Below are 57,671 nucleotides of genomic sequence, written 5' to 3' on the forward strand. Positions count from 1 at the left end.
TCGAACAGGCCGAGCAGGGCGTGGACTACATGACGGTCCACGCGGGCGTACGCCTGCCGTACGTGCCGCTGACCGCCAACCGGAAGACCGGCATCGTCTCGCGCGGCGGCTCGATCATGGCGGCCTGGTGCCTGGCGCACCACAAGGAGTCGTTCCTGTACGAGCACTTCGAGGAGCTGTGCGAGATCCTCGCCGCCTACGACGTCACGTACTCGCTCGGCGACGGTCTTCGGCCGGGGTCGATCGCGGACGCCAACGACGAGGCGCAGTTCGCGGAGTTGCGCACGCTCGGGGAACTCAACACGATCGCCAAGCGTTTCAACGTACAGACCATGATCGAAGGCCCGGGACATGTCCCGATGCACAAGATCAAGGAGAACATCGACCTTCAGCAGGAGATCTGCGATGAAGCTCCGTTCTATACGCTCGGCCCGCTGACCACCGACGTCGCGCCGGCCTACGACCACATCACCTCCGGCATCGGTGCCGCGATGATCGCCTGGTGGGGCACGGCGATGCTCTGCTACGTCACGCCCAAGGAGCACCTGGGCCTGCCCAACCGGGACGACGTGAAGACCGGGGTCATCACCTACAAGATCGCCGCGCACGCCGCCGACCTCGCCAAGGGACACCCGGGCGCGCAGGAGTGGGACGACGCGCTGTCCGATGCCCGGTTCGAGTTCCGGTGGGAGGACCAGTTCAACCTCGCCCTCGACCCGGACACGGCACGGGAGTTCCACGACGAGACGCTGCCGGCCGAGCCTGCCAAGACGGCGCACTTCTGCTCGATGTGCGGGCCGAAGTTCTGCTCGATGAAGATCTCCCAGGACATCCGCCGCGAGCACGGTGGCGGCAAGGGGGAGATCGAGGCGGGCATGGCGCAGAAGTCGAAGGAGTTCGCGGAGGCGGGCAACCGCGTCTATCTGCCGATCGCGGACTGACCCGGCTGGCCCGGCTGACTCGACCGACCGGCTGACTCGGCCGACTCGACCGATCCGGCCGACCCGGGCTGACCCGGGGTGCCCCGGCTGACCCGGGGTGCCCCGGTCGACCCGCCGGCCAACCCGGCCGACCGGTCCGGTGAGTGGCGGGAGAGGGAAGTCCTCCGGTCCCGGTGCGCCACCGACGTGCGCTCCCCCTGGGCGGGACCCGCCCGCCGGGGAGCGCACACCGGTGGTCACTCGGGCCGGTGCTCCGGGCCGCCGAAGTCCGGGCTGGAGTAGTCCGGGCTCGAGTAGCTCGGGCGTGGACCGGCGGTGGATCCTTCGTCGGGGCTGGAGAAGCCGGGGCGGCCATAGCCGAGCTGCGGCATCCGGCCGGCCGGTGCGGACGGCCCCGTACCGCCCGGCGCCGACGCCGCCGCCGGATCGGCCAGGGCGTCCCGCAGGAACGGCACGATGCCCTGTTCCAGCAGGGCTTCGCGCCAGGCTTCCCTGGCCCGTGTCACCTCCCCGTCGCGTTCGCCGTACGCCGCGGCCTCGGCCGAGGGACGGTTGCGCAGCGCGGTGGTCAGCAGACCGACAGCGGCGACCAGGATCGTGATCGCGGTCAGGGCGCCGAACACCCACCCGGCGGTGAGCATGGTCCGGGCGAACGCCTGCTCCGGGTCGATCATCTTCAGGATGTACCCGACGAGCAGGAAGATCGCGGCGGCCGTACCGGTGAGGACGGGGGCCAGGACCGTGATGACGGCGCCCGCGCCCGCACCCGCGGTCTCGACGACCTCACCCATGGTGGCGGCGAGCCCCATCGAGTGCGTACCGGACTCGGTGGCACCCGGTTCGCGGGCGGACGACGGCGAGGCGGACGACGCCGGCTGGCGCAGTTCCTCGCGGACCTTCACATAGTGCTGGTACTCGGTCGCCGCCGCCGCGGTGATCAGGGCGGTGGCGCTGAGCGCCATGGTGCGCAGTTGTTCCGAGTTGAGCCGCTGTCCCACAGCGGCCAGTTCCGGGCGGTGTGGTGCGGAGCGCAGCGCCTCGTTGAGAACCCGCTCGTACTCTTGGCGGTCCTCGCTCAACAGGTGCTGCGGAACGCTGTTCATGTGCATCCCCCGATGCTCCGTAGGGCTTGGGGCTCGCATGCCAACGAGCCGTCGGGCAGAAACGGAGGGGAGCCTGCTACGGATAAGCCGATGGTAGAGCGGTGACGGCGCGGGGTGACAGGGGGTTTCCAGAAATTGGGTGCCGGCCCGGACATCCGCCAAGTGGGCCCGGACCGCCCGGGAAGCCCTCAGTCGGTCATCGGCAGTTGCTGGACCAGCAGTTTTCCGGCCATGGTCACGCCGCCGTCCATCGCGATGGCGAGTCCCTCGGCGTAGACATGCGGTCCTTCGACCGTCGGACCGGAGTTGTCCTCGCCGTCCTCGGAGCCGACCTCACCGAGCAGATACGGGATGGGGCTGTGCCCGTGCACGATGCGGGTGCCGCCGTATGTGCCGAGCAGCGAGCGCACGGCGTCGGCGCCGCCCTCGTCGCGGAAGGAGAAGCGCTTGGTGAACTTGCGGAACAGGTCCCACACCTCGTCCGCGTCATTGCGGGTGAGCGCCTCGTGGATGGTGTCGTTGACCTCTTCGATGGAACCGCCGTAGTCGAGGTAGGCGGTGGTGTCGGAGTGCACGAGGAGGTGGCCGTCGACCTCCTCCACGGCGTCCAGGCGGGCCATCCACTGAAGGTGGTGGTCCTGGAGGCGGTCCATGTCGGTCTTCTGGCCGCCGTTGAGCAGCCAGGCCGCCTGGAAGGTGGCGGTGCCCGCGCCCGAGTTGACGGGTGTGTCGCCGAACCGCTTTGCGCCGAGCAGCAGCAGCTCGTGGTTGCCCATCAGCGCCTTGCAGTAGCCGCCGGCCGCGGCGGCCTCGGCGGACAGCCGCATCACCAGGTCGATGACACCGATGCCGTCCGGGCCGCGGTCGGTGAAGTCGCCGAGGAACCACAGGCGGGCGGTGCCGGCGCACCACTGGCCGTCGGCGTCGATCAGGTCCTGCTCCTGGAGCGCGGCCACCAGCTCGTCGAGATAGCCGTGCACGTCGCCCACGACGTACAGCGGCCCGGGCCCCGTGGCGGGCTGTCCCACCGGGGCCGGTACGGGCTCGACGGCCACCTGCGCGGTCGGCGCGGTGTCCTGTCCGTCGACGACGGGCAGGTCGCGCTCGGTGGGGGGGTACCCCTGCGGCGGGGCCTGTTCGGGCGCCGGGGCGACGTCACCGGGGTGCGCGCCCTGGCCGTACGGACCGGTCTCGTGGACGTACGCGGGCACTCGGAAGTCGCGCAACGTCGCCGTCCGCTCCACCTCGGGTCCCTGACCGGCCCCCTGAGTCATCGACCCCTCCACCATCGCGCCGCTGCTGCACCGCTTCGGACTGCCTGGTCGCAGCGGCCCGCGGTGTCGTGGGCCCATCATAGGAATGCGGATCGCGCTGTGTGATGACCCAGGGGTGGTGAATCGGAACAGGTCCCCGTCAGGACGCGGTTTTCGCCCCGATTGGCCCGCTCTTCGCCCGCCCCTCAGTCACCTCACGGTCACCTCTTGACCGTCCTTCCCCGTCCGTTCCGCCGCCAAGCGGACGGGTCCTGCTGGGCCTGTCCCGCTGTCGAGGAGACGGTTCCTACTGGCCCTCGGGAGAGCGCGGCGGGCTGACCGTCGTGCGCGGCGGCCGGCGCTGGGAGGAGGTCCGCACAATCAGTTCGGTCGGTATCACCTGCTCGACCGGCTGGTTCGACTCGACGCTCTCGATGGCGTCGATGAGCAGCTGCACCACGGCCGTGCCGATGCGGCGCGGCTTGAGCGACAGGGTGGTGATGGGCGGCTCGGTGGCGGCGTACACAGTGGACTCGCTGCAGCAGACCAGCAGCAGGTCGTCGGGGACGCGCAGCCCGTAGCGGCGGGCCGCGGCGAGCAGGTCGGTGCCGTTGGGGTCGAAGAGGCCGTAGACGGCGTCCGGCCGGTCCGGACGGGCCAGCAGCCGGTCGGCGGCGACGGCGCCCGCGCACGGGTCGTGCGCCGGGTAGGCCTCGTAGACCGGGTCCTGGCCGACCCGCTCGCACCAGCGCAGGTACGCGGTGGTCGACAGGTGGGTGTAGGTGTCGGTGGTGGTGCCGGTGAGCAGGCCGATGCGGCGGGCGCCGGCGTCGGCGAGGTGGTCGAGGATGCCGAGGACGGCCGCCTCGTGGTCGTTGTCCACCCAGGCGGTGACCGGGAGCGCGCCGGCCGGGCGGCCGTCGGAGACGACCGGCAGGCCCTGGCGGACCAGTTCGCTGACGACCGGGTCCTGGTCGGAGGGGTCGATGACGACCGTGCCGTCCAGGGCGACGTTGGACCACACGTCGTGGCGGGAGGTCGCGGGGAGGATGACCAGCGCGTAGCCGCGCGCGAGCGCGGCCGACGTGGCGGCCCGCGCCATCTCGGCGAAGTAGGCGAACTCGGTGAAGGTGAAAGGTTCATTCCCGTACGTCGTCACCGTCAGGCCGATCAGTCCCGACTTGCCGGTACGGAGGGTGCGGGCGGCGGCCGACGGCCGGTAGCCCAGCCGGTCGGCGACCTCACGGACATGGCGTCGGGTGGCGTCCGGGAGCCTGCCCTTGCCGTTGAGGGCGTCGGAGACGGTTGTGATGGAGACTCCGGCGGCGGCGGCTACGTCTCTGATGCCCGCCCGGCCCGGCCGGCTGCCTCGACGTGAGGTTTCCGCGCGGCTCACCTGGTGCTTCCCTGCTGCTGTCATGGCGAGCCGATAGTAGGGCTCATGCAGTGGGGTAGGGCGGACGCATATGCGCGCGTTGACAGGCACGTTTCTGCATGGCGGGATGGGGTCAACTTCCTTGGAAAGCATGTCAGTTAGGTGATCTGACCCCCGGACGTGGTGTGTCGGCGCGTGCGGGCCTGCCAAGAGTGCGATGTTGCGAAGAGGTCTCAACTCACCACTACGGGGGACGCGCGCCACGGCGCAAGCCACCGGCGCGTAGATATATGTAGGGCGCGCCCCCGGAACGTACGCCTTCGGGTGCCGATGCCCCTGATGTCGGTGCGACTCGGTCCGCTTCCGGCTCGCCCTCGGTCCGGCCGCGGTTCTATCCATGTCCGGCCTCGGTCCGCTCTCGGTCCGCTCTCGGTCCGGCCTTGGTGTGACCGAGCAGCCCGTCCTCGACCGTACGCACCGGAGCCGAATCCTCATAAGGTGAGAAGTATTCGATGCCGGTGGTGGTCACGAGGAGGACTGCGGTGAGCGAGACGAGCCCGAAGCTGCGCGCCGAGCTGGAGGGGATCCCCACCTACAAGCCGGGCAAGCCCGCGGCGGCGGACGGGCCGGTGGCCTACAAGTTGTCCTCCAACGAGAACCCGTACCCGCCGCTGCCGGGCGTGATGGAGACCGTCATGGCGACGGCCGGTGCCTTCAACCGCTACCCCGACATGGCCTGTACGGGGCTGATGGCGGAGTTGTCCGAGCGGTTCGGTGTCCCGGTCTCCCACCTGGCCACCGGCACCGGTTCGGTGGGTGTGGCCCAGCAGCTGGTCCAGGCGACGGCGGGCCCCGGGGACGAGGTCATCTACGCCTGGCGGTCCTTCGAGGCGTACCCGATCATCACGCGGATCAGCGGCGCCACGGCGGTCCAGGTGCCGCTGACCGAGGGTGACGTGCACGACCTGGACGCGATGGCCGACGCGATCACCGACCGGACCCGGCTGATCTTCGTCTGCAACCCGAACAACCCGACCGGCACGGTGGTCGGGCGCGAGGAGCTGGAACGGTTCCTGGACCGGGTGCCCGGCGATGTGCTGGTGGTGCTGGACGAGGCGTACCGCGAGTTCATCCGTGACCCCCGGGTGCCGGACGGCGTCGAGCTGTACCGCGAGCGGCCCAATGTCTGTGTGCTGCGGACCTTCTCCAAGGCGTACGGGCTGGCCGGGCTCCGGGTCGGGTTCGCCGTGGCCCATGAGCCGGTGGCGGCGGCGCTGCGCAAGACTGCGGTGCCGTTCGGGGTGAGCCAGATCGCACAGGAGGCGGCGATCGCCTCGCTGCGTGCCGAGGACGAGCTGCTGGGCCGGGTCGGTTCGCTGGTGTGCGAGCGCACCCGGGTGGTCGAGGGGTTGCGGGCCCAGGGCTGGACGGTGCCGGAGACGCAGGCCAACTTCGTGTGGCTGCGGCTGGGGGAGCGCACGGTCGACTTCGCCGAGGCGTGCGAGCGGGCCGGCGTGGTGGTCCGGCCGTTCCCGGGTGACGGGGTGCGGGTGACGGTGGGGGAGAACGAGGCGAACGACATCTTCCTGAAGGTGGCGGAGGGGTACCGCAAGGGGCTGTGACCCGCACCTGCTCCAGCACCTGTTCCCTGCTCCCATACGCACCCACCGCCCTCCGCCCACCGCCCACTGCCCAGAGGCCCGTTTCACGTGAAACGGGCCTTTTGCGTTGGGGTTGACGTCACAGGGGACCCCCCTTCCAGCGTCGAAAAGCAGTAGGTCATAATTGCTTGTGAATGTGAACGCGTTCACAAGCGTGTCGGATCGCTCCCGGTATGGGTGTGTCATACACGCACAATCTGCCGCTGACCACGGCGATGTGAGGAGAGTGACGACGTGGACTTGGCCCTGGCGCCGGAGACCCTGGCGCGCTGGCAGTTCGGCATCACGACCGTCTACCACTTCCTGTTCGTACCCCTGACGATCTCGCTGGCCGCGCTCACGGCCGGCCTGGAGACCGCCTGGGTGCGCACCGGCAAGGAGAAGTACCTCCAGGCCACCAAGTTCTGGGGCAAGCTCTTCCTGATCAACATCGCGATGGGCGTGGTCACCGGCATCGTGCAGGAGTTCCAGTTCGGCATGAACTGGTCCGACTACTCCCGCTTCGTCGGCGACATCTTCGGCGCCCCGCTGGCCTTCGAGGCGCTGATCGCCTTCTTCTTCGAGTCGACCTTCATCGGCCTGTGGATCTTCGGCTGGGACAAGCTGCCCAAGAAGATCCACCTGGCCTGCATCTGGATGGTCTCGATCGGCACGCTGCTGTCGGCGTACTTCATCCTGGCGGCCAACTCCTGGATGCAGCACCCCGTCGGCTACAAGATCAACGAGGCCAAGGGCCGGGCGGAGCTGACCGACTTCTGGCAGGTGCTCACCCAGAACACCGCGCTCAACCAGGTCTTCCACAGCTTCTCCGCGGCCTTCCTGACCGGCGGCGCCTTCATGGTCGGCATCGCCGCCTTCCACCTGCGGCGCAAGAAGCACATCCCGGTGATGCGGACCTCGCTCCGCCTCGGCCTGGTCACCCTGGCCGTGGGCGGCCTGCTCACCGCGATCAGCGGCGACACCCTCGGCAAGGTCATGTACGAACAGCAGCCGATGAAGATGGCCGCCGCCGAGGCGCTCTGGGACGGCGAACAGCCGGCGCCGTTCTCCGTCTTCGCCTACGGGGACGTCGACGAGGGCCACAACAAGGTCGCCCTGGAGATCCCCGGCCTGCTGTCCTTCCTGGCGCACAGCGACTTCGACTCGTACGTGCCCGGCATCCACGACACCAACAAGGCCGAGCAGGAGAAGTTCGGCCCCGGTGACTACAAGCCCATCGTGCCGGTGGCCTACTGGGGCTTCCGGTGGATGATCGGCTTCGGAATGGCCTCGTTCTCGCTCGGCCTGGCCGGGCTGTGGCTGACCCGGAAGAAGTTCATGCTGCCGGCCGCCTGGCGCACCGGTGACGACGAGATACCGCATCTGGTCCTGCTGAGGAAGCCGCTCGGCAACCGCCTCTCCCGGCTGTACTGGCTGCTGGCCCTGTGGACGATGGGCTTCCCGCTGATCGCCAACTCCTGGGGCTGGATCTTCACCGAGATGGGCCGGCAGCCCTGGGTCGTCTACGGCCTCTTCCAGACCCGCGACGCGGTCTCCCCCGGCGTCTCGACGACCGAGGTCGTCATCTCGATGACCGCCTTCACCCTGCTGTACGCCGTGCTGGCCGTCATCGAGGTCAAGCTGATGGCCAAGTACGTCAAGGCCGGCCCGCCGGAACTCACCGAGGCCGACCTCAACCCGCCCACGAAGATCGGCGGCGACGTCCGCGACGCCGACAAGCCGATGGCCTTCTCGTACTAGGCGTAAGGGAGCTGCACCGTCATGGAACTGCACGACGTCTGGTTCGTCCTCATCGCCTTCCTGTGGACCGGCTACTTCTTCCTGGAGGGGTTCGACTTCGGGGTCGGTGTGCTGACCAAGCTGCTGGCCCGCGACCGGCCCGAGAAACGGGTGCTGATCAACACCATCGGCCCGGTCTGGGACGGCAACGAGGTCTGGCTGCTCACCGCCGGCGGCGCCACCTTCGCCGCCTTCCCCGAGTGGTACGCCACCCTCTTCTCCGGCTTCTACCTCCCCCTGCTGGTCATCCTGCTGTGCCTGATCATCCGGGGCGTGGCCTTCGAGTACCGGGTGAAGCGGCCCGAGGAGCGCTGGCAGCGCAACTGGGAACACGCGATCTTCTGGACCTCGCTGATCCCCGCGTTCCTGTGGGGCGTGGCCTTCGGCAACATCGTCGGCGGCGTGAAGATCGACCGGGACCTGGAGTACGTCGGCACCCTGGGGGACCTGTTCAACCCCTACGCGCTGCTCGGCGGGCTGGTGACGCTGACGCTGTTCACCTTCCACGGCACGGTGTTCACCGCACTCAAGACGGTCGGCGAGATCCGGGACCGGGCCCGGAAGCTGGCGCTGCGCGTCGGCCTGCTCACAGCCGTGCTGGCGCTGGTCTTCCTGGTGTGGACGCAGGCGGACAGCGGTGACGGCGCGAGCCTGGTCGCGCTGGTGGTGGCCGTCGCCGCACTGGTCGCCGCCCTGGCGGCCAACCAGGCCGGGCGCGAAGGATGGGCGTTCACGCTCTCCGGCGTCACCATCGTGGCCGCCATGGCCATGCTGTTCCTCACGCTCTTCCCGAACGTCATGCCGTCCACGCTGAACCCGGACTGGAGCCTGACCGTCACCAACGCCTCCTCCAGCCCGTACACCCTGAAGATCATGACCTGGCTGGCGGCGATCGGCACCCCCGTCGTCCTGCTCTACCAGGGATGGACGTACTGGATCTTCCGTAAGCGCATCGGCACTCAGCACCTCGCCGACGCCGCGCACTGAGTCCGCGCACTGAGTCCACGCACTGAGTCCGCGCATTGAGTCCGGGCATTGAGTCCGGGCATGAGTCCGGCCGGGGAGTGTTTCACGTGAAACCGATCGATCCACGTCTGCTGCGGTACGCCCGCACCACTCGGCTCTTCCTCGTGGCCGTCGTCGCCCTGGGCGCCGTCGGCGCTGGGCTGGTCATCGCGCAGGCGATGCTCATCGCCGAGATCGTGGTGGGCGCCTTCCAGCACGGTCTGGCGGCCACCGGACTCCGTACTCCGCTGCTGCTGTTGGTGGCCGTCGCCTGCGGCCGCGGTCTGGTGGGCTGGCTCACCGAGCTGGCCGCGCACCGCGCGAGCGCGGCCGTGAAGTCGGAGCTGCGCGGCAGGCTGCTGGCGCGGGCCACCGCGCTCGGTCCCGGCCGGCTCACCGGGCAGCGCACCGGTTCGCTGGTCGCCCTGGCCACCCGGGGAGTCGACGCGCTCGACGACTACTTCTCCCGCTACCTCCCGCAGTTGGGACTCGCGGTGGTCGTGCCGGTCGCCGTGCTGGTCCGGATCGTCACCGAGGACTGGCTGTCGGCGGTCATCATCGTCGTCACGCTGCCGCTCATCCCGGTCTTCATGGCGCTGATCGGCTGGGTCACCCAGTCCCGGATGGACCGGCAGTGGCGGCTGCTGTCCCGGCTGTCCGGGCACTTCCTGGACGTGGTCGCGGGCCTGCCGACACTGAAGGTCTTCGGCCGGGCCAAGGCACAGGCCGAGTCGATCAAGCGGATCACCGGCGACTACCGGCTGGCGACCATGCGGACGCTGCGGATCGCCTTCCTGTCCTCCTTCGCGCTGGAACTGCTCGCCACCCTCTCGGTGGCACTGGTCGCCGTGACCATCGGCATGCGCCTGGTCCACGGCGACATGGCCCTCTACGACGGCCTGGTCGTGCTGGTGCTTGCGCCCGAGGCGTATCTGCCGCTGCGGCAGGTCGGGGCGCAGTACCACGCGGCGGCCGAGGGGCTCGCCGCGGCCGAGGAGATCTTCGAGGTACTGGAGACCCCGGCGCCCGCGCCGGGCACCGGCCCGGTGCAGCGCCGGGGCGCCTTGTCCTTCGAGGGTGTGACGGTGCGGTACCCCGGCCGGGTGGCGGACGCCGTGGCGGACGTGAGCTTCACCGTCGAGCCCGGCGAGACGGTCGCCCTGGTCGGCCCGAGCGGGGCCGGCAAGTCCACCCTCCTCGACGTACTGCTGGGTTTCGTACGGCCGGTGGCGGGACGGGTGACGGTCGGCGGCGCCGATCTCGCCGGGCTGGACCCGGCCGCATGGCACGCCCAGGTGGCCTGGGTGCCGCAGCGCCCGCACCTGTACGCCACCACGATCGCCGAGAACGTACGGCTGGCCCGGTCCGGAGCGGACGACGCCGCCGTCCGCCGGGCGCTGCGGGACGCCGGGGCACTGGAGTTCGTGGACGCGCTGCCCGAGGGGGTCCGGACAGTGCTCGGCGAGGACGGGGCCGGGCTCTCCGCCGGGCAGCGGCAACGGCTGGCGCTGGCCCGGGCGTTCCTTGCCGACCGGCCTGTCCTGCTCCTTGACGAGCCGACGGCCGCGCTGGACGGGGCGACCGAGGCGGAGGTCGTGACGGCGGTACGGCGGCTCGCGGCGGGGCGGACGGTACTGCTCGTGGTGCACCGCCCCGCGCTGCTGGAGGTGGCGGACCGGGTGGTGCGGCTGGCGGCGCCCGAGCCCGAGTCCGGCACGCGGGCCGCGACGGTCAGGCCCACGGCACGGCCGGCAGGGACACCGGCCGGCCCGGCGGGCACCGCGACCGGCAACCCGGACGCCCCGGACCCCGCCCCCGGTGCCCGCCGCGGCGCCCTCGCCCGGGTGCGCGGGATGTCCGCCGGCCGGCGCGGTCGCCTCGGGCTCGCCCTGCTGCTCGGCAGTCTCGCGCTCGGCAGCGCCGTCGGCCTGATGGCGACCTCCGGATGGCTCATCTCGCGGGCCTCCCAGCAGCCGCCGGTGCTGTACCTGATGGTGGCCGTCACGGCGACCCGGACGTTCGGCATCGGACGGTCCGTCTTCCGCTACGCCGAGCGGCTGGTCTCGCACGACGCCGTGCTGCGCATGCTGGCCGACACCCGGGTCGCCGTGTACCGGCGGCTGGAGCGGATCGCGCCCGCCGGACTGCGCGGCAGCCGCCGCGGCGATCTGCTGTCCCGGCTCGTCGCGGACGTCGACGCGTTCCAGGACTACTGGCTGCGCTGGCTGCTGCCGGCCGGCGCCGCGCTGGTCGTCTCCGCCGCCGCCGTCGGCTTCACGGCCTGGCTGCTGCCCGTGGCCGGCGCGGTGCTCGCCGCCGGGCTGCTCGCCGCGGGCGTCGGCGTGCCGCTGGTCACCGGCGCGGTGGCCCGCCGGGCCGAGCGCAGGCTGGCCCCCGCCCGGGGCGCGCTCGCCACCGAGGTCACCGACCTGCTCACCGGCACCGCCGAACTGACCGTGGCCGGCGCCCTGCCCGCCCGCGCCGCCGTCGCCCGCCGGGCCGACGCCACGCTGACCCGGATCGCCTCCCGGGCGGCCACCGCCACCGCGCTGGGCGACGGACTCACCGCGCTGGTCTGCGGGCTGACCGTCGCCGCCGCCGCGCTCGTGGGCGTCCAGGCGGTCGCCGCCGACCGGCTCGGCGGCGTGCTCCTCGCCGTGGTCGTCCTCACCCCGCTGGCCGCCTTCGAGGCCGTCCTCGGCCTGCCGCTCGCCGCCCAGTACCGGGAGCGGGTACGTCGCAGCGCCGAGCGCGTCCACGAGGTGCTCGACGCCCCCGAACCCGTAGCGGAGCCGGAACGGCCCCGGCCGGCGCCCGCGACGCCGTTCCCGGTCGTCGTCAAGGGGCTCGCCGCCCGTCACCCCGGGCAGGACCGGGCGGCCGTGACCGGCCTGGACCTGACGCTGTCCCAGGGCCGCCGGGTCGCCGTGGTCGGGGCGTCCGGAGCGGGCAAGACGACGCTCGCGCAGGTGCTGCTGAGGTTCCTGGACCCGAGCGCGGGGTCGTACACGCTGGCCGGGGTGGACGCCCGCGCCCTGGACACCGACGACGTACGCCGGCTCGTCGGGCTGTGCGCGCAGGACGCGCACCTCTTCGACAGTTCGGTGCGGGAGAACCTGCTGCTGGCCAGGAAGGACGCCGACGAGGCCGCACTGCGCGACGCGCTGCGGCAGGCCCGGCTGCTGGAGTGGGCCGACGGCCTGCCCGACGGGCTCGACACGCTGGTCGGGGAGCACGGGGCGCGGCTGTCCGGCGGCCAGCGGCAGCGCCTCGCGCTGGCCCGCGCGCTGCTGGCCGACTTCCCGGTACTGGTGCTCGACGAGCCCGCCGAGCACCTCGACCTGCCGACCGCCGACGCGCTCACCGCCGATCTGCTGGCCGCCACCGAGGGCCGGACGACCCTGCTCATCACCCACCGGCTGGCCGGCCTGGAGAGCGTGGACGAGGTCGTCGTGCTCGACGCGGGACGGGTCGCGCAGCGCGGCACCTTCGCGGAGCTGGTGGCCGTGCCGGGGCCGCTGCGGTCGATGGCCGAGCGGGAGGCGGCCGCGGACCTGCTGGTGACGGCGGGGTAGCCGGCGGTGCCCTCGACGCCTGAAGTCCGACTTTCCGTAACAAATGGGTCTCATTAGGCTCAAGGCATGCCCGATCCCCCGTCTCCCGATCCCCCGTCTCCCGGCCCCCCGTCTCCCGGTCCCCGGCCGTCCGGGCCGGGAGCCGCCGCCGAGCTGCGCGTCCGGGTGCCGAAGCTGCTGGAGGCGATGCGCTCGGTCGGCAGCGGCCTGGAGCTGCGCTCCACCCTGGAGCGGATCTGCCGGACGGCGGCCGACCTGGCCGACGCGCGGTACGCGGCGCTGGGCGTCGTGGCCGAGGACGCCGAGAACGGTGACGGCCTCGCCTACTTCGTCCACCACGGCGCCGACGAGGCGACCGCCCGCCGGATCGGCCTGCCACCGGACCCGCGTACCGGACTGCTGGGCGCCCTGACCGACGGGCCGGGACCGGTCCGCCTCGCCGACCTGACCGCCGACCTGACCGCCGACCCGCGCGCCGGCGGACTCCCGGGCCGGCACCCGCCGACGCGGGACTTCCTCGGCGTACCCGTACGGGTGCAGGGCGAGATCTTCGGCACCCTGTATCTGGCCGGCAAACGCGGCGACGTGCCGTTCGACGACCACGACCTCGCCCTGGTCCGGGTGCTCGCCACCGAGGCGGGCATCGCCATCGGCAACGCCCGGCTGTACGAGGCCGCCCGGCAGCGGGAGCGCTGGATCGACGGATCGGTCGCCGTCACCACGGCCCTGCTGTCCGGCGCCGACGTGGACGACTCCCTCCAGGTGGTCGCCGAACAGGCGCGCCGGCTCTCCGAAGCCGTCGCCGGGATCGTGCTGCTGCCGGTCGCCGGGGGCGGGATGGAGATCGCGGCCGTCGCCGCGCGGCGGCCCGCGGAGTTCCTGGGCACGGTCGTCCCGCCGCACAGCGGTCTGGTCGCCGATCTGTTCGCCGGACGGTCCACGGTGGTGGACGACGCGGCCACCGACCCCCGGCTGGTCACCGGGATCGCCCGCAGTTACGGGCCCGCGCTGGTGCTGCCGCTGCGCAGCGACGAGCGAGTCCTCGGCGGTCTGGTGATGCCCAGGGCGCGCGGGGAGCGGCCGTTCACGCGCACCGAGCGGGCGCTCGCCGACCGGTTCGCCGCACAGGCCGCGCTGGCCCTGGTGATGGCGGAGGCGCAGCGCGACCGGGAACGGCTCGCCGTGTTCGAGGACCGCGACCGCATCGCCCGTGACCTGCACGAGCTCGTCATCCAGCGGCTGTTCGCGACCGGGATGACGCTGGAGCGCGCCGCGCGCGCCTCGGCCGTGCCCGAGGTACGGGACGGTGTCGGCAGGGCGGTGGCCGAACTCGACGTCACCATCCAGGAGATCCGCTCGGCCATCTTCGCGCTGCGGCAGCCCGCCGATGCTCCGCCGGGGCTGCGCACCCGTGTGCTGCGGGAGATCACCATGGCCGCCGTGCCGTTGGGCCACACCCCCGCGCACCGCTGTGTCGGGCCGGTCGACAGCGCGGTCGGCGAGGAGACCGGCCGCAATCTCGTGGCCGCCCTGCGCGAGGCGCTCTCCAACGCCTACCGGCACGCCCGGGCCTCGCGGACCGAGGTCGTCGTCGACGCGACGGTGACCCTGTCCGACGGCCGGCCGGGCGTCCGGCTGACCGTCGCCGACGACGGCGTGGGCCTCCCCGAGGGCGGCCGGCGCAGCGGCCTGCGCAACCTGGAGCGCCGCGCGCGGGCCCTCGGCGGTTCCAGCCGGACGGGTCCGGGCATCGGGGCCAAGGGTGCGGGCACCACCGTCGTGTGGGAAGCGCCGTACTGAACCCGGGAGGGGTTTTCGGGGGCGCGGTTGCCCCGTGTGCAGCAACCGCTCCCCCAGCCGTACGAGCTGAACATGACCCGGAGGGGCCGCAGGGTCCACGATCACTGGCATGCGCTCATCCCGCCGACATCCGCTGCTCGTTCCGGTGCTGCTGTGCGCACTCGCCGTACTGGCCGCCCGTCCCGGCTCGGACGGGGACGCCGGTCCCGGCTCCGAGGCCGGCGCGGAGGTGGTCCGGCTCTACCAGGACGCCGCCGCGGCGACCCGGCGCTACGAGGACGGGCGGCGCGCGGCGGAGGTCCGGCGGGCGGCGGCAGAGCGGGCCGAGGAGCTGCTGGAGCGTCAGCGCCGGGAGATCGCCGTCCTCAACGAGGACCTGGGCCGGATCGCCCGCGCCCAGTACCGCGGCGGGGGCGGGCTGCCGCTCACCGCGCGGATGCTCCTCGCGGACGACCCCGACCAGCTGATGCGCGGTCAGCGTGCCGTGGCGCGGGCGAACCGCACCGTCGGCAACGCCCTCGGCCGCAGCCGGCGGGCCGAGGCCCGGCTGGCCGCGGACCAGGCGAAGGCCGAGGCGGCCTGGCGGGAGCTGGACCGGCGCACCACCGAACTCGCCGTCCTCAAGCAGGACATCGAGCGCAAGCTGGCGGCGGCCCGGTCCAAGCTCCAGGGCCGGGCCGAGGCGTCGGCCGCCGCCGGGTCCTGCCCCGGCGCCGTCCGGCTCGACCAGTCGGCGGCCCGGCTCGGCCAGGACTGGGTGGCGCCGGTGGAGACGTACGACCTGTCCGCGTCCTTCGGCAGCGGCGGAACGCGGTGGGCGAACCGGCACACCGGGCAGGACTTCGCGGTGCCGGTCGGCACGCCGGTGCGGGCGGTCGGCGCCGGGCAGGTGGTGAAGGTGTCGTGCGGCGGCGCCTTCGGCATCCAGGTCGTCCTCCAGCACGCCGGCGGGTACTACACGCAGTACGCGCATCTGGCCGGCGTCGCCGTCGACCAGGGCGACCGCGTCGAGGCTGGCGAGTGGATCGGGCAGTCGGGCAGCACCGGCAACTCCACCGGACCGCATCTGCACTTCGAGGTGCGGGTCACCCCGGAAATGGGCTCGGCGCTGAACCCGGTGCCCTGGCTGGCGCAGCGGGGCGTGACGATCTGACCGCCACCTCGCACCCGATCGCCGCCTTGGCCGTGACTCGTGTCAGGCGGTCCGCGCGAGCAGCCGTTCGATGACGAGGGCGACCCCGTCGTCGTTGTTGGCGACCGTCCGCCCCGAGGCGGCGGCGACCGCGTCCGGGTGGGCGTTGCCCATCGCGTAGGACTGCCCCGCCCAGGTGAGCATCTCCACGTCGTTCGGCATGTCCCCGAAGGCGACGACCTCTTCGTGCGAGATGCCGCGCTCGGCGCAGCACAGGGCGAGCGTGCTGGCCTTGGAGACGTCCGGGCCGCTGATCTCCAGCAGGGCGCTGGGGCTGGACCGGGTGATGTTGGCGCGGTCGCCCACGGCGAGGCGGGCCAGGGTGAGGAAGGCGTCCGGCTCGATGGTGGGGTGGAAGGCGAGGATCTTGAGCACCGGCTCGTGGGGCGCCGGGCCGTCCGGCCCCAGCAGCTCCTCGGCCGGCCGGAGCACGTCGGGGACCTCCAGGTGCATCTTCGGATACTCCGGCTCCTGGTTGAAGCCGTACGTCTGCTCGACCGCGTACACCGTGCCGGGCGCCGCCTCGCGCAGCAGCCGTACGGTGTCCAGGGCGTTCTCCCGGGCCAGGCCCCGCACCTTCACGAACCGGTGGGCGCCGGGGCCGCCGTGCAGGTCGACCACGGCGGCGCCGTTGCCGCAGATGGCGAGGCCGTGGCCGTGCACATGGTCGCTGACCACGTCCATCCAGCGCGCGGGGCGGCCGGTGACGAAGAAGACCTCGATGCCCGCCTGCTCGGCCGCGGCCAGCGCGGCGACCGTGCGGGGGGAGACCGACTTGTCGTCGCGCAGCAGGGTTCCGTCGAGGTCGGTGGCGATGAGCCGGGGGCGAGCGGCGGCGGCCGGGGTCTGGGGCTGTCGAGTCGCTGAGGTCACCGGGCCATTGTCACGCAGCGGCCCGCACGGGCGTGCGGGAGTCCGCCCATCTGTGAGGTACGGCTCTCATCGGGCCGACCGCCCGTGTGAGCGGAAAACCTGTGTGAGCGACACCCGTGTGAGCGAGACCCGTGTGGGCGGAAAGCCGTGTGGGCGGAAAGCCGTGTGGGTGGAAAACCATGTGGGTGAGAACACGGTGGGAGCCGGTGCGGGCGGGACATCAGGCCAGCTGGGCCGGCGCCTCCATGGCGATCCGCTCGAAGACCTTCTCGTCCGTGGCGAAGCCCGAGTCCGGGATCGGCCAGTGCACGACGATCTCGGTGAAGCCCAGCTCCCGGTGGCGTCCGGCGAAGTCCACGAACGCGTCCAGGGAGCGGAGCGGCTCGTTGCGGTCCGGGGTGAAGCCGGTGAGCAGCACCTTGTCCAGCTCGTCCGCGTCACGGCCGAGCTCGGCACAGGCGTCGGCCAGCCGCTCCGCCTGCGTCCGCAGTGCCCGTACCGACTGCTCTGGGGTGCCCTCCTCGAACAGCTTCGGGTCGCCGGTGGTCACCCACGCCTGTCCGTACCGGGCGGCCAGCCGCAGCCCGCGCGGACCGGTCGCGGCCACCGCGAACGGCAGCCGGGGCCGCTGCGCACAGCCCGGGATGTTGCGCGCCTCGTGGGCCGCGTAGAAGTCGCCCTCGAAGGAGACCGCGTCCTCGGTCAGCAGCCGGTCGAGGAGCTGGAGGAACTCGGCGAACCGGTCGGCCCGTTCGCGCGGCGTCCAGGGCTCCTGGCCGAGCGCGGTGGCGTCGAAGCCGGTGCCGCCCGCTCCTATGCCCAGCGTGATCCGTCCGCCGGAGATGTCGTCGAGGGAGATCAGTTCCTTGGCGAGGGTCACGGGGTGCCGGAAGTTCGGTGAGGTGACCAGGGTGCCCAGCCGCATCCGCTCGGTGGCCGCCGCGGCGGCGGTCAGCGTCGGTACGGCACCGAACCAGGGGCCGTCGCGGAAGCTGCGCCAGGACAGATGGTCGTAGGTGTACGCGGCGTGGAAACCGAGCTGCTCGGCCCGGGTCCAAGTGGCACGGCCGCCCTCGTGCCAGCGGCGGTGGGGGAGGATCACGGTGCTCAGGCGCAGACTCATGGCACCGAGCCTAAGCGGCGCCGCCTGTTTCACGTGAAACACCCGCCACGCGAGGACCGGCGTCAGGAGAAGCGCAGATACTCCGGCGGTACCGCCGGCGTCAGCCACACCCCGTTGGCGCTGACCTGGAAGACATGGCCGTCGCGGTGCATCGCGGCGGCGTCCACCGGCAGCACCACCGGACGGCCGCGGCGGGCGCCGACCCGGGTGGCGGTCTCCCGGTCCGGTGAGAGATGGACGGCGTGCCGGTTCATCGGCCGGAGTCCTTCGGCCCGGATGGCGTCCAGGTGGCGGGCGACCGTGCCGTGGTAGAGGTACGGCGGCGGGGTCGCCGGGGGCAGGCCGAGGTCGACGTCGACGCTGTGGCCCTGGCTGGCGCGGATGCGGGTGCCTTCGACCGCGAAGCGCCGCTTGTCGTTGGTGGCGACCACGTGGTCCAGCTCCTGGCGGGAGAGGGGAAAGCCGTGGGCGGCGACCGCGGCGAGGAGCGCCTCGATCTCCACCCAGCCGCTCTCGTCGAGGGTGAGCCCGATCCGCTCTGGTTGGTGCCGCAGATGCTTGGACAGGTACTTCGACACCTTTACGGTGCGTCTGTCGTCGGTGCTTTCCTTGGTTCTCTTGTCTGGTTCGTTCATGCGACCAGCGTGCCGAATGAGATGCGCGTCACGCGAACGATTTCCGCGGTGAGGTTTGGTCCACAGCCAAGGGGCGTTATCCACAGGCCGGTTGGGGATTACTGTGGAGAACTGCGGCTTCACAGCGGCGGATTGCCCCGGGCGAGCGCACGCGTCGCCCCCGGCAGGAAGCGGGACAGCAGCCGTGCGCCACGGGCCTCCGGTGTGACCGGGACGACGGCCCGGTCGCGTACCACCGCCTCCAATATCGCGTCGGCGACCTTCCGCGCCGGGTAGTTCCGCAGCCCGTACAGCCGTGCCGTGCGCCGTCGCCGGCGCTGCTCCTCGTCGGCACCGGCGCCGGCGAACCGCGCGGTGGCGGTGATACCGGTGTCCACGAGACCGGGGCAGACGGCTGTGACGCCGATGCCCTTCCCGGCCAGTTCGGCGCGCAGGGACTCGCTCAGCATCAGCACCGCCGCCTTGGAGGCACCGTAGGCGGGCAGCAGACGCGAGGGCTGGTACGCCGCCGCCGAGGCGACGTTGACGATGTGCCCGCCCTGCCCGCGCTCGGCCATCGGCCGTCCGAAGAGCCGGCAGCCGTGGATCACACCCCACAGGTTGACCCCGAGAACGTCCCGCCAGTCCTCCGGCGTGGTGTCGAAGAAGGACCCCGACAGGCCGATGCCGGCGTTGTTCACCAGGACGTCCAGCACGCCGTACTCGGCGGCGACCTTCCCGGCGAGCTTCTCCATCGCCTGCTCGTCGGAGACATCGGTGGTCTCGGCCCAGGCGGCCGGCGCGCCCGCCGCCCGGGCCCGCTCGGCGGTGTCCTGGGCGGCCGCGCCGTTCCGGTCGACGGCGACCACGCGCGCGCCCGCCGTGGCGAACGCCAGCGCCGTGGCCCGCCCGATGCCGCCGCCCGCCCCGGTGACCAGCACGAGCTGCCCGCCGAACCGGTCGGCGTACTTCCCGCGCCCGGCGACCTCGACGCGCTTCCCACCCAGCCCCGCGCTCTCACTCAGCCCCGCGCTCCCACTCAGCCCCGCGCTCTCACTCAGCCCCGCTCTTCCGCCCAGCCTCGCGTTCCCACTCAACCCCGCCCTCGCGCCCAGCCCCGCCCTCGCGCCCAGCCCCGCCCTCGCACCCAGCCCCGTGCTCCCGTGCACCCCCGCGCTCCCGGCCCGCCCGTCCTCCACCCCCCTGTCTTCCCTGTCCTCGACAGCGGTCACGAACTCCCCGATCCACCCCGCCAGCAGATCCGGCCGGGTGCGCGGCACCCAGTGCCGGGCGGGCAGTGTGCGCCGGACCAGCCGCGGAGCCCACCGCTCCAGGTCGTCGTAGAGGTGCTCGGAGAGGAACGCGTCCCCCAGGGGCGTGACGAGCTGCACCGGCGCGTGGGCGTACGCGTCGGCGCGCGGGCGGCGCAGCCGGGGCCGTACGTTGTCCCGGTAGAGCCAGGCGCCGTGCGCCGCGTCGGCGGGCAGGGACGCGGTGGGGTAGCCGTCGGCGGGGGTCTTCTCCAGGCGGCGCAGGAGGCCGGGCCAGCTCGCGCCGAGCGGGCCGCGCCAGGCCAGTTCGGGCAGCACCGGCGTGTGCAGCAGGCAGACGTACCAGGACTTGGTGCCCTGGCCGAGGAGCTGGGCGGCCCGGCGCGGGGTGGGCCGGCGCAGCCGCTCGGCGATCCAGTGCCCGAAGTGGTCCAGGGACGGCCCCGACATCGAGGTGAGGGACGCGATCCGGCCCCGGGTGCGCTCCACCGTGACGAACTCCCAGGACTGCACCGAGCCCCAGTCGTGGCCGACCAGGTGCACCGGACGGTCCGGGCTGACCGCGTCCGCGACGGCCAGGAAGTCGTCCGTCAGCTTCGCCAGCGTGAACCCGCCGCGCAGCGGTTCCGGCGCCGTGGAGCGGCCGTGGCCGCGGACGTCGTAGGCGACCACGTGGAAGTGCTCGGCGAGCCGGGCCGCCACCAGCGACCACACCTCCTTGCTGTCCGGGTAACCGTGGACGAGGACGACCGTGGGGCGGTCGGGGCCCGGAGCGCCCAGTTCCGCCACGCACAGGTCGATCCCGCCGGTCCGCACCCGGCGCTCGCGCGCCCCCTCGAATCCCGTCACGTCTCCTCCGTCCCCGCACGCCGCTGTGCCGCCGCCGAATGTTCCAGTTGTTAGACGAACCGTCAACAGATCGGCCGGAACCGCCGTACCCGCCGTAGCCCCTAGGCAGGGTGCCCCCTAAGGACCCGTACGTCTGAGGTACGACACCAAGACGGCCCTCCGGTCTGACGACCCGGCCGGCCGCCGTCACTACCGTCGACGACGTGACTGTGATCGCGACCGAAAGCCTGAGCAAGCGGTTCCCCCGGGTGACCGCGCTCGACCGGCTGTCCGTGGACATCGGAGCCGGTGTGACCGGACTCGTCGGGGCCAACGGCGCCGGCAAGTCCACCCTGATCAAGATCCTGCTGGGTCTGTCCCCCGCCACCGAGGGCCGCGCCGAGGTGCTCGGCCTCGACGTGGCCAGCAAGGGAGCCGCCATCCGCGAACGGGTCGGCTACATGCCGGAGCACGACTGCCTGCCGCCCGACGTCTCGGCCACCGAGTTCGTCGTGCACATGGCCCGGATGTCCGGCCTGCCGCCCACCGCCGCGCGCGAGCGCACCGCGGACACCCTGCGCCACGTCGGCCTCTACGAGGAGCGCTACCGCCCGATCGGCGGCTACTCGACCGGCATGAAGCAGCGGGTGAAGCTGGCCCAGGCCCTGGTCCACGACCCGCAGCTGGTCTTCCTCGACGAGCCGACCAATGGCCTCGACCCGGTGGGCCGCGACGAGATGCTCGGCCTGATCCGCCGCATCCACACCGACTTCGGCATCTCCGTCCTGGTCACCTCCCACCTGCTGGGCGAGCTGGAACGCACCTGCGACCACGTCGTCGTCGTGGACGGCGGCAAGCTGCTGCGGGCCAGCTCCACCACCGACTTCACCCAGTCCACCACCACCCTCGCCGTCGAGGTCACCGACACCGACGAGCACCCGGACGGCACCCGCGCGGTGCGCGACGCGCTGCACGCGCGCGGGATCACCGTGGAGGACGGCAGCGGCCTGCCGGGCGCCGGGCACGTGCTGCTGCTCACCGCCACCGGCGACGAGACGTACGACCTGGTCCGGGACGTGATCGCCGACCTCGGTCTCGGCCTGGTCCGCATGGAGCAGCGCCGGCACCACATCTCGGAGGTCTTCAAGGACAGCGACGACGCACAGCGCAAGGAGGCGGTCCACCATGGCTGACCAGGCCGATCAGTCCCTGCTGGCCCCGCCGCCGGGCGACCAGACCCGCATCCACAACATCGGCTACCGCGCCTACGACGGCCCCCGCCTCGGCCGCGCCTACGCCCGCCGCTCGCTCTACTCGCAGTCCCTGCGCGGCTCCTACGGACTCGGCCGCTCGGTCAAGTCCAAGGTGCTGCCGATGCTGCTGTTCGTCGTCATGTGCCTGCCCGCCGGCATCATGGTCGCCGTCGCCGTCTTCACCAAGGCGAAGGACCTGCCGGTGGACTACACGCGGTACGCGATCATCCTCCAGGCGGTCATCAGCCTGTACATCGCCTCCCAGGCACCCCAGTCGGTCTCCCGCGACCTGCGCTTCAAGACCGTGCCCCTTTACTTCTCCCGGCCGATCGAAACCTCCGACTACGTCCGCGCCAAGTACGCGGCGCTGGCCTCGGCGCTGTTCGTCCTGACCGCCGCGCCGCTGATCGTGCTCTATGTGGGCGCCCTGCTCGCCAAACTCGACTTCGCCGACCAGACGAAGGGATTCGCTCAGGGACTGGTCTCCGTGGCGCTGCTCTCGCTGCTGTTCGCCGGTATCGGCCTGGTCATCGCCGCCGTCACGCCGCGCCGCGGCTTCGGCATCGCGGCCGTCATCGCCGTCCTGACCATCACCTACGGCGCGGTCTCCACCCTCCAGGCCATCGCCGACGTGCAGGACAGCACCGGCGCCATCGCCTGGATCGGCCTGTTCTCCCCGATCACCCTCATCGACGGCGTGCAGTCCGCCTTCCTGGGCGCCGCCTCCGCCTTCCCCGGCGGCCACGGCCCCGGCACCGCGGCGGGCCTGGTCTACGTCCTCGTCACCCTCGGCCTGATCGCCGGCTGCTACGGCCTCCTGACACGCCGCTACAAGAAGGTGGGACTGTGACCACCCTGAACATCGACCACGTCTCCCGCTGGTTCGGCAACGTGGTCGCCGTCAACGACATCACCATGACCATCGGCCCCGGCGTCACCGGTCTGCTCGGCCCCAACGGCGCCGGCAAGTCCACCCTCATCAACATGATGGGCGGCTTCCTGGCCCCCTCCACCGGCACCGTCACCCTCGACGGACAGCCGGTCTGGCGCAACGAGGCCATCTACCGGCACATCGGCATCGTCCCCGAGCGGGAGGCGATGTACGACTTCCTCACCGGCAAGGAGTTCGTCGTCGCCAACGCCGAACTGCACGGCCTCGGCGCCAAGGCGGCCCAGCGCGCCCTGGCCACCGTCGAGATGGAGTACGCGCAGGACCGCAAGATCGCCACGTACTCCAAGGGCATGCGGCAGCGCGTGAAGATGGCGAGCGCCCTGGTGCACGACCCCTCGCTCCTCCTCCTCGACGAACCGTTCAACGGCATGGACCCGCGCCAGCGCATGCAGCTGATGAACCTGCTGCGCCGCATGGGCGACGAGGGCCGCACCGTGCTGTTCTCCTCGCACATCCTCGAAGAGGTCGAACAGCTCGCCTGGCACATCGAGGTCATCGTCGCCGGACGGCACGCGGCCAGCGGCGACTTCCGCCGCATCCGCCGCCTGATGACCGACCGCCCGCACCGCTACCTGGTCCGCTCCAGCGACGACCGGGCGCTGGCCGCGGCCCTGATCGCCGACCCGTCCACCTCCGGCATCGAGGTCGACCACGCCGAGGGCGCGCTGCGCGTCCAGGCCGTCGACTTCGCCCGGTTCACCGCCCTGCTGCCCAAGGTCGCCCGCGACCACGGCATCCGGCTGCTCACGGTCTCGCCGTCCGACGAGTCCCTCGAGTCCGTCTTCTCGTACCTCGTAGCGGCGTAGGAGGCCGAAGAATGTACGACCCCACAGTCGCCCGGCTCACCTACCGGGCCCTGCTCGGCCGCCGCCGGGCCCTCATCCTGGGCGCCCTGCCGCTGCTGCTGATCGTCATCGCGGTCGCGGTGCGCGCCCTGACCGGCGCCGACGACCAGACCGCGTCCGACGTCCTCGGCGGCTTCGCGCTCGCCACCATGGTGCCGATCATCGGCGTCATCGCCGGCACCGGTGCGATCGGCCCGGAGATCGACGACGGCTCGGTGGTGTACCTGCTGTCCAAGCCGCTCAAACGGCCGACCATCATCTTCACCAAGCTGATCGTCGCCATCGCCGTGACGATGGTCTTCTCCGCGCTGCCCACGCTGCTGGCCGGCCTGATCCTCAACGGCAACGGCCAGCAGGTCGCCGTCGCCTACACGGTCGCCGCCCTGGTCGCCTCCATCGCCTACGCCGCGCTCTTCCTCCTGCTCGGCACGGTCTCCCGGCACGCGGTCGTGTTCGGCCTGGTCTACGCGCTGGTCTGGGAGGCCCTGTTCGGCTCCCTGGTGCCCGGCGCCCGCACCCTCAGCGTCCAGCAGTGGTCGCTGGCGGTCGCCCAGGACATCGCCGGCGGCGAACTGGTCACCTCCGACGTCGGCCTGACCACCGCCACCGTCCTGCTGATCGCCGTGACCGTACTCGCCACCTGGTACGCCGGGCAGAAACTGCGCGCGCTGACCCTGGCCGGGGAGGAGTGAGCGTCAGCCGCCGTCCGCCGCGCGTCGAACTCCAGGCCCTCGTCCCGCTGTTGTCGCGCCGCCGGAACGGGCGGCGCGGAGCCGTCCCGTCGGCCGATCACCCACGGTGTTAATCCAGTGGCGGCCCGCACTGTGCGTCCCGCACACTTGTGTAATGTCCGAGCCGCCGCGTCGCGGGGGCGCCGCAGACCGGGAGAGGAGCGGGGCGATGCCCGGGTACGGCAGTACGTCCAGCTCCCGACAGGGCGGCCCGCGACGGGCTCCGGAGTAGTCACCACCACACTCCGCGCAGCCCGTTTCGCACGGGAAGCCGCCCGGGGCGGCCGCTTCGAGCACGCGGTGCACGGCACTCGCGTGGGCCGCCCACCCGGAGGATTGGCCGAGTGGAAAGGCACCGGCCCGCGCCGCGGGTTTCCGCAGCGCGGGCCGCGGTCGGGCCGGCCGGGCCCGCGCACGTTCGATCCGTGCATCCTCCGCCGTCGACGGCAGGTCAGCCGAGGCCGTCGAGCAGCCGCTCCAGCACCACCGCGATACCGTCCGCGTCGTTCGACGACGTCACCTCGTCCGCCACCGCCCTCAGCTCCGGGTGCGCGTTGGCCATCGCCACGCCGCGCGCCGCCCAGCCGAACATCGGCACGTCGTTGGGCATGTCCCCGAAGGCGATGGTGTCCGCCGCCCGCAGCTTCAGCCGGCGGGCCGCCAGCGACAGGCCGGTCGCCTTGGACAGCCCCAGCGGCAGCAGCTCGACGACTCCGGCACCGGCCATCACGACCGTGACGAAACCGCCCGCGGTCCGCCGGGCCACCGCGGCCAGCTCGTCGTCGGACAGCGTCGGATGCTGGATGTAGATCTTGTTGAGCGGCGCCGACCACAGGTCGGAGGCGTCCGTGAACGGAGTCGCCGGGAGGGCGCCGCCGACCGCGTAGCCGGGTCCGACCAGCACCTCGCCGTCCAGCCCGTCCCGGCTCGCCGCCAGGTACAGCGGCCCGGTCTCGGCCTCGATCTTTGCCAGCGCCACCCCGGCCAGTTGCCGGTCCAGCGTGACCGAGGTCAGCAGCCGGTGCTCCCCGGCGTGGTACACCTGCGCGCCCTGCCCGCAGACGGCCAGCCCGTCGTACCCGAGGTCGTCCAGGATGTGCCGGGTCCACGGGACCGCGCGGCCGGTGACCACGATGTGCGCGGCGCCCGCCGCGGTGGCCGCGGCGAGCGCGTCCCGGGTGCGCGCGGAGACCGTGTCGTCGGTGCGCAGCAGCGTGCCGTCGAGATCGGTCGCGACCAGGCGGTACGGGAAGCCCGCGGCACCCGGGGCGGAGGCGGCGTCGCTCACTTGGCCACCGGCTCCAGGACCTCCCGGCCGCCCAGGTACGGCCGCAGCACCTCGGGCACCCGGACCGAACCGTCGGCCTGCTGGTGGTTCTCCAGGATCGCCACGATCGTGCGCGGTACGGCGCACAGCGTGCCGTTCAGCGTCGCCAGCGGGCGCACCTTCTTGTCCTCGCGCACCCGGATCGACAGGCGGCGGGACTGGAACTCGGTGCAGTCCGAGGTCGAGGTCAGCTCGCGGTACTTGCCCTGGGTCGGGATCCACGCCTCGCAGTCGAACTTGCGGGCCGCCGAGGCGCCCAGGTCCGCCGAGGCCACGTCGATCACCCGGAACGGCAGCTCGAGCGAGGTCAGCCACTGCTTCTCCCACTCCAGCAGCCGCTGGTGCTCGGCCTGCGCGTCCTCGGGCAGGACGTAGGAGAACATCTCGACCTTGTCGAACTGGTGCACGCGGAAGATGCCCCGGGTGTCCTTGCCGTGCGAGCCCGCCTCGCGGCGGAAGCAGGGCGAGAAGCCGGCGTAGCGCAGCGGCAGCCGGTCGGCGTCGAGGATCTCGTCCATGTGGTACGCGGCGAGCGGCACCTCGGAGGTGCCGACCAGGTAGAGGTCGTCCTTGTCGAGGTGGTAGACGTCCTGTGCGGCCTGGCCGAGGAAGCCGGTGCCGGCCATCGACTGCGGGCGGACCAGCGCCGGGGTCAGCATCGGCGTGAAGCCGGCCGCGGTGGCCTGCGCGATCGCCGCGTTGACCAGGGCCAGCTCCAGCAGGGCGCCGACGCCGGTCAGGAAGTAGAAGCGGGAGCCGGAGACCTTGGCGCCGCGCTCGACGTCGATGGCGCCGAGCAGCTGGCCGAGCTCCAGGTGGTCCTTGGGCTCGAAGCCCTCGGCGGCGAAGTCGCGGTGCGTGCCGTGCGTCTCCAGGGTGACGAAGTCCTCCTCGCCGCCCACCGGGACCTCGGGGTGGACCAGGTTGCCGAGCCTCTGGAGCAGTTCCTGGGTCTCCGCGTCGGCGGCGTCGCGCTCGGCGTCGGCGGCCTTGACGTCGGCGGCGAGCTGGCTCGCGCGCTTCAGCAACTCGGCCTTCTCGTCGCCGGTGGCCTTGCCGATGAGCTTGCCGAGGCCCTTTTGCTCATTGCGCAGCTCGTCGAAGCGGACGCCGGACGACCTGCGCCGCTCGTCGGCGGAGAGGAGGGAGTCGACGAGCGCGACGTCCTCTCCACGGGCGCGCTGGGAGGCGCGCACACGGTCGGGGTCCTCACGGAGCAGGCGAAGGTCAATCACACGGCCAAGGCTACCGGTGACCGGTGACGGCGATCGACCCACTATTGACCGGGGCCGGTCGCCGCGAGGCCAAGAAAAGGCGTGCCATGGGGACTTGGGGCGCGTCCGGGGTTCCGCTGTCCACAGGAATCCACCGCCCCGGAAAGTTATCCACAGGCTGTGCGGAAGTTCTGTGGACTACGGAAGTGATCATTCCTAATGGGACATCCGGGACGGAGAATTCCTCTTTCAAACCCGCCGCACGCGCACGTACGAGTGGAAAGGGGTCACTCTGGAGAATGACGGGCGAGAAACGGGTGGACGAAGGGTGACCTGCGGGTCTGTGGACGGAGATGGGGCCTGTAGGGGGATTTGTCGACTGAATCGCCTTTCGTTGTCGACTTGTCCCCAGGTCGAGACGTCGCCCTGTGGATAACCCCTGTGGATAACTAAGATCCGCAGATACGACCGTCGGAATCGTCGAGCCGAACCCTCAGAACCGGCCGTCCTGGCACCGGGCGACCCACTCCGCCGCCGCCACGAACTCCTTGTCCGAGGTACCCGGGAACCGGTCGCCCGTCTCGGCCGGGTCGACGCCCGCGCGCGGGTACGAGCCGAGATAGCGCACCTGGAGGCAGATCCGCTTCAGCCCCATCAGCGCCTCGGCCATCCGCCGGTCGGAGATGTGCCCCTCGGCGTCGATGCAGAAGCAGTAGTTGCCGATGCCGGCGCCGGTCGGCCGGGACTGGAGCAGCATCAGGTTGATGCCCCGGGTGGCGAACTCGCCCAGCAGGTCGCGCAGGGCGCCGGGGTGATCGTCGCGCTGCCACAGCACCACGGAGGTCTTGTCGGCGCCGGTCGGCGCGGCCGGCCGGGCAGGGCGGCCGACCAGCACGAACCGGGTCTGGGCGTTGTGCGGCGAGTCGTGGATGCCGGTCTCCAGCGGCTCGAGACCGTACCGGGCGGCGGCGAACTCGCCGGCGAAGGCGGCGTCGTAGCGGCCCTCCTGGACCAGCCGGGCGCCGTCCGCGTTGGAGGCGGCCGACTCCCAGACGGCCTCCGGGAGGTGGGCCTTGAGCCAGTTGCGCACCTGCGGCTGGGCGGCCGGGTGGGCGGTGACCGTCTTGATGTCCGACAGCTTGATACCGGGGCGGACCAGCAGCGCGAAGGTGATCGACAGCAGCACCTCGCGGTAGATCATCAGCGGCTGGCCGGAGACCAGCTCGTCCAGGGTGGTGGTGATGCCGCCCTCGACGGAGTTCTCGATCGGTACGAACGCGGCCTCGGCCTCGCCGACGCGCACGGCGTCGAGCGCGGACTGCACGGAGACGTACGGGACCAACTCGCGGGTCGCGGCCTCCGGGAGCGTACGCAGGGCGACTTCGGTGAAGGTGCCCTCGGGACCGAGATAGGCGTAACTGGCTGGCATGGCCTCACCCTAGTGCGCCCTGCCGCCGCCCCGTGCGCCGATCGCGCACGCCTCACCCGCTCACCCCCGCTCCTCCTCCCCGCTCGCCCCCGACCCTTCCTCGCCGTCCCTTCCTCGCCGCTCACCCCTCCAGCAGCCGCTGCCCGACGTACTCCCCCTGCGCCGCGCCGCCCGGCACCGCGAACAGACCACTCGCCTCGTGCCGGATGAACGTCGACAGGGCGTCCCCCCGGTCCAGCTTCCGCTGGACCGGCACGAAGCCGCGCAGCGGATCGGCCTGCCAGCAGATGAACAGCAGACCGGCGTCCGGGACCCCGTCCGTGTCGAAACCGTCGTGGTACGAGAAGGGGCGGCGGAGCATGGCCGCGCCGCCGTTCTGGTCGGGGCGGGTGATACGGGCGTGGGCGTTGATCGGGACCACCAGGTTCCCCGCCCGGTCGGTCTTCTCCAGGTCCATCTCGGTCGTCTCGCCGCCCCCGGACAGCGGCGCCCCGTCGGCCTTGCGGCGCCCGATGACGTCCTCCTGCTCCTTTGCCGACAACTCCTCCCAGTCGTCCAGGAGCATCCGGATGCGGCGTACGACGGCGTAGGAGCCGTTCGCCATCCAGGCGGGGTCGGTGGAGCCGGACTCCGGCACCCAGATCCGCTGGTCGAAGTCGGACTCGGCGGGCTTGGGATTGCGGGTGCCGTCGACCTGGCCCATCAGGTTGCGCACGGTCATGGGGTGGGCGGTGGCGCCCGGCGAGCGGTTGAAGCCGTTCATCTGCCAGCGGATACGGGCGGCCGAACCGGTGTCCTTCTGGAGGGCACGCAGGGCGTGGAAGGCGACCAGGGCGTCGTTGGCGCCGATCTGCACCCACAGGTCGCCGTTGCTGCGGTTCTTGTCGAGGTGGTCGGAGGAGAAGTCGGGGAGCGGGTCGAGGGAGACCGGGCGCTGTTTCTCCAGTCCGGTCCGGCCGAAGAAGCTGTGGCCGAACCCAAAGGTGACGGTGAGGGAGGACGGTCCGGCGTCCCGGGCCACACCGGTGTCGCCGGTGGCGGCCGTCTCGCCCGCCATCAGCCGCCGGGCGGTGTCGGACCAGCGGCGCAGCAGCGCGGCGGCCTCCTTGCGGCCGGCGCCCGCGGTCAGGTCGAAGGCGACGAGATGACCGCGGGCCTGGGCGGCTGTGGTGATGCCGGGCTGATGTTTCACGTGAAACGCCACCTGCTCCGCGCCGAGCGAGGTCAGCGGCGTGGCCTCGGCGGGCGCGGCGGCGTATCCGGCGGCACCGCCGGCGGCGCCGAGCACCAGCCCGGTGGCTCCGGCGGTGCTGAGCAGCCGGCGGCGGGAGACGCCCGCCGGGGCGGCGGCGGTCTCTTCGACGACCGGGGCTTCGGGGGTGCGAGCCTCCGGAATGGACTGGTCAGCCATGTGCGGTTCAGCCGATCTGCGCGTTCTTGGAGACGGTCACCTGGTCGATGTCGGAGGTCCGCACGGTCGCGGCGACCTTCCAGTCGCCGGCCATGGGGAGCTGCACGTCACTCGCCGACCAGTGTCCGGTGGTGATGTGGTCGGGGGCCACGGGCAGCGGCCCGATGTCCTTGGCCTCCAGGGTGAAGGCGAGCTTCACCTCGGGGATGTCGACGGCGCGGCCGTTGGGGTCCTCGACGTAGACGTGCACGTCGTTGGCGCCCACCCGGGCCGGGTCGACCTCGACGCGGACGACACCCTTGCCGTTCTCGCCGCCGGTGTCGAAGGGCATGTCGAGGGTGACGGCCCCGGACGCCGAGGCGTCGGCGGAGGCGGCGGACGAGGTGGCGGCCCTGGCGTCCTGTTCGGTACGTCCCGGCTCGGTCTGGGTCAGGACGGTGGTGACGGCGAGCAGCACCACCGCCACACCGGTCTCCGCGAGGACCGAGCGGCGCAGCCCGAAGCGGTGCGGGTCGGCGTCGCGCTCGCGCTTCTGCCGTGCCGCGTCCACGGCGGCCCGCTGCCGGGCGAGCTGGGCGGCCCGTTTGGCGTTGCCCACGGGCTTGACCCCGCCCGCGCTCTTCGCGCCGACGGCCGTGGTGCTGGAGATCCCGGCCCGCTCCTGCTCCCGGGGCCGGGGCACCGCGCCCGCCGTCTCCGCCAGCCGGGCCGTCCAGCGCCGGGACAGGTACGCGATGCCGACGAGCACCGCCACCAGCGCGATCTTGGCGAGCAGCAGCTGTCCGTACCGGGTGTCGGTGAACGCCGACCAGGACCCCAGCTGGCGCCAGGACTGATACGTACCGGTGATCACCAGCGCGACCACGCTGCCGAAGGCGACCGTGGAGAAGCGGCGGACGGCGGCGGTGTCGACCGGGGTGTCGGCGGGAGCCTTGTAGAGGGCGACGAGCAGGGTGGTGAGACCGCCGAGCCAGGCGGCGACGGCCAGCAGATGGACGACGTCGGCCGGCATGGCGATGCCGGGCTGGAGGCCGACCGAGGCGTGCTCGGCCATCGCCCAGGTGGCGGCGAGACCGGCCGCGACGACGGTTCCGCCGACCGCGAGCCCGAAGGTCAGATCCCGCTTCTCCGCGTCCTCACGTTTGTCGTAGGCGCCGAAGAGCACCGCGACGAACAGCGCCGCCGCGGCGAGCAGCAGCAGCCGGGAGACCAGGGCGGCACCCGTCTTGGTCTGGAGCACCTGGCCGAGCAGCTCCAGGTCGAAGATGTCGGCGGCCTTGCCGGAACCGGTGTAGGAGCCGCGCAGCAGGAGCATGGCGAGGGTGGCGGCGGTGAGCGCGAGCCAACCGGAGACGACCAGGCGCTGCACGGTCCGCACGCCCGAACCACGCGGCCAGCAGGCCAGCACGAAGGCGGCGCCGCCGACCAGGACGGCGAAGCCAGCGTAGGCGGTGTAGCGGCCCAGCCCGTAGAGCCAGCCGACGACCCCGCCGCCCGCCTCCTGGCCCGCGGCCGACACCGAGGTCTTGGAGGGGGCGCCGATGGAGAAGGTGAAGGCGCCGGAGACCGGGTGGCTGTCGGCGGAGACGACCTGGTAGGTCACCGTGTACGTGCCGTCCGGCAGCCCTGAGTGCAGGGCGACGCCGTAGGTGGTGCCGCTGACGTTGGCGGGCTTGCCGTCGTCGACGCGGGCGCCCTTGGGGTCGAGTACGCGCAGTGCGTCGTCGCCCAGGGAGACCGACTCGGAGAAGGTCAGGGACACCCGGGCCGGGGCCTGGTCGACCACCGCCCCCTGCCGGGGGTCGCTGCCGGTCAGCGCGGCGTGTGCGGCGGCCGGGGCGGCGCCGGCCAGCAGCGCGCCGGCCGTGGCCAGGAGCAGCAGCACCAGGTTCCGGACGCGTGGGGCGATGGTCGGTGTCAACGTGGTCCCTCCCTCAGTCCCCGGCGGTGGGCCGGTAGGTGGCCGGTTTCACCGGCATCTCGACCGTGACCGGGTCGGAGTCGGCGAAGTGCAGTTCGACGGCGATGGTCTGACCCTGCTTCGGCTGCCGCTTCAGCTTCTCGAACATCAGGTGGTCGCCGCCGCTCTGAAAGGCGAGCCGCCCGTGCGCCGGCACCGGGAGGCGGTCGACCTGCCGCATGGCCCCGTCGACGGTCTCGTGCACGGTGACCTCGCCGGCGTCGCTGGTGACGGAGGTCAGTTCGTCCTCCGTGTCCCCGTTGTTGGTGACGGTCAGGAAACCGGCCGCCATGCTGTCGGAGACCGGCTGCGGCATGTAGGCGGCGCTGACCGAGAGGTCGGCGGCGGAGTCACCGGCCCCGCACCCGGCGAGGGCGAGCGCGCCGGTCAGTACGGCCGCCGCGCACCGGGCGGGGCGCCGGCTCACGGCTTCTCCCCCTTGATCAGCTTGGGCAGGTCCTTGGTGTAGTCGTCCACCGTGGCGTCCTCGCCGTAGAGCACGTATCCGCCGTCGGTCTTCGGGGAGAAGGCGATGACCTGGGTGCCGTGGGTGGAGACGATCTTGCCGTTCTTGTCCTTGGTGGGCGCTTCGATGGAGATGCCGAGGGTGCGGGCGCCGGCCTGGATGGTGTCGAAGTCGCCGGTGAGGCCGATGACCTGCGGGTCGATGCCCTTGAGCCACTTGCCGAGGGCGGCCGGGGTGTCGCGTTCGGGGTCGGTGGTGACGAACACGACGCGCAGCTCGTCCTGTTCGGCCTTGGGCAGCTGCTTCTTGGCCACGGCGATGTTGTTCATCGTCAGCGGGCAGACGTCGGGGCAGTTGGTGTAGCCGAAGTAGATCAGGGTCGGCTTGCCGGCCGTCTCCTCGCGGAGGTCGTACTTCTCGCCCGCGGTGTCGGTGAGCACCAGGTCCGGCTTCTCGAAGGGCTGGTCGAGCACGGTGGCGGCCTGCTGCGCGGCGGGGTCCTCGGAGACCACGGTCACCGGCGAGTCGGCGGAGTCGTCACCGCTGCCGCAGGCGGTGAGGGTCAGGGATGCGGCGGCGAGCAGGGCGGCCGCGGCGAACGTCTTCTTGCGCATAGCGAAATGTCCCAGTTGTGAGTGCTCCGGTCGCGCACCGGGGCCCGGCTGAGCGGGTCCCGGCGCGCGACCGGACGTGCGGGCCGCCTCAGGCGGTGGTGGAGCGCCGGCGCCCGGCGAGCACGCCGTAGGCCACGCCCGCGGCGCCGACGACGATGCCGACGACGCCCAGGACGCGGGCGGTGGTGTCGGTGGAGCCGGAGTCGTCGGAGTCGGCGGAGGCGGCCTCGGTGGTCCCGGCCGCCGCCGTGCTGTCGTCGGACGCCGCCCCGGAGGAGCCGTCGGTGTCACCGTCGGCCGCGGTCAGTTCGAGTACCGGAGCCGGGTTGTCGGGCTCTTCCTGGCCCTCCTGCTGCACCTCGATCCAGCGCACGACCTCCTTGTTGGAGTACGTCTGGATCGCCTTGAAGACCAGTTCGTTCGCGTCCTCGGGCAGGGCGCCGACGGAGAGCGGGAACTTCTGGAAGAAGCCGGGCTCGATGCCGTCGCCGGTGGCCGTCCAGGTCACCTTGGTGACGGCCTCGGTGAGCTTCTCGCCGTGCGACTCGAGCGGCTCGTCCAGCTTGCTCGTGGTGACGACGGCCTTCCAGCCCTCGACCGGCTGCGGCATCACCGACGCCAGCGGGTGGTCGGTGGGCATGGTGACCTCCAGCTTGGTGGTGGAGGCGTTGTCCCGCTCGTTGGGGACCTTGAAGTCGACGGTGGCGTAACCGCCCTGGGCGGCCTCGCCCTCCGGCTGCACGGTGACGTGCGCGAAGGCGGGCGCGGACAGGACGAGGACGGTGGCGCCGGCTACGGCGCCGGCGGCGGCGACACGGGAAGCCTTCATGAAGGGCACTCCGCTTCTGGTGATGTCCGGGACCTCTGGTGAGGTCCGGGACGGATGGAAGAGGGGGGCGCGCACGCGCGCGTGCCGCACGACGGCGTCCCCCCTGTCCACCGGTGGCGGAGAGCGGCGGTCGCGTCGTGTCAGGCGGCGAGAACGAGCGCGGCGCTCGGCGGTCCGCGCCGGATCACCGTGTGCTGGAGTGCGGTGGTACGCGGCCGCGGTACGGGCAGCAGGGCCGTACCCGGCGGACGCGCGCTGTCGTCCGGCGCGCCCGGCAGCCCGGCGCGCAGGGCCCGTACCAGGGAGAAGGCGGCGCGCAGGGAACGGACCAGCGCGCCCTCGGTGACGAGGTGCGCCGAGTGCGCCGACAGGTCGGCCAGCCGGGCCAGGGCCAGGTCCCCGCGGCGCAGCAGCCAGCCGGCGGCTATCGCGGCCAGCGCGTGGCCCAGCAGCATCGGCAGGGACGGCAGCAGGGCGGCGGGCGAACCGGCGGCGGCCGACAGGGCGTCCGCCGGATGGTGTGCGGCGGCCGTGTGCACGGCGGAGTCCGGCTGGACCCGCGCGTCGCTGAGGATGCGCTGCGCCTGCGCCGGGCTGAGCGCCGCCGCGGTGGTCCCGCACACCAGCCGCGCGGCCTGCTGCGCCAGCGAGAGATCCGGCGTCGCGGCGGTGGCCGTCGTGGCGGTGGCCGTGACGCCGTGCTGGCCGAGTCCGAACAGCGCGTGCAGCGCGGTCTGGCCGGCCGCGAGCAGGGCCGCGATCCCGGGCAGCGACCGCTGCCGTCCGGCGAGCGGCGCGGCGACCACAACCGCCCCGAGGAACCCGGCGGCCAGCGACCACAGCGGGACGGTCGCGCAGGAGGCGAGGGCGTGCCCCGCCCCGGCCAGCACGACGCAGACCGCGGCGAACACCGCGGCCCGCAGGATCCGGAGGTCGTTCCCGGAGCGCGTCGGGGGCCGGTGGGGGGCAGTCATGGCGGGCTCATCATCGCACTGGACCCACCCGCACCGTGCGGCAGGTCCACAAGATGCCGTACGACCGGAAGGTCCCCGTCTGCCGGGGTGCGCCCGCTGCGCGAGCCCTCCGGTACCGGCCCCGGTGCGGGGGTCCGTGTACACCGGCGGACGCCGGGGCGCATCCGCCGTATGGGCGGTCTCACGTCAACCCCGCGCTTACGTCAGGGCGCGTCGGGCAATACGTAACGGTATGTCGAGCCGCGCCCAGGAGGCTGGTGGAGCATGAGCATCTGGTGGTCACTCCATCTGCGGCGCGAGGCCGCGAGCGTGCCGCTGGCCCGCCGCCTGCTGCTCGGCGCCATGGAGACGGCGGGCGTCGACCCGGACATCTCCTACGACCTCTCCGTCGCCCTCACCGAGGCGTGCGCCAACGCCGTCGAGCACGGCGGGGACGAAGCGTCCGGCGGCCCCGCCGCGGCCTATCGCGTCACGGCCTACCTGGACGGCGAGCGGTGCCGCATCGAGGTCGCCGACACCGGGCCCGGGTTCACCGGCGGCCGCCCGGCCCGCCCGGCGCCCGCGCCCGCCGACGCCGAGCACGGCCGGGGGCTGTGCCTCATCCGGGAGCTCGCCGACCACGTGCACATCGGCAGCGCGACGGCGCGCGGCGGCGCGGTGGTGAGCTTCGACAAGATCATCAAGTGGCGGAACGACATCCCGCTCGTGGCGGTGTGAGGGCCGGGCGCCCCGGCCCCCCAGAGTCGGACCGGGCGCCCCGGCCCCCACAGTCGGACCGGGCGCCCCGGCCCCCACAGTCGGACCGGGTGGCCCGAGCCCCACGGTCGCGTCAGCCCTTGAGCGCGGCCATCCACGCCTCGACCTCGTCGGACCGGCGCGGCAGCCCGTCCGACAGGTTCCGGTTGCCGTCCGCGGTGACCAGGATGTCGTCCTCGATCCGCACCCCGATGCCCCGGTACTCCTCGGGCACGGTCAGGTCGTCGGCCTGGAAGTACAGACCCGGCTCGACGGTGAGCACCATGCCGGGCTCCAGCGTGCCGTCGACGTACGTCTCCACCCGCGCGGCGGCGCAGTCGTGCACGTCGAGGCCGAGCATGTGCCCGGTGCCGTGCAGCGTCCACCGGCGCTGCAGGCCCAGCTCCAGCACCCGCTCGACGGGGCCCTCGACGAGCCCCCACTCGACCAGCCTCGCGGCCAGCACCCGCTGCGCGGCGTCGTGGAAGTCCCGGTACTTGCCGCCCGGCTTGACCGCCGCGATGCCGGCCTCCTGGGCCTCGTAGACGGCGTCGTAGACCTTCTTCTGCACCTCGCTGTAGGTGCCGTTGACCGGCAGCGTGCGGGTGACGTCGGCGGTGTAGTACGTGTGCGTCTCCACGCCCGCGTCGAGCAGCAGCAGGTCGCCGGAGCGGACCGGGCCGTCGTTGCGCACCCAGTGCAGGGTGCAGGCGTGCGGGCCGGCCGCGGCGATGGTGCCGTAGCCGACGTCGTTGCCCTCCACCCGGGCGCGCAGGAAGAAGGTGCCCTCGATGTAGCGCTCGCTGGTCGCCCGGGCCTGGTCGAGGACCTTCACCACGTCCTCGAAGCCGCGCACGGTCGAGTCGACCGCCTTCTGCAGCTCGCCGATCTCGAAGTCGTCCTTCACCAGGCGGGCCTCGGACAGGAAGACGCGCAGTTCCTCGTCGCGCTCGGCGGTGACCTTGTCGGTCAGTGCCGCCTCGATGCCGGCGTCGTGCCCGCGCACCACCCGCACCGGTCCGGTGGCCTCGCGCAGCTTCTCCGTCAGCTCGCGCACGTCGGAGGCGGGGATGCCGTACAGCTTCTCGGCCTCGGTGAGGGAGTGGCGGCGGCCGACCCACAGCTCACCCTGGCCGTTCAGCCAGAACTCGCCGTTCTCCCGGTCCGAGCGCGGCAGCAGGTAGATCGTGGCCCGGTGCCCGGCACCGACGGGCTCCAGGACCAGTACGCCGTCCTCGGTCTGGTTCCCGGTCAGATAGGCGTACTCGACCGAGGCGCGGAAGGCGTACTCGGTGTCGTTCGAGCGGGTCTTCAGGTTGCCCGCGGGGATCACCAGGCGCTCGCCGGGGAACCGGGCGGACAGCGCGGCCCGCCGGGCGGCGGTCTCGGCCGCCTGGGCGATCGGCGCCAGGTCGCGCAGCTCGGTGTCGGCCCAGCCGGACTTCATGTTCTCGGCGAGCTCGTCGGACACGCCCGGGTACAGCCCGTTCTTGCGCTGCTTGATCGGCTCTTCGGACTCTGTCTCCGGGGTCTCCGGGGTGAGCTCCTCCGCCACGGTCATCCTCCTAGATACGGCACTGGACCACCCCCCATCGTACGGTCGCGCGGAAGGGGGCCCAGGGGCGTATCGCCTGTTACACCGTGGTGGCGGCTGGTCGCGGTCCGCTAGTCGAACCGCACCGCCAGCAGCACGACGTCCTCCTCGGAGTCCGCCGCGTCCAGGCCGTCCGGCAGCACCGTGCGCAGCACGTGGTCGGCGACCGCGTCCGGATCGCGCCGGGCGGCCCGCGGCACCCCGGCGGCGGCCGCGTGCAGGCGGGCGAAGGCCCGGTCCACCGGGTCGCCGGTACGGCGCAGCAGTCCGTCGGTGTACAGCAGAACCGTCTCTCCGGGCCCGGCCAGCACCTCCGCGCTCGGCGCCTCCCAGCAGGCCAGCATGTTCAGCGGCGCGGAGACCGAGGTCTCCACGAACTCCGTGCGCCGCTCCCCGGTGAGCAGCGGCGGACTGTGCCCGGCGCCGGCCAGCGTGATCCGGCGCAGCGCGGGCTCGCAGTAGCCGAACAGGGCGGTGGCCGAACGGGCCGGCTCGGTCAGGCGCAGCAGCAGCTCCAGATCGGACAGGACGGCCACCGGGTCCTCGCCCTCCATCACCGCGTACGCCCGCAGCGAGGCGCGCAGCCGGCCCGCCGCGGCCGGCGCGCCGGCCCCGGCGCCGGTGACGGAGCCGACCGCGAGGCCGAGCGCGGCGTCCGGCAGCGGCAGCGCGTCGTACCAGTCGCCGCCGCCGCGCGGGCCGGTGCGGTGCCGGGCGGCGAGCCGGACACCGGGGGTCCGCGGCAGCCGCGCGGGCAGCAGCTCCCCGGCGATCGTGGCCATCCGCGCGCGTACGCGCTCCAGTTCGCGCAGCCGGTCCAGGTGCTCGGCGGCCTGGCGGACGTACAGCCCGGCCAGATGCCGCTGCCGCTCGCGCGGCTCGGCGGGTTCGTCGTACAGCCATACGGCGGCGCCCAGCCGGCCGGCGGTCCCGGTCCGCAGCGGCAGCGCGTAGCTGGCGGCGTAGCCGAGGCGGACGGCGACGTCGCGGTGCCGGGGGTCGAGTCCCTCCTCGGCGAGCAGATCGGGCTCGGCGAGGCCGCCGTCGCCGACCGGCGGCCCGTCCAGGATCCGTCCGTACGCCAGTGCGGCGCGCGGCACGGTCTCCAGGTGGCCGAGGTCGGCGCGGGTCAGGCCGAGGCCGGTCGAGCTGTCCGGGCCGAGTCCGTCCGCGGGTTCCAGGACGATCAGGCCGCGGCGCGCGCCCACCAGGGCGGCCCCGGCGCGCAGCAGTTCGTCGAGGGCGTCGGCGAGGGTGCCGGTGCGCAGCAGGCGTTCGGTCAGTTCGTGCAGCGTGGTGAGGTCGGACACCCAGCCGGCGAGGCGGTCCTGGAGGAGGGCGCCCGGGGCGCCGGGGGAGTGCGGACGGGCCGCGGGGGCGCCCGGTGCGACGGGCGCGACAGTGTGTGCGGGTGAGGGAACCGTTGAATCGATTCCGGCCACTTTCGAAGGGTGGGGCGCGTTCATGGCAGTCGGCTTCCCGACCGGCTCTTACTGCTCAAAAGCATCGCAAACCCCCATGTCATTCTGCGTCGCCGGCAGTGTCTCCACATGTACACGCACTCGTGAGGAGATGTCCAGCATTGTCCTGCTGGGATTCCTGGTGTCCATGAGGCGTAAGTGACTTTCTTCTTGGTGTTGTGCGAAAAAACAAAGTTGGCCGGAAACTGCCCCGGAGGACGTCTTGTTGCGGTCGACTGGTGGTGCTTCACGGAGCGTCACAGCGGTCGTGATGGGTACGTACTCGGTGAAAGCCAGGGGTGGTTGACGCCCATCCGGAACCTGGCGATGGACCCGGGCGTCCTATCCACCGACGACCGTGCCCCATCCTCCCGTGGCGGAGGCGGAGAGAAATACGCGGGACGGCAAAACGCCAGACTCCGCCACCCCCGCGCCACGCCCATGCTTTTGATAGACGCAGTATGGACGGACCGGCCGCGGACGCAGCCGATGCTCGACCCGTAGGGGTTCCCCTTGCCTCCGGCGAGGTGTGATGCGCCGACAGTTACGCGCAGCAGATACGAGCAGATGTGCGCAGCAGATACGCGTAGTGAAGAGATCGACACATGGTGTGATGTGGACCTCGGTGTTGCCAGGCGTGCAACGGAAAGGAACGAGCGCTCATGCGCGAGATCCTCGGAAGGCGACGCAGGCTCCTGTCCCGGCGCGGCGACGGGGGGCCTGACCTGATCAGCGCGGCCCTGACCTACGCCACCCAATGGCAGTGGCCCGTTCTCCCGGGCGTGGCGGCGGACCCACAGGGGCGTTCCGGCTGCTCCTGCCCCGACCCGGAGTGCACGGTGCCCGGTGCGCACCCCTTCGACCCCGGGCTGCTCGCGGCCACCGCCGACGGGCGCATGGTGCGCTGGTGGTGGGCCAACCGGCCGGCCGCCCCGATCATCCTGGCCACGGGCGGCAGCGCGCCGTGCGCCGTGTCCCTGCCCGCGCTGCCGGCCGCCCGGGCGCTGGTCGCGCTCGACCGGATGGGCATGCGGCTCGGCCCGGTCGTCGCCTCGTCGGCCCGCTGGTCGATCCTCGTCAAGCCATACTCCATGGAGCAGTTGGGCGAGCTGCTCTACGCCAAGGACTTCGTCCCCGGCTCGCTGCGGTTCCACGGCGAGGGCGGCTACCTCGCGCTGCCCCCGACCGAGTGCGGCGCGGGCCCCGTCCGCTGGGAGCGGGCTCCGCTGCCCGGCTCGTCCTCGCCCTGGGTGCCCGACGTGGAGGCCGTGGTCGACGCGGTGGTCGACGCCCTGACCCGTACGGGTGTCAGCGCGCCCGAGTTGTAGGGGCGGGGGTCCGGCCAACTCGCCCGGGTGCAAGGGGAGTTGTCGCCCAGGCGCACGGGGAGTGGGGTCGCGACCGCGTTCGGTGAACGAGAGCGGACGCACAAAGACCCGGTTGCTGGCGACGGGGGATGCACCAGCAACCGGGCTACTCGAACGGTAACAAGAGATCGGCGGTTAGCAAATTCCGTCTCGGTGTTTCCGGTCATCGACTTGCCTGTCCCGGCCGGGAGTTGTGACCGGAGTCACCCCTCCCGCACTCCTCGTCGGCGGGCGCCGTCAGCTGAGCGTGACCTGCCGGTTGGTCAGGCCGCCGCGGGCCCGGCGCTCCTCCGCGGTGAGCGGCGCGTCCGCCTCCAGCGCCTCGGCGAGACGCTCGGCGAACTCCGCCGCCGGCTTCTCGATGTCCGGCGCGGACACGGCGCTCGGCAGGTCCCAGACCGGCACGATCAGCCCGTGGGCGCGGAACGAGCCGACCAGCCGGGTGCCCTCGCCGAGGGACGACCGGCCCGCCGCGTGCAGCCGCGCCAGTGCGTCCAGGAGCCGCTCCTCCTCGTGCGGCATGACCCAGCGCAGGTGGTTCTTCTCCGGCGTCTCGCACCAGTAGGCGGCGTCCACGCCCTGGAGCCGGACGGTCGGGATGGCCGCGGCGTTGGCCCGCTCCAGGGAGGCGGCCACCTCGGGCGTGGCGTTCTCCGCGTCCGGCACCCAGAACTCGAAGCCCTCGTGCACCACTGGCGCGAAAACGCCGTCGGCGTCGAGCAGGTCCTGGAGCCGCGGCCCGTCGGCCGGAGCCCGGCCGGCCTGGACCGGCGTACCCGGCTCGGCGCTCAGGGCGCGCCGGAGGGTGTCGGCGAGGTCGCGGCTGATGTCACCGGAAGGCGTGTCGTTCTGGAGACCGAGCAGCACCGAGCCGTCGTCGCGGCGCAGCGCCGGCCAGGCCATCGGCAGCACCGTGGCCAGGGTGACGGACGGCACGCCCTCGGGCAGGCCGCCCTTGAGCGGCAGCTCGGCCGTGGCGGCCGGCACCAGCTCGCGCAGCGCCACCCAGTCGCACTCGCCGGGCAGCCCCTCGAACGGGCGCTGCACCAGCTCGGTCACGGCCTGCGCGGCGGCCCGGCCGTGACAGGCCTTGTAACGGCGACCGCTGCCGCAGGGGCAGGGCTCGCGGGCGCCGACGACCGGGACCTCCGCGTCGAGCTGCGGCCGCTTGGCCTTCGTCTGGGGTCGCTTCTTGGCCATCGTGGGTGTCTCCCGGTTACGGCTCTTCTGGTACGGGCGCGAGCCTAGCCGTTCCCGTCCTGGCCGACGGGACCCTGTGGACAACTCCCTGTGAGCGACTCCTCGTGGGCAACTCCCTGTGGGCAACTCCCCGTGGGCAACTCGTCGCTGCGGTCGGCGGTGGGGGACCGCGGTTGGCGACTCCTGGCGTCCGCCCGGATCGTCCTGGCGTCCGCATTGTTCGCCCTGGCGTCAGCCGGATCCCCCTGGAGCCCCGGATCGGGTCAGCCCAGATCGTCGAAGGCGTCCGCGAAGTCCAGTCCCGGGATGTCGGCCACCGCCGGGGCGCCCACCCGCGCGGCGAAGTCGTCACGCCGGTGCCCCGCGTCCGGGTCGTACACGTCGTCGTGCACGACGACCCAGACCGTGACCTCGCCCCGGGCGTCGTCGCGTACACCCCAGTCGTCGGCCAGCGCGGTGATGATGTTGAGCCCGCGGCCCCCGTGGGCCGTCACCGAGGGTGTGGCCGGGGCCGGACGGGTCGGTCCGCCGCCGTCGGTCACCTCGACCAGGAGCCGGCCGCCGGCGTCCACCCGCCAGGCGGCACGGACGTCACCGTCCCCGGCCAGGGCGTCGCCCAGCGGCCGGCCATGTTTGCAGGCATTGCTCAAGAGTTCGGAAAGGATCAGTACGGCGTCGTCGATGACCGCTTCCGTGACCCCGCCCTTGCGCAGCTGATCACGCATGCGGTGTCTTGCCTTCCCCACGCCCGAAGGGCCATGGGGAACGGTCATGCTCGACGACGTCGGCACCTCCTGTGCCACCACCAACGCCACCCCCGAGACCTCCTTTGCCCCACGCCACGGTGTGGATGCCCCATTGGCCTGAACCGGAAACCGGCCGATCCCCGCCCGGTGACGCATTCGACACAGCCGAACACGATCCGAACGCGCCGGAGCACTCCCCGTAACCGGATGGCCGATTCGCGCCGGTTCGACCGCCGGACCGGCGTACCGACCGGCGTACCGACCGGCGTACCGGCCGGGGTCTCCGCAGCTGGAGGTCTCAGCGGCCACCGGTCTCGGCGGCCAGCGGTCTCAGCGACCGGAGGTCTCAGCGGCCGAGATGATCCAGCACCGCGCGGGGCCGGTTGGTGATGATGGCGTCCACGCCCAGACTCACGCAGAGGTCCACGTCCCGCGCCTCGTTCACGGTCCAGACGTGCACCTGGTGGCCGGCCCGCTTGAGGCGCTCGACATAGGCGGGATGGCTGCGCGCGATGCGCACCGAGGGGCCCGCGATCCGGACACCGGCCGGCAGCCGCCCGTCGCGCAGCCGGGGCGAGACGAACTGCGTCAGGTAGACGGTGGGCAGCGTCGGCGCGGCGGCCCGCACCCGGTGCAGCGAACGCGCCGAGAAGCTCATCACGCGCACGCGCGTGTCGTCCGCGTCGGCCGGCGCGTCGAGCCCGAACCGCTTCAGCAGCGTCAGCAGCCGCTCCTCCACCTGCCCCGCCCAACGCGTGGGGTGCTTGGTCTCGATGGCCAGTTCCACCCGGCGCCCCGCGTCGGCCACCAGCTCAAGCAGCCGTTCCAGGGTGAGTACGGACGTCGCCTCCCGGTCCTCCGGCCGGTGCTCCCACTGCGGCTCCTCGCCGCGGATCCGCCACGCCTCGCGCGTCTTCCGGGAGCCGAAGTCCAGCGCCGCCAGATCGGCCAGCTCCATCGCCGAGACCGCGCCGCGGCCGTTGGACGTACGGTTGACGCGCCGGTCGTGCACGCACACGAGGTGGCCGTCGGCCGTCAGGCGCACATCGCACTCAAGGGCGTCCGCACCCTCTTCGATGGCCTTGGTGTACGCGGCGAGGGTGTGCTCGGGGGCCTCTTCCGAGGCCCCGCGGTGGGCGACGACCTGGATACGGTGCTGTCGTGCGTGGGTCACCGCGTCATGGTGTCACCGCGCGGGGGCGGGTGGCAGCCGGATGTGGCGGCACGGACGGTCCATCCTGACCGGTATGTCTTACATTCCCTATGTAAGAAATAACCGCGGACCCACAGGGACCGCTTATGGTGCTCTGACGGCCCGTGGGAAAAGCTGACGGCATACAAAAAGACATGCACAGCTACACCGCGTCGGACCCGTCCGGGCCGGCGCGCACGAGCGTGGCTGAGTGCGACTCAGTGTGACCGAACAACAGCCGTGGATCGAGGAGTAAAGCTGTGAGCACCGAGAACGAGGGCACCGCGGTTCCTCCGGCCCCGTCCGCACCCCCCGTGCCGGTGGACACTCCCGCAGCCGCCTCCCCGCAGCCGCCGGCAGCACAGGGCGGCGCTGCCCAGGGGTACCCCGGCGGCCAGGGCGACCCGGCGCAGGGCCAGCAGGCCGGACCGGCCCCGCACGGGGCCGGGGCCGCCACGCAGGGCTCGACACCCGACGCCTCCTGGCCGCCGCCCCCGCCGCCGGCCGCCCCGTACGGAGGCGGTGGCGACGGCACGGGCGGCGGGGCCGGCTACGGCGGTGGCGACGGCTCCGGCGGCTGGGGCGCCGCGTACCAGCCGCCCGCGCCGAAGTCCGGCGGCGGCGGACGCGGTGGACTGGTCGCCGCCGTCCTGGTTGCGGCCCTGGTGGCGGGCGGTCTGGGCGGTGGCCTCGGCTACACGCTGGCCGAGAACAACGACTCGGGCTCCACCACGGTCTCCGCCTCGGACACCGGCGGCTCGGTCAAGCGCGACGCGGGCACCATCGCGGGCGTGGCCGCCAAGGCGCTGCCCAGCACGGTCACCATCGAGGCCGAGAGCACCAGCGGCGAGGGCGGCACCGGGACCGGCTTCGTCTTCGACAAGCAGGGCCACATCCTCACCAACAACCACGTGGTGGCCGAGGCGGTGGACGGCGGCAAGCTCACCGCCACCTTCCCGGACGGCAAGAAGTACAACGCCTCGGTGGTCGGCCACGCGCAGGGCTACGACGTCGCCGTCATCAAACTGGCGAACGCCCCCTCGAACCTGAACCCGCTCCCGCTGGGCAACTCCGACAAGGTGGCCGTGGGCGACTCAACGATCGCCATCGGCGCCCCGTTCGGCCTGTCCAACACCGTCACCACCGGCATCATCAGCGCCAAGAACCGCCCGGTCGCCTCCAGTGACGGCAGCGCCGACAGCAAGGCGTCCTACATGAGCGCCCTGCAGACCGACGCCTCCATCAACCCCGGTAACTCCGGCGGCCCGCTGCTGGACGCCCAGGGCAACGTCATCGGCATCAACTCCGCGATCCAGTCCGCGAGCAACGGCCTCGGCGGCACCGGCCAGGCCGGCTCCATCGGCCTCGGCTTCGCCATCCCGATCAACCAGGCCAAGTACGTCGCCCAGCAGCTGATCAAGACCGGCAAGCCGGTGTACGCGAAGATCGGCGCCTCGGTCTCCCTGGAGGAGACGACGGACGGCGCGCAGATCACCGAGCAGGGCGTCAGCGGCGCCGAGCCCGTGGAGTCCGGCGGCCCCGCCGACAAGGCCGGCCTCAAGCCCGGCGACGTCATCACCAAGCTGGACGACCGCGTGATCGACAGCGGCCCCACCCTGATCGGCGAGATCTGGACCCACGAGCCCGGCGACAAGGTCAAGGTCACCTACAAGCGCGACGGCAAGGAAAACACGGTCGACCTCACCCTGGGCTCCAAGTCCGGCGACGACTGACCGGCCCGCTCCCGGTACGCTGTACCCGCTCCGCCCCAGCTGGCCGGAGCGGGGTGGGTTGCCCGAGCGGCCTAAGGGAACGGTCTTGAAAACCGTCGTGGCAGCGATGTCACCGTGGGTTCAAATCCCACACCCACCGCAGGTGAACGGCCCCTGACCAGTACGTATGGTCAGGGGCCGTCGCCATGTCCGGCGCCGCCGTTCCGCTGGCTTCCCTGTCGGCTGGTATGGCGTCTTGACCGCTGCCCGCCAACTCCCCCTCCCGGAATGCCAGCCTGATCGCCCAGTGTTACGCCCGGCCAGTCGTCGGCCGTGACACTCGACAGCCAGTCAGGGCCGGTGCCCCGTCATTCGTGCCGCCGAGGCCAAGGTGGCGCGGGCCTCCTGTTCGGTCAGGCCGGTGTGGAGGGCCGCGGTGAGCAGGGCGTCGGTGAGGGCGGGGCCGAGGTCCTCCTCGTAGGCGCGGCAGGCTGCCCAGAACAGGCGGGTGTTGCGCTGTCCCTCGTGGGCGGAGCGGACGAACTGGACGAGGCCCTGACCGTGGGCGGCGGACGGGGCGGGCGTGGTGGTGCGGTGGTGTGTGCGGGGCGCGGGGAGCAGGAGGCGCAGCAGGGCGCGTGGGCAGGGCGCCGGCGCGAGGTGCGCGGTGCCGGGGGCCGTGGTGTACGCGCCGTGCCGGGTGCGGGAGCCGGGGCCGACGAGGTAGCCGCCGGCGCCGCGGACGTCGATGCCGGGTGCGAGGCGGCCTGCCGAGTTCGGGACGACGACGTCGGGCGGGCCGGTCAGCCACAGGTGGCGGCCGCCGCTGGGGGTGAGGACGACCACCGTGGGCGGGATCGTGAACAGGTGCCGCAGGGCCAGTTCGCGCAGGGCGGTCGAGGAGCCGGTGTCCGGTGTCGTGTCCAGGTCGACGCCGATGAGGTGGTGCGGCGGCAGGCCGCAGGCGATGCCGTAGCCCGTGGCCCAGGGAGCGGCGGCGAACAGTTCGCGGACGCGGGCCGGGTCGGTGGCGGCGTCGTGGACCCCGTGGCCGAGGCGGCCGCACTCGCCGTGGCAGGGGGCGGGGTCGGGGTCGTCGCGGTGGGGGGAGCGCAGCGCCGGGAGTTTGGTCCGGGACAGCGGGATGACGGCCAGGCCGCGTTCGGCGGCTGACAGGGCGTGTGCGAGGGCCAGCGTCGTGGCCTGCCGGTCGGTGGTGGCCATGACTTTATTTTCGTACGCGCGTTCGATGAAGGGAAGGGGCGTGCGTGCGACACGCCGGGGCGGGACGGTTGGGGGTGGGTGTGCCGGAACGCTTCACCTCTTGCGGTGCTTGGGGTGTTGCTGTCCCTCCTGTCCTGAGCTGAGACGCAAGGGGCGCAAAAGGGTTTATCGACTTGTCCTCACGCTTGAGGGCGAATCAGGGCGAGGGGGGTGGTTCGCCGGGGATCCGATGGGCAACTCTGATCACGCGACGTCGTGCACAGCACCGGGGCGGATGGCCAACTTCCCTGGTGAACAGGTCGGTTCAGATCAGGTTCAGGTACTTCTCGCGTCTTCGGCAGCAGCCGGTGCGCACCTTTCTGGAGGAACACACATGGCAAGCATCCGTACCGCCCGCGTCATCGCCGCCGTCTCCGCCCTGCCGCTCGCCGCCGCCCTCTTCGCCGGCGTGGCCACCGCGGACAACGGCGCCCTCGCGGACGACGGATCCAGCTCGACCGCCGCCGAGGCCTACGCGGGCATCATCGGCAGCGGCGTCGGCGACGACAACAACGGCAACTCGGCGACCACGCAGCAGCAGGCGGTCGGCTCGGGCGCCACGAACCAGAACAACACCGCGCAGGTCGACGGCTCCCGGTTCGCGTACATCAACCAGGGCAACGACAACGTCTCCGTCAACTTCACCCCGCTGTGGTGGTGAGCTGAGGGGCCGGCGCGGGTGCGGGCTCACCGGCATCGGTCCCTCGCTCCGAAGCTGAAGAGCGGGTGTGCTTCTTGGGGTCGCGTTGCGTCCGCGCGGCGGTACTTCGGTACCGCCGCGCAGGCGTTCCCGGCATCGGACGCGAAGGCTCTCCCCGGCCCGCGCCCAACGGCCGGCCTCAGGGTCTTGGCACGGGGTGAACCCTCACTCGCCTCCACCCCTCGTCCACCTTCAGGAGGTGGAGCCGGCCCCACCCCTACAACCTGAGGCGGAGCCCGCTTCGGGACCTGCGGCCGATCCGGGGCCGTATCCGTCGCTCATAGCGTTGAGACATGACCACACCCGTCTGCACCAGGGCATCGGACGCCGCCAGGCCGGCGACGCAGACCTCGCCCAGGACGTCTGCCAGGACGTCCCCCAGGACGCCGAGCAGGACACCGCCCAGGAGCTCGCCCAGGAGCTCGCCCAGGGCCCAGCCGAAGACCTCGTCGAAGGCTCTGCCCAAGGTCTCACCCAAGGTTCCGTCCGAGGTCTCGCCCAAGGTCTCGCCTCAGGTTTCGTCCCAGGTCTCGTCCCAGGTCTTGTCCAAGGCCCTGCCCAAGGTCTCGCCGCAGCAGCCGTTCGCGTACCCGTCCTTCGCGTCGTACGTGCGGGCCCGGCAGCCGGTGCTGCTGCGCACCGCACGGTCGCTGACCGCGAACCCGAGCGACGCCGAGGACCTGTTGCAGACCGCGCTCACCAAGACGTACGTCGCCTGGGAGCGGATCGAGGACCACCGCGCGCTGGACGGCTATGTCCGGCGGGCCCTGCTGAACACCCGGACGTCGCAGTGGCGCAAGCGCAAGGTCGACGAGTTCGCGTGCGACGAACTGCCCGAGCCGGAGCCCGTGCCCGGCGGCAGCGACCCGGCCGAGCAGCAGGCGCTGCACGACGCGATGTGGCGGGCGATCCTGCGGCTGCCCGCCCGCCAGCGGGCGATGGTCGTCCTCAGGTACTACGAGGATCTCAGCGAGGCCCAGACGGCCGAAGTGCTCGGCGTCTCCGTCGGCACGGTGAAGTCGGCGGTCTCCCGTGCCCTCGGCAAACTCCGGGACGACCCGGAACTCGACCCCGAGCTCGGCATATCCAGGTGACGCGGGCGCCCGCGAGCGGCTGAGGCCGGCCTTCGCGAGCGGCCGGGCGCGGCCCCGCGAGTGGGCCGAGCGGGGTGCGATCGGTGATCGATCACCGATACCTAGTGACATACCGCGTGGTACGTGCGCAGAATCAGCGCACCCCTTACCGCCGCGTAGGCAATGTCGCCCCGGGAGGTCACCGTGCTGAGCACGATGCAGGACGTACCGCTGCTCATTTCCAGGATCCTGACCCACGGGTCGACCGTCCACGGCACCTCCCAGGTGACCACCTGGACCGGCGAGGGGGAGCCGCACCGCCGTTCCTTCGCCGAGATCGGCGCCCGCGCCGCCCAGCTCGCGCACGCCCTGCGCGACGACCTGGGAGTCGGCGACGACGACCGGATCGCGACGCTCATGTGGAACAACAGCGAACATATCGAGGCATACTTCGCGATCCCCTCCATGGGCGCGGTCCTGCACACCCTCAATCTCCGCCTCCCGCCCGAGCAGCTCGCCTGGATCGTGAACCACGCGGCCGACCGCGTCGTGATCACCAACGGTTCGCTGATCCCGCTGCTCGCCCCGCTGCTGCCGCACCTGAAGACGGTCGAGCACGTCATCGTCTCCGGCGCGGGCGACCGGGCCCCGCTCGCCGCGGCCGCCGTCCAGGTGCACGAGTACGAGGACCTGATCGCCGGGAAGCCGGCCGCCTACGACTGGCCGGAGCTGGACGAACGCGCGGCGGCGGCCATGTGCTACACCTCCGGCACCACCGGCGACCCCAAGGGCGTGGTGTACAGCCACCGCAGCGTCTATCTGCACTCCATGCAGGTCAACATGGCCCAGTCGATGGGCCTGACCGACCAGGACACCTCGCTGGTGGTCGTGCCCCAGTTCCATGTGAACGCGTGGGGTCTGCCCCATGCCACCTTCATGACCGGCGTCAACATGCTGATGCCGGACCGGTTCCTCCAGCCCGCGCCGCTGGCCCGGATGATCGAGAGCGAGCGGCCGACGCACGCCGCCGCCGTCCCCACCATCTGGCAGGGGCTGCTCGCCGAGCTGACCGCCGAGCCCCGGGACGTCTCCTCCCTCACCCAGGTGACCATCGGCGGCTCCGCCTGCCCGCCGTCGCTGATGGAGGCGTTCGACGCGTTGGGCATGCGGGTGCGGCACGCCTGGGGCATGACCGAGACGTCCCCGCTGGGCACGGTGTGCCTGCCGCCCGCCCACACCATCGGCACCGACGAGGAGTTCGCGTACCGTCTCACCCAGGGCCGGTTCGCGGCCGGCGTCGAGGCCCGCCTCACCGGCCCGGGCGGCGAACGGCTGCCCTGGGACGGCGAGTCGGCCGGTGAGCTGGAGGTCCGGGGCCCCTGGATCGCCGGCGCCTACTACGGCGGACCCGCCGCCGAACCGCTGCGTCCCGCCGACAAGTTCAGCGAGGACGGCTGGCTGAAGACGGGCGACGTCGGGACCATCTCCCCCGACGGCTATCTCACCCTCACCGACCGCGCCAAGGACGTCATCAAGTCCGGCGGCGAGTGGATCTCGTCCGTCGACCTGGAGAACGCGCTGATGGCCCATCCCGAGGTGGCCGAGGCCGCCGTCGTTGCCGTGCCCGACGACAAGTGGGGCGAGCGTCCACTGGCCACGGTGGTCCTCCGGGAGGGCGCCACCGCCGATTTCGAGAGCCTGCGCGCCTTCCTCGCCGACGAGCGGGGAATCGCCAAGTGGCAGCTCCCGGAGCGCTGGACGGTCATCGAGGCGGTGCCGAAGACGAGCGTCGGCAAGTTCGACAAGAAGGTGCTGCGCCGCCGGTACGCCGCGGGGGAGCTGCCGGTCACGCGGCTGTGAGCGAACCGGGGGGGCGTTCGGGTCCGTAGGGCGGTCAGGGGGGGTAGTCAGGGAGCAGGGTGGTGGTCCAGGGGGTAGTCAGGGAGCAAGGTGATGGTCCAGGGGGCAGGGCGGCGGTCCAGGGGGCGGTCAGGAAAGCACCGAGGGCCGCCCTCCGCTCGTGACCTCGCCTGCCCCCGCGCCCGTACGTCCGCCGGGAGCCCGAACCCACCCATACGTCCGTCCGTCCGCCGGGAGCCCGAGCCCACCCATACGTCCGTCCGTCCGCCGAACCCCACCGTCACACCCCCGTGACCGCCCTGCTCCCGCGCGCCGGCACCGAAGTCGTCACCCAGCCCAGCACCAGCCAGGCCCCGGCCACCGCGCACACACCGCCCCAGCCCCAGTGGGTGAAGGCGGTGCCCGCGAGGGCCGAGGCGGTGGCGCCGCCCGCGAAGCCCGCGACGACGTAGGCCGTGTTGGCGGTGGCCGGGGCCGAGGTGGTGGTCAGGGCGAGGGTCTGGTTGGCGATGTGGGAGGCGACCAGGGCCGCGTGCACCAGGACCGCCGCCGCGCACAGCGCCGCCATGACCTGACCGCCCAGCCAGAACAGCGGCACCGACACGGCGGCGACCCCGTACGCGGTCCGCACCACCCTGGCGGCGCCGAACCGGTCCACCAGCCCGCCCGCGAGCGGCGCGACCACGCTCGCCGTCAGCCCGAAGAGACCGAACAGCCCGGCCGCGGCGGTGGTCATGCCGTACCCGTCGACCGCGCTGCCACCGGTGAGGAGCAGTGCCAGGGAGGTCCACATGGCGCTCCACGCGCCGTACATCCCGGCCTGCCGCACGCACGCGCGCCACAGGTCGGGCGAGTGCCGCAGCACCCCCGGCAGCGCGGCGAGCCCGGCGAACAGCGGTCCGCTGTGCCGGGGCGTCTCCCGGGGCAGCACGGCCGCGGTCGCCAGGCCCAGCACGGCGGTCAGCGCGGCGGCGCCCAGGAAGACCCAGCGCCAGCCGAACGCCTGCCCGGCGAGGCCGCCGGCCACCCGGGCCGCCACGATGCCGGTGAACAGACCCGCGATCACGGCCGCGACGTGCCGGGCCCGGTGGTGCGCGGGGGCGCGCTGGGCGACCAGCGGGACCAGGAGCTGTGGTACGACGGTGGCGGCCGAGGCGATCAGTACGGCACCGGCGAGGGCGTACGTCCCGTTCGTCGCCGCGCCGGCCACCAGGGCCACGGCGGCGGCCAGCGTCAGCACGGCGACCAGCCGCCGCCGGTTCACCCGGTCCCCGAGCGGGGCGAAGAAGAGCAGGCCGGCCGCGTAGCCGAACTGCGCGACCGAGGCGAGCCAGGCCACCGCCGAGGGGGTGGAGCCGAAGTCGCGGGCGATGAGGGGGAGCAGCGGGGCCGCTATGTAGATGTTGGCGGCCGTGGCGGCCGTGCAGACGGCGATCAGGGGGAGGAAGAGGCGGGAGCGGAGGGTGGGCCGCGGGGTGGCGGCGCGGGCCGCCGCCCCGGGTCCGGTTCCGGACGCTTCGGTGGTGGGTGCTGGTGACGACATGGGGCGGGACGACTCCTTCGCGCGCACGCTGACTTGCAACCAGTTCGGTGACCAGGCCGGTGACCAGGCCGGTGACCAGGCCGGTGACCAGTCCGGTGACCAGTCGGGTGACCAGTCTTACAACTAACTGGTTGGTTGGTAGGTGACAACCCAAGAGCGTGCCGCCGCATTCCCGTCCGGTCAACCAAACAGTTGGTTACCGAGCCGGGCGGATACTCTGGCCGCATGTCAGCAAGGGACCCCGAAGCCACCAAGGCGCGGATCTTCGCGGCGGCGGTGGCGGAATTCGCCGCGCACGGGGTCGCGGGCGCCCGCATCGACCGGATCGCGGCCGAGGCCGAGGCCAACAAGCAGTTGATCTACGCCTACTACGGCAACAAGACGGAGCTGTTCGCGACCGTCCTCGAGCACAAGATGCTCGACCTGGCCATAGCGGTCCCCGTCGATCCGGACGACATCGAGGGCTGGATCGACCGCCTGATGGACTACCACGCCGACCACCCCGAGCTGCTGCGCCTGCTCTTCTGGGAGGGCCTGGAGTACGGCGCGGAAGAACTCCCGCACGAGGCCGAACGCCAGCAGCACTACGTCCGCAAGGTCGCCGCCCTGCGCGACGGCCAGCGGCGCGGCGTGGTCACCGACGCGATCCCCGCCGCCGACCTCCTCTTCCTGCTGGTCGCGATGACCAACTGGGCGATGGTCGTCCCCCAGATGAAACGCATCCTGGTCGGCGGCGAGGTCCCCGACGCCGCCCGCCTGCGCACCTCCATCAAGGAGGCGGCCCGCAGGATCATCGCCGTCGAGGGGCGCTGAGCCGGGGGCCGGTGAGCCGAGGGGCGGTCAGCCGAGGGTCGATGGGCCGGGCCGCCGGGCCGCCGAGCCGAAGGCCGTCAATTAGTCCCGATCCGGGCCAGCAGCTCCACGATCCGGGCCTGCACCTCGGCGCTGGTGGACCGCTCCGCGAGGAACAGCACCGTCTCCCCCGAGGCCAGCCGCGGCAGGTCGGCCTGGTCGACGGCGGCGGTGTAGACGACGAGCGGAGTGCGGTTGAGCTGCCCGTTGGCGCGCAGCCAGTCGATGATCCCGGCGAACCCGGCGCCCGGCTCCCGCCGCCGCATCCGCATCAGGTCCATCACGACCAGGTTCGGCCGGAACTGCCCCGCCAGCGTCACCGCGTCCGCGTCGCTCGCGGCCCGCGCCACCTGCATCCCGCGCCGCTCCAGCGTCGCCGTCAGCGCCAGCGCGATCTCCGCGTGCTCCTCGATCAGCAGCACCCGCGGCGGATGCTGCTCACTGTCCCGCGGCGCCAGCGCCTTCAGCAGTACGGCCGGATCGGCCCCGTAGGCGGCGTCCCGGGACGCCTGCCCCAGCCCGGCGGTCACCATCACCGGCACCTCGGCCGCGACGGCGGCCTGCCGCAGCGACTGCAACGCGGTACGCGTGATCGGCCCGGTCAGCGGGTCCACGAACAGCGCGGCGGGGAACGCCGCGATCTGCGCGTCCACCTCCTCGCGCGAGTGCACGACGACCGGCCGGTAACCGCGGTCGCTCAGCGCCTGCTGGGTACTGACGTCCGGCGCGGGCCACACCAGCAGCCGGCGCGGGTTGTCCAGCGGCTCCGGCGGCAGCTCGTCGTCCATCGGCTGCGGCCGCGGCGGATCGGCGACCTCCACCGCCCCGCCGGGCCCGTCCAGCGGCTCGGGCCCCTCGGCGGCGTCCTTGTCCGGTGCTCCTATGGCGTACGACCGTCCGGTGCCCTCGGTCGGCTGCCCGATCCGGGCCGGCTGCTCGGGATGCGGGCGGGCCGCCCCCGGCGTCGCCTGCGTGCCCGGCTCCGGGCGGCCGGCGGCCGGGTCGGGCGGGGTACCGAGCTTGCGGCGGCGGCCGGAACCGTTCGGGTGGTGCGGGGCGGGCGTGGCCGTCGGCTGCTGCACCTGGGCCGCCTGCCGGTTGAACGGCATGCCCTGCCCCAGCGTCCGCACACTGATCGCCCGCCCCTGCGTGGAGTCGGGATCGACCGGGGCCGCGGCCTCGGCGGGCAGCGGCTGGGCCGCCCGGGGCGCGTTCTCCGGCGGCAGCGGGGTGCCCCGCCCGGAGGTGGTCTCGGCGGCGGGCGCCTGCGGCGGTACGGGGAGACCGGCGCCGGAGGTGTCACCGGCGGCGGGCCACGGCTGCGGGCGGGAGGACGCCGGTGCCGGTGCCGGTTGCGGGGGCAGCGGCTGACCGTCCGCCTCCCCCGCGTCCAACGGCTCCGGCGGCGCGCCGACCGCCCGGCGGCGCCGACCCGTCGGCGCGTTGGTGGGGTGCGGCTGCGGCGGGGTGTGCTCGTCGGCCTGATCCTGCGGAACGGCGTCATGCCGCCCACCGTCCCCCGTCACCCCGCCGACGGGGCTGGGAGAAGGGGCGACCGGGGCGTGCGCCGGGAGCGGGGCGTGGCCTGCGGCGGGGGCCGGTGGTACGGGGTGCTGTCCCGGTGCCTGGACGGGCATCTGCCCGGGGACCTGGACCGTGGCCTGGACCGGCATCCGGCCCGGAGCCGACCCGGACGGCTGCCCCCCGGCCGGGACCGGGGGGTGCCCCGGAGCCGGTACGGAAGTCTGGCCCGGAGCCGGTACGGGGATCTGCCCCGTCGCCTGGATGGGCATCTGCCCGGGGACCTGAACAGGGGCCTGTCCGGTGTTCGGGCCCGGGGCCTGCCCGGCAGCGGGGACCGTCATCTGCCCCGGAACCGGTACCTGTTGTCCCGGTACCTGGCCCGGAGCCGCGACCGATGGCTGTCCCGAAGCCGTGGCTGGGGGCTGTCCCGGGGCCGCGACCGGAGATGGTCCCGCGCCCGGAACCGCGACCGGTCCCGGTCCCTGCCCCTGCTCGGGAACCTGACCCGCAGCCGGTACTGGCACCTGAGCCTGCGCCTGCGCCTGCACCCGCGCCTGCGCCTGCACCCGCGCCTGCGCCTGCACCCGCGCTTGCGCCTGACCCGCAGCCGGTACCGATCCCTGTCCCGGCACGGAACCCTGTCCGGGCACCGAAGCCTGCGCACCCCCCGGATGCGCACCCCCTGGTGCCACCGAAGCCTGAGCCACTCCCGGCATCGTCGGCATACCCGGCATATCTGGTGCCCCCGGCACCCCTACCCCCTGCTCGGAAACCGCCGTGGACGGGCGGTCCGCGTCGGCCGGTGGCAGGGCGAAGACCTGGCGCGGGCCCGCCTCCTGTGCGGCGGCGCGCTCGGCCGCCGAGGCCAGGGCCCGGCGCCGGCGCCCGGTCGGCTGACCCGCCTCGGACTGCTCGTCCTGGTTCCCCGCACCGCCTTCGCCGCCCTCGCCGCCCTGCGCGGGCAGCGCCGGCGGCAACGCGTGCTGTTCGCCGTCGCGGCCGAGGGCGCGCCGCCCGGCGGCCTCGGGGCCGGGCATGCCGCGCGGCGGAACCGTCCCGCCCAGGTTGTTGCCCGTGGCCGCGGTCCCGGCGGCGTGCTCGGCCGCCGTGACGACGGCCCCCTCGGTGACCCCGGGAAGTCCTGCGGCCGACGCCTCCAGAGCGGCCGGGCCGCCACCCGCGTCCTCCGCGGGCCGCCCGCGCCGCCGCCCGGACCCGTCGGCCGGGGCAGGGGCCGGCGCCGCCGCGGGCTCCGGGACCGCGCGCCGCCTGCGCCGGCCGGTCGGCGTACCGCTTTCCGTAACGCCTTCCGTGCCACCGCCCCCGCCGGGCCCTCCGACCTCGCTCTCCAGGAAGGCGTCGACCGAGGCGCGCCGCGCCCGGCGCCGGCCTCCGCCACCGCCGGGTCCCGGCTCGCCGGAGACCGGCTGGTCCGGGACCGCGACGACCCCGGCGGGAGCCGGTACGGCGGCCTCGACGGCCCCCGCCCCACCGCCGATCGGGACTTCGAGGACGTACGCGCTGCCGCTCATCCCCGGCACCTCGTGCGTCTGGAGGACGCCGCCGTGGGCCCGGACGATGCCGCGGACGATCGGCTGGTGCACCGGGTCTCCACCGGCGTACGGCCCGCGTACCTCGATGCGGACCACCTCGCCGCGCTGGGCGGCGGCCACCACGACGGTGTTGTCCATGTAACCGCCCGCCGAGACGGGCGCGTTGCCGGTCGCGTCGACTCCGGCGACGTCGGCGACGAGGTGCGCGAGGGCGGTCGCCAGCAGCCGGGCGTCGACCTCGGCCTCGATGGGCGGCGCGTGCACGGCGAACTGCACCCGCCCCGGCCCGACCAGCTCCACCGCGCCGTCGACCCCGGCCGCGACGACCGCGTCGAGCATGACCTTGGTGCGTGCGACCCCGCCGCCCTCGCTGCCCTGGGCGTCGAGGCGCTGGTAGCCGAGCACGTTGTCGATGAGAGTGGTGATGCGGGAGTAGCCCGCCGAGAGGTGGTGCAGCACCTGGTTGGCCTCGGGCCACAGCTGCCCGGCGTCGTCGGAGGCGAGCGCGGCCAGCTCCCGCCGCAGCTCCTCCAGCGGTCCGCGCAGCGAGGCGCCGAGCAGCGTCAGCAACTGCTCGTGCCGGCCGGACAGGGCCTCGTACCGGTCCTTCTCGCGCTCGCCGAGCGCGGCGTACCGCTCCTCGTTCGCGGCCAGCGTCTCCTCGTGCTGCTCGCGCAGTTCCTCCAGCTCGGCCGTGTGCCGTTCGCGCAGCGCGGTCAGCTCGGCGGTGTGCTCCTCGGCGAGCCGTTCCAGCTCCGCCGCGTGCCGCTCGGCTGCCTGCTCCTTCTCCTCCAGCAGCGCGTCGTAGGGCCGCCGGTCGGTGAAGGTCATCACGGCGCCGACGAGCTGGTCGCCGTCGCGGACCGGGGCGGTGGTCAGGTCCACCGGCAACGGGTCGCCGCTCTTGGTGAACACCACCTGCCCGCGCACCCGGTGCTTGCGCCCGGACCGCAGGGTGTCGGCGAGCGGCGACTCGTCGTACGGGAAGGGGGAGCCGTCGGCGCGGGAGTGCAGGACGAGGGTGTGCAGCTCGCGGCCGCCGAGGTCGCTGGCGCGGTAGCCGAGGATCTGGGCAGCGGCCGGGTTGACCAGGACGATCCGGCCGTCGGTGTCGGTGCCGACGACACCCTCGGCCGCGGCCCGCAGGATCATCTCGGTCTGCCGCTGCGAACGGGCCAGTTCGGCCTCGGTGTCGACGGTGCCGGACAGGTCGCGGACGACGAGCATCAGCAGTTCGTCGCCGGGGGAGCCGTAGGCGTCGTAGGCCGGCTGGCCGGAGTCGAGGTTGGCGCTGGCCACCTCGACGGGGAACTCGGAGCCGTCGGTGCGCCGCGCGACCATGCGGGTCGGCTTGGTGCGGGCCCGGGGGTCGATGTGGTCGGGGCGCCGCATGGAGCCGGGGATGAGTTTGGAGTCGAACTCCGGGAGCAGGTCCAGCAGCCCGCGGCCGACCAGCGCGGTGCCGGGCGCCTCGAATGCCTCCAGCGCGATGGTGTTCGCGTTGACGACGGTTCCGTTGGCGTTGACCAGGACCAACGCGTCCGGCAGCGCGTCCAGTATGGCTGCGAGGCGAGCAGCGCCCCGGGATGGCCTGCCGCTCACGAGACGCCTTCCTCCCTGTTACCGCACCTTGCCGACCGCTCGGGCCATCTTGCCAACCGGCCCGCGACGTGTCACCCGAGGGAGTCTAAGGGCTGGGGTCGCGCCCGCGGCGCCGGATGCGAGGGAGGTCGCACGTCGAAGTGACGTAGAACGCGTGTCCGTGCGCCCTGACGTCGCGGGACCTTTGCGAGACCTTCGCGGAACCGTTCCGCCCCCTGTCCCCGGTCTGTACCGGCCGTCCTCGGACCGCTCAGACAGTGGGCCGCAGGTCGGGCAGGAGCGGGACCAGCCGGTCCCAGCGGCCGATCTGGCAGCCGTCGCGCCGGTCGTACGCGGCGTCGACGCGGTGGCCGGCCCAGGTGCCGGTGATGTGCGCGGTGGCCGGGCCGCCGTACTGGAAGGTGCACATGCTGCCCTCGGGGACGGGGGCGAAGGCGTCCTGCCCGGCCCGCGTGCTCCGGTCGACCACGGCACAGGCGCCGTCCGGGTCGGGATGGCTGCCGCCGCCGGGACGGCAGTACAGCTCGTACGTGCCGTCCCTGCCGTCGCCCGCGTCGCGCACGGTGACGGTGAGGTGATCGGCCCGGTCCTCGTCCCTCACGGGTGGCGGGGCGAGGTGGTCGGCCGGGGCGGCGGGGGTGGCGGCGACGGGCGCGGCGGCGGACAGGGGGGAGAGGGCGGCGATGCCGAGGGCGGTGGCGCCGAGGAGGCGGATGACATGCAACATGACCTGATCAACGCGTCAACCCGCCGGACGTTGCGGTCGCCCTGACGACGGTAAGGACTTTGCCCTGCGGGCCGCCCGCCTAGTACCGTGGGGGCCGATTGGTGACACCACGCTCGGCTGTGTCATCATCGGCAGGCACCGCTCGCGCTCACGCGAGGGGCTGCGTTGTCTGGAGGCGTCGCCTAGTCCGGTCTATGGCGCCGCACTGCTAATGCGGTTTGGGTTTTAAAGCCCATCGAGGGTTCAAATCCCTCCGCCTCCGCACGAGAACACGAAGCCCCGGCCCCGGCCGGGGCTTCGTCGTTTCCGCAGGTCACAAGGGGTAGGGCAAACGGATTTCACATGGCGGCGGCAGTCATGTAATGTTCTTCCTGTCGCCGCGACGGGCCGGAAGGAACGGGGCGGGGACGACAACAGAACAGCAGCAAGACAAGCACTCGTAGCTTAACGGATAGAGCATCTGACTACGGATCAGAAGGTTGCAGGTTCGAATCCTGCCGAGTGCACAACCGAGCAAGAGGCCCTGTGGAGAGATCCACAGGGCCTCTTGCCTTTCCCCCGTTCCGCCGG

Annotated in this window: 44 protein-coding genes and 4 tRNA genes (1 of these 48 only partly in view); 22 read left to right on the forward strand and 26 right to left on the reverse strand. The window is 72.7% G+C overall.

Going from position 1 to position 57,671, the window contains the following annotated elements; translation table 11 throughout:
• On the forward strand, positions 1-941 hold the 3' portion of the coding sequence (gene thiC / locus AB0G32_RS06335; protein WP_361158906.1) for a phosphomethylpyrimidine synthase ThiC. Its footprint begins 832 nt before the window's first position; 941 of the gene's 1,773 nt are visible here — the last part of the coding sequence; its start codon lies off the left edge, out of view; it ends in the stop codon at positions 939-941.
• A 236-nt stretch (positions 942-1,177) separates the two neighbouring features.
• Here thiC and AB0G32_RS06340 read toward each other — a convergent pair whose 3' ends face one another.
• From AB0G32_RS06340 to AB0G32_RS06350, 3 genes are all read right to left on the reverse strand, one after another.
• Positions 1,178-2,050: a hypothetical protein gene (locus AB0G32_RS06340; protein ID WP_361158908.1), complete on the reverse strand. Its 873-nt coding sequence runs from the start codon at positions 2,048-2,050 to the stop codon at positions 1,178-1,180.
• A 182-nt stretch (positions 2,051-2,232) separates the two neighbouring features.
• Positions 2,233-3,318 carry a metallophosphoesterase gene (locus tag AB0G32_RS06345; protein ID WP_361158910.1) on the reverse strand — a complete coding sequence of 362 codons (1,086 nt, stop codon included), beginning with the start codon at positions 3,316-3,318 and terminating at the stop codon, positions 2,233-2,235.
• Positions 3,319-3,604: 286 nt separating this feature from the next.
• The gene (locus AB0G32_RS06350; protein WP_361158913.1) at positions 3,605-4,717 is read right to left on the reverse strand and encodes a LacI family DNA-binding transcriptional regulator; all 1,113 of its coding nucleotides are present in this window, start codon (positions 4,715-4,717) and stop codon (positions 3,605-3,607) included.
• Between the two features lie 497 nt (positions 4,718-5,214).
• Here AB0G32_RS06350 and hisC point away from each other — a divergent pair, with 497 nt between their 5' ends.
• The 6 genes from hisC (at position 5,215) to AB0G32_RS06380 (ending at position 15,645) form a co-directional block, all read left to right on the forward strand.
• Positions 5,215-6,294 (forward strand): histidinol-phosphate transaminase, encoded by a 1,080-nt coding sequence (gene hisC / locus AB0G32_RS06355; protein ID WP_361158916.1) that lies wholly within the window; start codon positions 5,215-5,217, stop codon positions 6,292-6,294.
• 273 nt (positions 6,295-6,567) lie between these two features.
• Positions 6,568-8,073 carry a cytochrome ubiquinol oxidase subunit I gene (locus tag AB0G32_RS06360; RefSeq protein WP_361158918.1) on the forward strand — a complete coding sequence of 502 codons (1,506 nt, stop codon included), beginning with the start codon at positions 6,568-6,570 and terminating at the stop codon, positions 8,071-8,073.
• A 21-nt stretch (positions 8,074-8,094) separates the two neighbouring features.
• Positions 8,095-9,099 carry a cytochrome d ubiquinol oxidase subunit II gene (cydB, locus tag AB0G32_RS06365; protein ID WP_361158920.1) on the forward strand — a complete coding sequence of 335 codons (1,005 nt, stop codon included), beginning with the start codon at positions 8,095-8,097 and terminating at the stop codon, positions 9,097-9,099.
• A gap of 86 nt (positions 9,100-9,185) precedes the next feature.
• Complete coding sequence (cydD, locus tag AB0G32_RS06370) at positions 9,186-12,692, forward strand: thiol reductant ABC exporter subunit CydD (RefSeq protein ID WP_361158922.1); 3,507 nt, start codon at positions 9,186-9,188, stop codon at positions 12,690-12,692.
• Between the two features lie 186 nt (positions 12,693-12,878).
• Complete coding sequence (locus AB0G32_RS06375) at positions 12,879-14,492, forward strand: GAF domain-containing protein (RefSeq protein WP_361159101.1); 1,614 nt, start codon at positions 12,879-12,881, stop codon at positions 14,490-14,492.
• Between the two features lie 109 nt (positions 14,493-14,601).
• Entirely contained in the window at positions 14,602-15,645 is a 1,044-nt protein-coding gene (locus tag AB0G32_RS06380; protein ID WP_361158924.1) for a M23 family metallopeptidase, read from the forward strand.
• 42 nt (positions 15,646-15,687) lie between these two features.
• Here AB0G32_RS06380 and AB0G32_RS06385 read toward each other — a convergent pair whose 3' ends face one another.
• The 4 genes from AB0G32_RS06385 to AB0G32_RS06400 all read right to left on the reverse strand — a co-directional run bounded on the left by AB0G32_RS06385 (position 15,688) and on the right by AB0G32_RS06400 (position 20,414).
• Positions 15,688-16,557 (reverse strand): HAD hydrolase family protein, encoded by an 870-nt coding sequence (locus AB0G32_RS06385; RefSeq protein WP_361158927.1) that lies wholly within the window; start codon positions 16,555-16,557, stop codon positions 15,688-15,690.
• A gap of 220 nt (positions 16,558-16,777) precedes the next feature.
• Positions 16,778-17,680, reverse strand: coding sequence for an LLM class flavin-dependent oxidoreductase (locus AB0G32_RS06390; protein ID WP_361158930.1), 903 nt, complete (start codon positions 17,678-17,680; stop codon positions 16,778-16,780).
• A 62-nt stretch (positions 17,681-17,742) separates the two neighbouring features.
• On the reverse strand, positions 17,743-18,315 hold the full coding sequence (locus AB0G32_RS06395) for an RNA 2'-phosphotransferase (RefSeq protein ID WP_361158932.1): 573 nt from the start codon (positions 18,313-18,315) through the stop codon (positions 17,743-17,745).
• A gap of 119 nt (positions 18,316-18,434) precedes the next feature.
• The gene (locus AB0G32_RS06400) at positions 18,435-20,414 is read right to left on the reverse strand and encodes an SDR family NAD(P)-dependent oxidoreductase (protein ID WP_361158935.1); all 1,980 of its coding nucleotides are present in this window, start codon (positions 20,412-20,414) and stop codon (positions 18,435-18,437) included.
• A gap of 209 nt (positions 20,415-20,623) precedes the next feature.
• Between AB0G32_RS06400 and AB0G32_RS06405 the strand changes: the two genes are divergently transcribed.
• From AB0G32_RS06405 to AB0G32_RS06425, 5 genes are all read left to right on the forward strand, one after another.
• Positions 20,624-21,586: an ABC transporter ATP-binding protein gene (locus AB0G32_RS06405; protein WP_361159103.1), complete on the forward strand. Its 963-nt coding sequence runs from the start codon at positions 20,624-20,626 to the stop codon at positions 21,584-21,586.
• A complete protein-coding gene (locus AB0G32_RS06410; RefSeq protein WP_361158938.1) occupies positions 21,579-22,496 on the forward strand; it encodes an ABC transporter permease in 918 nt (305 codons plus the stop codon). The genes AB0G32_RS06405 and AB0G32_RS06410 overlap by 8 nt, the downstream gene beginning before the upstream one ends.
• Positions 22,493-23,404: an ABC transporter ATP-binding protein gene (locus AB0G32_RS06415; protein WP_361158941.1), complete on the forward strand. Its 912-nt coding sequence runs from the start codon at positions 22,493-22,495 to the stop codon at positions 23,402-23,404. The genes AB0G32_RS06410 and AB0G32_RS06415 overlap by 4 nt, the downstream gene beginning before the upstream one ends.
• An 11-nt stretch (positions 23,405-23,415) precedes the next feature.
• A complete protein-coding gene (locus AB0G32_RS06420; protein WP_361158944.1) occupies positions 23,416-24,135 on the forward strand; it encodes an ABC transporter permease in 720 nt (239 codons plus the stop codon).
• 369 nt (positions 24,136-24,504) lie between these two features.
• A tRNA-OTHER gene (locus tag AB0G32_RS06425) sits at positions 24,505-24,611 on the forward strand.
• 14 nt (positions 24,612-24,625) lie between these two features.
• Here AB0G32_RS06425 and AB0G32_RS06430 read toward each other — a convergent pair.
• From AB0G32_RS06430 to AB0G32_RS06470, 9 genes are all read right to left on the reverse strand, one after another.
• Positions 24,626-25,462, reverse strand: coding sequence for an HAD family hydrolase (locus AB0G32_RS06430; protein WP_361158947.1), 837 nt, complete (start codon positions 25,460-25,462; stop codon positions 24,626-24,628).
• Positions 25,459-26,736, reverse strand: coding sequence for a serine--tRNA ligase (gene serS, locus AB0G32_RS06435; RefSeq protein WP_361158949.1), 1,278 nt, complete (start codon positions 26,734-26,736; stop codon positions 25,459-25,461). The genes AB0G32_RS06430 and serS overlap by 4 nt, the downstream gene beginning before the upstream one ends.
• A 472-nt stretch (positions 26,737-27,208) precedes the next feature.
• The gene (pheA, locus tag AB0G32_RS06440) at positions 27,209-28,144 is read right to left on the reverse strand and encodes a prephenate dehydratase (RefSeq protein ID WP_361158952.1); all 936 of its coding nucleotides are present in this window, start codon (positions 28,142-28,144) and stop codon (positions 27,209-27,211) included.
• A gap of 121 nt (positions 28,145-28,265) precedes the next feature.
• Positions 28,266-29,555, reverse strand: coding sequence for an iron uptake transporter deferrochelatase/peroxidase subunit (gene efeB, locus AB0G32_RS06445; protein WP_361158955.1), 1,290 nt, complete (start codon positions 29,553-29,555; stop codon positions 28,266-28,268).
• A 7-nt stretch (positions 29,556-29,562) separates the two neighbouring features.
• Positions 29,563-31,476 (reverse strand): copper resistance protein CopC, encoded by a 1,914-nt coding sequence (locus tag AB0G32_RS06450; RefSeq protein WP_361158957.1) that lies wholly within the window; start codon positions 31,474-31,476, stop codon positions 29,563-29,565.
• Positions 31,477-31,489: 13 nt separating this feature from the next.
• Positions 31,490-31,942, reverse strand: coding sequence for a copper chaperone PCu(A)C (locus tag AB0G32_RS06455; protein ID WP_361158960.1), 453 nt, complete (start codon positions 31,940-31,942; stop codon positions 31,490-31,492).
• Complete coding sequence (locus tag AB0G32_RS06460; protein WP_361158963.1) at positions 31,939-32,595, reverse strand: SCO family protein; 657 nt, start codon at positions 32,593-32,595, stop codon at positions 31,939-31,941. The genes AB0G32_RS06455 and AB0G32_RS06460 overlap by 4 nt, the downstream gene beginning before the upstream one ends.
• Positions 32,596-32,683: 88 nt before the next feature.
• Positions 32,684-33,424 carry a YcnI family protein gene (locus tag AB0G32_RS06465; protein ID WP_361158965.1) on the reverse strand — a complete coding sequence of 247 codons (741 nt, stop codon included), beginning with the start codon at positions 33,422-33,424 and terminating at the stop codon, positions 32,684-32,686.
• 140 nt (positions 33,425-33,564) lie between these two features.
• Positions 33,565-34,398, reverse strand: a complete 834-nt coding sequence (locus AB0G32_RS06470; protein WP_361158967.1) for a hypothetical protein — start codon at positions 34,396-34,398, stop codon at positions 33,565-33,567.
• Positions 34,399-34,662: 264 nt separating this feature from the next.
• Here AB0G32_RS06470 and AB0G32_RS06475 point away from each other — a divergent pair, with 264 nt between their 5' ends.
• Positions 34,663-35,115 carry an ATP-binding protein gene (locus AB0G32_RS06475; RefSeq protein ID WP_361158970.1) on the forward strand — a complete coding sequence of 151 codons (453 nt, stop codon included), beginning with the start codon at positions 34,663-34,665 and terminating at the stop codon, positions 35,113-35,115.
• Positions 35,116-35,227: 112 nt separating this feature from the next.
• On the opposite strand, the gene AB0G32_RS06480 is transcribed toward AB0G32_RS06475, so the two are convergent.
• Both AB0G32_RS06480 and AB0G32_RS06485 read right to left on the reverse strand, forming a co-directional pair.
• On the reverse strand, positions 35,228-36,694 hold the full coding sequence (locus tag AB0G32_RS06480) for an aminopeptidase P family protein (RefSeq protein WP_361158972.1): 1,467 nt from the start codon (positions 36,692-36,694) through the stop codon (positions 35,228-35,230).
• A 104-nt stretch (positions 36,695-36,798) separates the two neighbouring features.
• Positions 36,799-38,193 (reverse strand): GAF domain-containing SpoIIE family protein phosphatase, encoded by a 1,395-nt coding sequence (locus tag AB0G32_RS06485; RefSeq protein ID WP_361158975.1) that lies wholly within the window; start codon positions 38,191-38,193, stop codon positions 36,799-36,801.
• Positions 38,194-38,849: 656 nt separating this feature from the next.
• On the opposite strand from AB0G32_RS06485, the gene AB0G32_RS06490 reads away from it, so the two are divergent.
• On the forward strand, positions 38,850-39,515 hold the full coding sequence (locus AB0G32_RS06490) for a bifunctional DNA primase/polymerase (RefSeq protein WP_361158978.1): 666 nt from the start codon (positions 38,850-38,852) through the stop codon (positions 39,513-39,515).
• A gap of 276 nt (positions 39,516-39,791) precedes the next feature.
• Here the strand turns inward: AB0G32_RS06490 and AB0G32_RS06495 are convergent, their stop codons facing one another.
• The 3 genes from AB0G32_RS06495 to AB0G32_RS06505 all read right to left on the reverse strand — a co-directional run bounded on the left by AB0G32_RS06495 (position 39,792) and on the right by AB0G32_RS06505 (position 42,674).
• Entirely contained in the window at positions 39,792-40,754 is a 963-nt protein-coding gene (locus AB0G32_RS06495) for a DUF5926 family protein (protein WP_361158980.1), read from the reverse strand.
• A gap of 263 nt (positions 40,755-41,017) precedes the next feature.
• A complete protein-coding gene (locus AB0G32_RS06500) occupies positions 41,018-41,656 on the reverse strand; it encodes an ATP-binding protein (protein ID WP_361158983.1) in 639 nt (212 codons plus the stop codon).
• A gap of 190 nt (positions 41,657-41,846) precedes the next feature.
• A complete protein-coding gene (locus AB0G32_RS06505; RefSeq protein WP_361158986.1) occupies positions 41,847-42,674 on the reverse strand; it encodes a glycerophosphodiester phosphodiesterase in 828 nt (275 codons plus the stop codon).
• Positions 42,675-42,952: 278 nt separating this feature from the next.
• Here AB0G32_RS06505 and AB0G32_RS06510 point away from each other — a divergent pair, with 278 nt between their 5' ends.
• Both AB0G32_RS06510 and AB0G32_RS06515 read left to right on the forward strand, forming a co-directional pair.
• On the forward strand, positions 42,953-44,425 hold the full coding sequence (locus tag AB0G32_RS06510) for a trypsin-like peptidase domain-containing protein (RefSeq protein ID WP_361158989.1): 1,473 nt from the start codon (positions 42,953-42,955) through the stop codon (positions 44,423-44,425).
• Between the two features lie 52 nt (positions 44,426-44,477).
• Positions 44,478-44,564: transfer RNA gene (locus AB0G32_RS06515), tRNA-Ser, on the forward strand.
• A 191-nt stretch (positions 44,565-44,755) separates the two neighbouring features.
• Here the strand turns inward: AB0G32_RS06515 and AB0G32_RS06520 are convergent.
• The gene (locus AB0G32_RS06520; protein ID WP_361158992.1) at positions 44,756-45,628 is read right to left on the reverse strand and encodes a bifunctional DNA primase/polymerase; all 873 of its coding nucleotides are present in this window, start codon (positions 45,626-45,628) and stop codon (positions 44,756-44,758) included.
• Positions 45,629-46,001: 373 nt separating this feature from the next.
• Here AB0G32_RS06520 and AB0G32_RS06525 point away from each other — a divergent pair, with 373 nt between their 5' ends.
• Positions 46,002-46,328 (forward strand): hypothetical protein, encoded by a 327-nt coding sequence (locus AB0G32_RS06525; protein ID WP_361158993.1) that lies wholly within the window; start codon positions 46,002-46,004, stop codon positions 46,326-46,328.
• Positions 46,329-46,584: 256 nt separating this feature from the next.
• Here AB0G32_RS06525 and AB0G32_RS06530 read toward each other — a convergent pair whose 3' ends face one another.
• Positions 46,585-46,845, reverse strand: coding sequence for a hypothetical protein (locus tag AB0G32_RS06530; RefSeq protein ID WP_361158995.1), 261 nt, complete (start codon positions 46,843-46,845; stop codon positions 46,585-46,587).
• A 64-nt stretch (positions 46,846-46,909) separates the two neighbouring features.
• Between AB0G32_RS06530 and AB0G32_RS06535 the strand changes: the two genes are divergently transcribed.
• On the forward strand, positions 46,910-47,461 hold the full coding sequence (locus AB0G32_RS06535) for a SigE family RNA polymerase sigma factor (protein WP_361158998.1): 552 nt from the start codon (positions 46,910-46,912) through the stop codon (positions 47,459-47,461).
• A gap of 162 nt (positions 47,462-47,623) precedes the next feature.
• Entirely contained in the window at positions 47,624-49,300 is a 1,677-nt protein-coding gene (locus tag AB0G32_RS06540; protein WP_361159001.1) for a long-chain fatty acid--CoA ligase, read from the forward strand.
• Between the two features lie 280 nt (positions 49,301-49,580).
• Here AB0G32_RS06540 and AB0G32_RS06545 read toward each other — a convergent pair whose 3' ends face one another.
• Entirely contained in the window at positions 49,581-50,843 is a 1,263-nt protein-coding gene (locus AB0G32_RS06545; protein WP_361159003.1) for an MFS transporter, read from the reverse strand.
• A 225-nt stretch (positions 50,844-51,068) separates the two neighbouring features.
• On the opposite strand from AB0G32_RS06545, the gene AB0G32_RS06550 reads away from it, so the two are divergent.
• The gene (locus AB0G32_RS06550; protein WP_361159006.1) at positions 51,069-51,656 is read left to right on the forward strand and encodes a TetR family transcriptional regulator; all 588 of its coding nucleotides are present in this window, start codon (positions 51,069-51,071) and stop codon (positions 51,654-51,656) included.
• A 77-nt stretch (positions 51,657-51,733) separates the two neighbouring features.
• Here the strand turns inward: AB0G32_RS06550 and AB0G32_RS06555 are convergent, their stop codons facing one another.
• Both AB0G32_RS06555 and AB0G32_RS06560 read right to left on the reverse strand, forming a co-directional pair.
• Positions 51,734-56,374 (reverse strand): PAS domain-containing protein, encoded by a 4,641-nt coding sequence (locus AB0G32_RS06555; protein ID WP_361159008.1) that lies wholly within the window; start codon positions 56,372-56,374, stop codon positions 51,734-51,736.
• A gap of 250 nt (positions 56,375-56,624) precedes the next feature.
• Positions 56,625-57,101 (reverse strand): SSI family serine proteinase inhibitor, encoded by a 477-nt coding sequence (locus AB0G32_RS06560; RefSeq protein WP_361159011.1) that lies wholly within the window; start codon positions 57,099-57,101, stop codon positions 56,625-56,627.
• 171 nt (positions 57,102-57,272) lie between these two features.
• Between AB0G32_RS06560 and AB0G32_RS06565 the strand changes: the two genes are divergently transcribed.
• Positions 57,273-57,363 (forward strand) — tRNA-Ser (locus tag AB0G32_RS06565).
• A 171-nt stretch (positions 57,364-57,534) separates the two neighbouring features.
• Positions 57,535-57,607 (forward strand) — tRNA-Arg (locus AB0G32_RS06570).
• The last annotated feature ends 64 nt before the right edge of the window (positions 57,608-57,671 follow it).

Source organism: Streptomyces sp. NPDC023723, from assembly GCF_040639815.1.
Lineage (GTDB): Bacteria > Actinomycetota > Actinomycetes > Streptomycetales > Streptomycetaceae > Streptomyces.

Excerpts from the sequence above, each read along its gene's own strand:
- AB0G32_RS06340 (WP_361158908.1), bottom strand. The coding sequence starts at position 2,050 with ATGCACATGAACAGCGTTCCGCAGCACCTGTTGAGCGAGGACCGCCAA.
- AB0G32_RS06345 (WP_361158910.1), bottom strand. The coding sequence starts at position 3,318 with ATGACTCAGGGGGCCGGTCAGGGACCCGAGGTGGAGCGGACGGCGACG.
- AB0G32_RS06350 (WP_361158913.1), bottom strand. The coding sequence starts at position 4,717 with ATGACAGCAGCAGGGAAGCACCAGGTGAGCCGCGCGGAAACCTCACGT.
- cydB (WP_361158920.1), top strand. The coding sequence starts at position 8,095 with ATGGAACTGCACGACGTCTGGTTCGTCCTCATCGCCTTCCTGTGGACC.
- AB0G32_RS06375 (WP_361159101.1), top strand. The coding sequence starts at position 12,879 with ATGCGCTCGGTCGGCAGCGGCCTGGAGCTGCGCTCCACCCTGGAGCGG.
- AB0G32_RS06380 (WP_361158924.1), top strand. The coding sequence starts at position 14,602 with ATGCGCTCATCCCGCCGACATCCGCTGCTCGTTCCGGTGCTGCTGTGC.
- AB0G32_RS06390 (WP_361158930.1), bottom strand. The coding sequence starts at position 17,680 with ATGAGTCTGCGCCTGAGCACCGTGATCCTCCCCCACCGCCGCTGGCAC.
- AB0G32_RS06395 (WP_361158932.1), bottom strand. The coding sequence starts at position 18,315 with ATGAACGAACCAGACAAGAGAACCAAGGAAAGCACCGACGACAGACGC.
- AB0G32_RS06410 (WP_361158938.1), top strand. The coding sequence starts at position 21,579 with ATGGCTGACCAGGCCGATCAGTCCCTGCTGGCCCCGCCGCCGGGCGAC.
- AB0G32_RS06420 (WP_361158944.1), top strand. The coding sequence starts at position 23,416 with ATGTACGACCCCACAGTCGCCCGGCTCACCTACCGGGCCCTGCTCGGC.
- pheA (WP_361158952.1), bottom strand. The coding sequence starts at position 28,144 with ATGCCAGCCAGTTACGCCTATCTCGGTCCCGAGGGCACCTTCACCGAA.
- efeB (WP_361158955.1), bottom strand. The coding sequence starts at position 29,555 with ATGGCTGACCAGTCCATTCCGGAGGCTCGCACCCCCGAAGCCCCGGTC.
- AB0G32_RS06460 (WP_361158963.1), bottom strand. The coding sequence starts at position 32,595 with ATGCGCAAGAAGACGTTCGCCGCGGCCGCCCTGCTCGCCGCCGCATCC.
- AB0G32_RS06465 (WP_361158965.1), bottom strand. The coding sequence starts at position 33,424 with ATGAAGGCTTCCCGTGTCGCCGCCGCCGGCGCCGTAGCCGGCGCCACC.
- AB0G32_RS06470 (WP_361158967.1), bottom strand. The coding sequence starts at position 34,398 with ATGACTGCCCCCCACCGGCCCCCGACGCGCTCCGGGAACGACCTCCGG.
- AB0G32_RS06475 (WP_361158970.1), top strand. The coding sequence starts at position 34,663 with ATGAGCATCTGGTGGTCACTCCATCTGCGGCGCGAGGCCGCGAGCGTG.
- AB0G32_RS06480 (WP_361158972.1), bottom strand. The coding sequence starts at position 36,694 with ATGACCGTGGCGGAGGAGCTCACCCCGGAGACCCCGGAGACAGAGTCC.
- AB0G32_RS06485 (WP_361158975.1), bottom strand. The coding sequence starts at position 38,193 with ATGAACGCGCCCCACCCTTCGAAAGTGGCCGGAATCGATTCAACGGTT.
- AB0G32_RS06490 (WP_361158978.1), top strand. The coding sequence starts at position 38,850 with ATGCGCGAGATCCTCGGAAGGCGACGCAGGCTCCTGTCCCGGCGCGGC.
- AB0G32_RS06495 (WP_361158980.1), bottom strand. The coding sequence starts at position 40,754 with ATGGCCAAGAAGCGACCCCAGACGAAGGCCAAGCGGCCGCAGCTCGAC.
- AB0G32_RS06500 (WP_361158983.1), bottom strand. The coding sequence starts at position 41,656 with ATGCGTCACCGGGCGGGGATCGGCCGGTTTCCGGTTCAGGCCAATGGG.
- AB0G32_RS06520 (WP_361158992.1), bottom strand. The coding sequence starts at position 45,628 with ATGGCCACCACCGACCGGCAGGCCACGACGCTGGCCCTCGCACACGCC.
- AB0G32_RS06525 (WP_361158993.1), top strand. The coding sequence starts at position 46,002 with ATGGCAAGCATCCGTACCGCCCGCGTCATCGCCGCCGTCTCCGCCCTG.
- AB0G32_RS06540 (WP_361159001.1), top strand. The coding sequence starts at position 47,624 with ATGTCGCCCCGGGAGGTCACCGTGCTGAGCACGATGCAGGACGTACCG.
- AB0G32_RS06545 (WP_361159003.1), bottom strand. The coding sequence starts at position 50,843 with ATGTCGTCACCAGCACCCACCACCGAAGCGTCCGGAACCGGACCCGGG.
- AB0G32_RS06550 (WP_361159006.1), top strand. The coding sequence starts at position 51,069 with ATGTCAGCAAGGGACCCCGAAGCCACCAAGGCGCGGATCTTCGCGGCG.
- AB0G32_RS06560 (WP_361159011.1), bottom strand. The coding sequence starts at position 57,101 with ATGTTGCATGTCATCCGCCTCCTCGGCGCCACCGCCCTCGGCATCGCC.